The following is a 43,597-nucleotide window of genomic DNA, read 5'->3' as shown; positions in this document are numbered from 1 at the left end:
TGAGAACTAGCAAATTAACTGAATCAAGCGTTTTGGTATATGAATTTAGATTGAAGCTGTACGGTGATTAAGTTCACGAAACAACAAGCTGTGGAGCTAAGGTAACTTAGTTCTGTCTTAACCTGACTTGTAAGGGTTAACGACTGTTTGGGGTTGTATAGTCAAGTAATTAAGTGCATGTGGTGGATGCCTTGGCAGTCAGAGGCGATGAAAGACGTGATAGCCTGCGAAAAGCTCCGGGGAGGCGGCAAATATCCTTTGATCCGGAGATGTCTGAATGGGGAAACCCACTTATCATAAGATAGGTATTGCATGATGAATACATAGTCATGCAAGGCGAACGAGGGGAAGTGAAACATCTCAGTACCCTTAGGAAAAGAAATCAATTGAGATTCCCTTAGTAGCGGCGAGCGAAAGGGGAACAGCCCATTAAGTTGTGTGTGTTCTAGTGGAACGCTCTGGGAAGTGCGAACGTAGAGGGTGATATTCCCGTACACGAAAGGGCACACACAATGATGACGAGTAGGGCGAGGCACGTGAAACCTTGTCTGAATATGGGGGGACCATCCTCCAAGGCTAAATACTCCTGACTGACCGATAGTGAACCAGTACCGTGAGGGAAAGGCGAAAAGAACCCCTGTGAGGGGAGTGAAATAGATCCTGAAACCGCATGCATACAAGCAGTGGGAGCCGACTTGTTCGGTGACTGCGTACCTTTTGTATAATGGGTCAGCGACTTATATTCAGTAGCAAGGTTAACCGCATAGGGGAGCCGTAGGGAAACCGAGTCTTAATAGGGCGTATAGTTGCTGGGTATAGACCCGAAACCAGGCGATCTATCCATGAGCAGGTTGAAGGTTGGGTAACACTAACTGGAGGACCGAACCCACTGTCGTTGAAAAGCCAGGGGATGACTTGTGGATAGGGGTGAAAGGCTAATCAAGCCTGGTGATAGCTGGTTCTCCCCGAAAGCTATTTAGGTAGCGCCTCGGACGAATACCATAGGGGGTAGAGCACTGTTTCGGCTAGGGGGTCATCCCGACTTACCAAACCGATGCAAACTCCGAATACCTATGAGTACTATCCGGGAGACAGACTGCGGGTGCTAACGTCCGTAGTCAAGAGGAAAACAATCCAGACCGCCAGCTAAGGCCCCAAAATCATAGTTAAGTGGGAAACGATGTGGGAAGGCATAGACAGCTAGGAGGTTGGCTTAGAAGCAGCCACCCTTTAAAGAAAGCGTAATAGCTCACTAGTCGAGTCGGCCTGCGCGGAAGATGTAACGGGGCTAAAACTATGTGCCGAAGCTGCGGATGTAACTTTAAGTTACGTGGTAGGGGAGCGTTCTGTAAGCCGATGAAGGTGGATTGAGAAGTCTGCTGGAGGTATCAGAAGTGCGAATGCTGACGTGAGTAACGACAAAACGGGTGAAAAACCCGTTCGCCGAAAGACCAAGGGTTCCAGTCCAACGTTAATCGGGGCTGGGTGAGTCGACCCCTAAGGCGAGGCCGAAAGGCGTAGTCGATGGGAAATTGGTTAATATTCCAATACTTCTGTGTAATGCGATGAGAGGACGGAGAAGGTTAGGTCAGCCTGGCGTTGGTTGTCCAGGTGGAAGACAGTAGGCATGCATCTTAGGCAAATCCGGGGTGCTCTATGCTGAGAGTCGATAGCAAGCTAGTTTACTAGCGAAGTGGCTGATACCATACTTCCAAGAAAAGTCTCTAAGCTACAGTTACACAGGAATCGTACCCGAAACCGACACAGGTGGTCAGGTCGAGTAGACCAAGGCGCTTGAGAGAACTCTGCTGAAGGAACTAGGCAAAATGGTACCGTAACTTCGGGAGAAGGTACGCTGTTGATGGTGATGGGACTTGCTCCCTGAGCGATTGACAGCCGCAGAAACCAGGCCGCTGCAACTGTTTATTAAAAACATAGCACTCTGCAAACACGAAAGTGGACGTATAGGGTGTGATGCCTGCCCGGTGCTGGAAGGTTAATTGATGGGGTTAGCGTAAGCGAAGCTCTTGATCGAAGCCCCAGTAAACGGCGGCCGTAACTATAACGGTCCTAAGGTAGCGAAATTCCTTGTCGGGTAAGTTCCGACCTGCACGAATGGCATAATGATGGCGGCGCTGTCTCCAGCAGAGGCTCAGTGAAATCGAATTCGCCGTGAAGATGCGGTGTACCCGCGGCTAGACGGAAAGACCCCGTGAACCTTTACTGCAGCTTGACATTGAACTTTGACCTTACTTGTGTAGGATAGGTGGGAGGCTATGAAGATGGGACGCCAGTTCCATTGGAGCCATCCTTGAAATACCACCCTGGTAATGTTGAGGTTCTAACTCTGCCCCGTAATCCGGGGCGAGGACCATGTCTGGTGGGTAGTTTGACTGGGGCGGTCTCCTCCTAAAGAGTAACGGAGGAGTACGAAGGTGCGCTCAGCGTGGTCGGAAATCACGCGTAGAGTATAAAGGCAAAAGCGCGCTTAACTGCGAGACCCACAAGTCGAGCAGGTACGAAAGTAGGTCTTAGTGATCCGGTGGTTCTGTATGGAAGGGCCATCGCTCAACGGATAAAAGGTACTCTGGGGATAACAGGCTGATACCGCCCAAGAGTTCATATCGACGGCGGTGTTTGGCACCTCGATGTCGGCTCATCTCATCCTGGGGCTGAAGCAGGTCCCAAGGGTATGGCTGTTCGCCATTTAAAGAGGTACGCGAGCTGGGTTTAGAACGTCGTGAGACAGTTCGGTCCCTATCTACCGTGGGCGCTGGAAATTTGAGAGGATCTGCTCTTAGTACGAGAGGACCAGAGTGGACGAACCTCTGGTGTACCGGTTGTGACGCCAGTCGCATCGCCGGGTAGCTATGTTCGGAAGGGATAACCGCTGAAAGCATCTAAGCGGGAAGCCTACCTCAAGATAAGATTTCCCTAGGAATTTATTCCTCTAAAGAGCCGTTCAAGACTAGGACGTTGATAGGTTGGATGTGGAAGCATAGTGATATGTGAAGCTGACCAATACTAATTGCTCGTGAGGCTTGACTATACAACACCCAAACAGTTGTTGTATCAAGATAAATTCATACAAATGATCAATTCAAACTTGATTTAGTTAAGGCTAGAACATAAAATACCGACTCAATATTCCAATCCGTTAAACTCATTTGGTACAAAGTACGGCACACACTGTGAAATACAATCCACAGTCAAAATAAGACCCGAAAATGTCCATAAACAGTTTGCTGGCGACAATAGCAAGAGTGAACCACCTGATCCCTTCCCGAACTCAGAAGTGAAACCTCTTCGCGCTGATGGTAGTGTGGCGTTAGCCATGTGAGAGTAAGTCATCGCCAGCTTTTAAATACTAAAGCCCCCTGAATCAAAATCAGGGGGCTTTTTTTATGTAGAAAATAAATTAAATAGAAAGAAATCAAACAGTAAAAAAGGGCTCAAGCCCTTTTTTATGGAGTTGGTTTAGCCTACAAGATGACCATATTGAATATATAAAAAAACTAAAACAGCCAAAGCTAAAAGTGGCGCAACAATTCTAGACCATGTGGGTACTACTTCTTGAAGGGGCTCAAGTGAGTGAGAATCGATAGTATGGTTATCAGTGTCGTGATGTGCGGTGTGGACCATTTGATTGAATTCCTTCATTGTCTCATCTAATGATATATCTTCTTGAATCTTCGGTTTGGAGCCAAGCAACTCTGTTAGCTGATTTGTTGACCAAACCCAGTCATCAGCTTGTCCTGATAAGTGTTCTATTTGACCTGTGAATAATTCGTTTAAACCTATTTTGCCAAGATTGCCTGTTTGGTCTAACTGTTTTAATTCAGTGAGCTGTAAAAGAAGTATCTCGCTAATCGTTTGTTCAAGTTGCTTTTTATCAAGAGGTGATTGATTTTGTGGAGAAGTGGTTAGATGGCGTGAGACTTCTTGAATATACAGTGCATCAATCGTATGTATTTCTTTGTACAGACGATTATTGTCTTTTCTCCATAGCTTTATAAGCTTACCTAAAATCAGTGCGTTCAGATCGAAAATATACTCCTGGCGCAAATTTAATGGATAAGTGCTTAATAATTCAGGCTTTTGGAGCATACTTTGTTCACTAAAATAATGAACTAAATCAAATGCCATCTTGATCTCCGTGATGATCTAATCTAAAAGTCTTAAATTAGGTTTTTTCTTAGTTTCTGTTTCGGATTTTTCTTCAGCTTGGGGCACTGCAGCTTTATCAATTTCAGGATGAATATCGCTGTATTCATTAGGATCAAAAAATAAACCTTGCCCATTTTCTTTGGCATAAATTCCAATAATTGAATAGACCGGAACATATATATCACGTGCAATACCACCAAATCTTGCAGAAAAAGTGACTGCATCGTTAGACATATGAAATTGATGAACTGCATGAGGTGCGATATTTAATACGATTTGTCCATCTTTTATAAACTGTTCAGGTACAGACGTATGTGGCTGAGTTGCGTCTACAAGTAAATAAGGAGTGAGTTGATTGTCACAGATCCATTCATAGATTGCACGTGCCATATAAGGACGGGTAGGCGTGAGCGTGGTTTCAATTTCAGACATATCGAACTCAATTAACGTTGAACAAAGTTACTATAACGGTTTTTTTCCTGCGCAGTCATGGATTTAACAAAAGCAGGACGACTAAATACACGATTGCAATACAGCAAAATAGGACGGCTTGCTGACTTTGATAATTCAATTCCCATACTGTTTAATCGTATAAACATGGGAGCCAACATGCAATCTAAAATACTAAATGTTTCAGAAACAAAATACGGAAAATGTTGAAAAAGTGGATTCAAGGATATCAGAGTATCACTTAACTCTTTTTTTGCTTTGGCTTGTTGTGCTGGTTCAAACGTATCAGGGTGTTTGAGCATGGTATCTGCCAATTTAAACCAGTCCTGCTCGAAGCGCCAGATGTATTGTCGTTGCTCTGCACGTGCGCCAGGTGCATCCGCATACAGTTTGTTCTGTCGATAGCGATCATCAATATATTCCGAAATAATCGACGTGGAGAAGAGTTTGAGATTATTTTCAATCAGCATGGGAAGCTGATTATATGGATTCAAACTTGCCAAGTCTTCATCTTCATGATCAACTAAAATGAGTTGATACTTGATCTGTTTTTCAGCCAGTAAAAAACGAATCCAGTGGGATCGAAAATCATCTGCATGACTATACAGCGTGATTCCCTGAACAGATGCACTTTCGACAGACATATTTCTAAAACTAAAAAACTAAATGTTGTAGGATACTAAAATTACGTCTAAAAAGATAATGACTTGATCAAGAAGTTGAGCTGGCTTTGTATATAGGCTTATTCAAGGATCCATTTTCGGAAGTTGAGATGGCAGAAAATATGGAAAAATTGAAATACGATTTTTGAAACGTCAAATATAAAAAAACCTCGGAAAATCCGAGGTCTTTTGTCCAACTCGATAAACGAATTAACGTTTAGAGAATTGAGGACGCTTACGGGCTTTACGTAAACCAAGTTTCTTACGTTCAACTTCACGAGCATCACGAGTAACGAAACCAGCTTGACGTAGAACAGGTTTTAAAGTTTCGTCAGCAGCGATAAGCGCACGTGTAATACCGTGACGGATCGCGCCAGCTTGACCACCGATACCACCACCTTTAACAGTGATGTAAAGGTCAAACTTTTCAGTAACTTCTAAAAGTTCTAAAGGTTGACGAACAACCATACGAGCAGTTTCACGACCGAAATATTGCTCTAAAGTACGGTTGTTAATAACGAGTTTGCCTGTACCAGCTGACAAGAAAACACGTGCAGTTGCGGTCTTACGGCGACCTGTACCATAATTAGTAGCCATGTGCTGTATCCCTTAGATGTCCAAAACTTGTGGCTGTTGAGCAGCATGCGGATGCTCAGTACCAGCGTACACTTTCATTTTTTTGATCATTGCATAACCAAGAGGACCTTTAGGTAACATGCCTTTAACTGCTTTTTCAAGAACAGCTTCAGGTTTGTGAGCGATTAACTTCTCGAAGTTAGTCTCACGGATACCACCAGGGAAACCAGTATGGCGATAATATTTCTTATCAAGTGATTTTTTACCAGTCACTTGAACTTGTTCAGCATTAATCACAACGATGTAATCGCCAGTGTCAACGTGAGGAGTATAAGAAGTTTTATGCTTACCGCGTAAACGACGAGCGATTTCAGTCGCAAGGCGACCTAAAGTTTTGCCAGAAGCATCAACAACATACCAGTCATGTTGAACTTCAGCTGGCTTAGCGCTGAGAGTTTTCATTAAACCACTACCTATTATAGTTGGTTTGGACTATGGAATCTGTCCAAACAAAAGGAGTGCAAATTCTAAAGGAATTTGGGTGAAATCACAATCAAAAAAGCACATCAAAACGAAGAATTTCAGACTGTTTGCATAGAATATTGATCAAATCACCGTATTAGAAAAACTAAGTAGATGTAATGTTTAGCTTGGATTGTTTTTTATTGCATTCCAATGTGATGATATTTGGTGTAAATCCAGTCAAATGGCAGTGTTGTCTTACGCATCCACGGGTATACTCAAAGCATAGTGGAGGATAAACACCATGATGCCCTTATATGTAACCTCAGGAGAGCCAGCAGGCATTGGCCCAGATATTTGCTTGAGTTTGAGTGATCATACATTTGAACGACCTGTTGTGGTCTTGGCAGACAAATCGCTATTGCAATCTCGTGCAACACAGCTCGGATATGAGGTAGAGTTACTGCAATATACGGGGCAGCCTGACGCTGCAATGTTTGGACAGCTTTATGTGGAACATGTTCCGTTATTAAAACCTGTTCAAGCTGGACAGCTTGACCCTGCCAATGCGGCATATGTGATTGAGCAGTTGACGCGTTCGGCCCGCTATGCAATCGAGCAAAAGGGTGTCGGCGTTGCGACGGCTCCTGTACAAAAATCGGTCATCAATGATGCTGGGATTGCCTTTAGTGGGCATACTGAGTTTTATCAAGAGATGGCAGGCGTTCCGCGCGTGGTTATGATGCTGGCAACGCACAGCTTACGTGTTGCGCTGGCCACCACCCATCTGGCTTTACGAGATGTTCCCGATGCCATTACCCAAGCGCGCTTGATTCAAGTGATTGATATTTTACTGCACGATTTACATAGTAAATTTAAAATTGCCACACCACGAATTTTAGTCTGTGGTTTAAATCCTCATGCGGGTGAAGATGGCTATTTGGGCCGTGAAGAGATTGAAATTATCAATCCAGTTTTACAAGCCTATCGAGATCAAGGCATCGATTTAAGTTTGAGTCTGCCTGCCGATACCTTATTTACACCCGAGCATTTAAAAGATGCAGATGCGGTGCTAGCGATGTATCACGATCAGGGGCTGCCTGTGTTAAAATCACAGGGCTTTGGTGAGGCGGTGAACATTACACTCGGTTTACCGTTTATTCGCACATCGGTTGATCATGGAACCGCGCTGTCTCTGGCTGGAACTGGATTGGCAAAAAGTACAAGTTTACATGTGGCGGTTGAGCTGGCTTTGGCGCTGGCACGTCAATAATCGAATTACGTTGGAAGTCTTTATGTATCAAATTAATGCCCTAAACCCCAAAGAAGAAGGGCATAAAGCTCGGAAACGTTTTGGTCAGAACTTTCTACACGACCAACGGGTTATTGCGAAAATCGTCCGCTCGGTCAATCCGCGCCCAGGTGATAATGTTGTCGAAATCGGACCTGGTCTGGCAGCACTGACTTCACCTTTGATTGGTGAGTGTGATGCCCTAACTGTGGTCGAACTTGACCGCGACTTGGCGGCAGGTTTGCCTGATCGCGTACCGCATCCAGAGCGTTTAACCATTGTTGAAGCCGATGCGCTTAAATATGATTTTAGCCAGTTAGCGACGCAAGAGAGTCCACTTCGCGTGGTAGGTAACTTACCATATAACATCTCAACGCCTTTGTTGTTTCATCTGTTGGAATTTGGCGACAAAGTCAAAGATATGCATTTTATGCTACAAAAAGAAGTGGTTGATCGTATCACTGCCGAGCCTAATACCAAAGAATATGGTCGTTTGTCGGTCATGATTCAGTATTTCTGTCAGCCCACATTTTTATTTGAGGTGCCTGCTGGCGCATTTAATCCACCTCCAAAAGTCACAAGTGCGGTATTTCGTTTAGTGCCGTATAAAGAAAAACCGATTGTGGCCAAAGATGAAAAAGCATTGTCTCGTCTGGTCGGGCATGTGTTTACGCAGCGTCGTAAAACCTTGCGAAATAGCCTGAAGGGCATGCTTGCAGACGATGCTTTTGACAAAGCGGGTATCGATCCGATGGCACGCCCAGAAACCTTAACGCTGGCACAATTTGTGGCATTGTCTGATCAAATGGTGCCATAAGTATGACCACACGCTACAACTATGTGATTGGTGATGTTCAGGGATGTTTTGAAGCGCTCAAAGCATTGCTGAAAGAAATTCGGTTTGATCCTGATTTAAACAAACTCTGGTTTGCAGGCGACTTGGTAGCGCGTGGTGAAAACTCAGTCGGTGTACTGCGCTTTGTCAAGAAACTGGCCGAGCGTGGATGTGCCGAAACGGTTTTGGGTAATCATGATTTAACCTTAATTGCCTGCGCTCGTGGACACAAAAAAGTAAAAGCCAGAGACAATACTCAACAGGTGATAGATGCGATTGATGGCGATGAGCTAATCGATTGGTTGCGCCGGCAACCGCTGTGTCTGCTGCCAGATCGTCAAACGATTATTACCCACGCTGGCATTCCATGTATCTGGACGGCTGAACAGGCATTTCGTCTGGCACGTGAAGTGGAAGCCTATGTCGGACATGATGATTTAAGCCAGCTTGATGAGTTTTTATTACAGATGTATGGTGAAGAACCCACGATTTGGTCTGACGATTTGACGGGAATGACACGATTACGTGTGATTACGAATTATTTGACCAGAATGCGTTTGACCGATATCAATGGGCAGCTTGAGTTTTCATTTAAAGATGAACTTAATGAGCCAATGCCAAAAGGCTTTTTACCTTGGTTTGATTTTGACAGTCCTGCTGCACACACTCATCAGATCTTTTTTGGACATTGGGCGGCATTGCAAGGCATGACGATTAATGAACGCATTCAAAATGTAGATGGGGGTTGTGTATGGGGGCGCAACTTAATTGCATATCGTCTTGAAGACCAGAAAGCTTTTAGTGTCCAAAATCCATTGGCAGACGAATTTTTCTAAATATTCAACACTCAAAAGCCAAATTTAACAATGATACTTTTGAGTGTTGAGCTTGGTTATTGCAATGATAAAACCAGCGTTGGTAACCAGAGTGCAGTGAACACACCATTGAGTGCCATACCAAATGCTGCGTAGCGTCCTGCAATCGGGCCACGTTGCCAAGCTTGAGCGGTACCAATCGCGTGCGCAGCAAGACCCAGTGCCAGCCCAGAGGCGCGTTCGTCATGAATATGTTTCAAAATCCATGGCGAGAAGGCAGCGCCAATTACACCCGATAAAATTACAATGAGGGTAACCAGTGTCAGTGGTGCATGTAAAAGTGTGGCAATATTCAGTGCAATCGGTGTGGTGACTGCACGGGTCATAAAGGCCAAAATAGTAGGCTCAGACATATGCAGCAAATAGGCCAGTCCAACAGGTAGTGCGACCGCACTAAAACTTGCAAAACATAAAATGCCGACCAGTGACTTTAATGGAAGATCGTCATAACGCATCGCTGCCAGAGGAATAGCCAATGCAACGGTCACATAGCCGAGCAAATGGCTAAATAAACCATTGACGCTAGTCATGTAATGTTCGTAAGGCAGTCCCACCAATGCAAGAATGGCAACAACAATAAACATCCCAAATACCAGAACAGGAATTTGTGGAATACGCTTATTGAGTGGTTTTGCACACAAATAGGCAATTAAGGTAATGAAGAAACCATAAATGATGGTCAGCATGGTCTAAATCTCCTTATAACCAGTGTTTTGCCATCTTGGCATATACCCAAAGTGGAATCAGTGTACTCACAACCAGTACAGCAACGAAAAGTGGAATTTCACTGCCCATATGTACGAGCATCATCAGTGAACCAGCACAGATGGGTAAAAAAGCAAAGCCACTTTCCTTCATGATTTTGTTGTTGGTATCGACCAGACGAGGCGGCACTTTTTTAAACTTGCGCCAGATTAGAAGTACAATCAATAAACTAATCAGACCCACCAGATTGCCGAGTTCTGGATGCCCAAAATGTCCCATGATCCAGACAGAACCTTCACGGAAGAAAATAATCAGGGCAATTGTGCCAAGCCAGGCAAACCAGTCAATCTGTCTAAACAAATCCATTAATGAAATCTTATTAAAATTTGATTTATCAAGTTTTAACCGATCTAGCTTTTGATTTCAAACTCTTCTAGTGGTCGTTTGAAACCTTGTGCTTGTTCTCCCAGAATCTCATCCAGTGATAAATGCGCTTGTCGAATCAATTGTTCCAGCTTTTGTGGGGCCATGACCACATGTAGATGGAGCTGACCTTGGTCGTCAAAATGCTCGGAATCAATCACATTAAGATTATAAAGTTGCGTACGCAGTTTGCCATGTATAGGTTTTAAGATCAGATCAAAGGCCTGACGCTGTCCCATTAGACATTCTTGTACAGCCTTTTTCAGCAGATCAATTCCTGCACCCGAGTGTGCCGACACATAAACACGTTCTGGTTCGTGCGGACGTGCATAGATAATTTTTGCTTCATCACCGCTGACATCAATTTTGTTGTATACCCGTAATACAGGTGCGTCTGCTCCTATTTCTTTGAGTACGCCTTCAACAGCTTCAATCTGTTCGAGCATGTCGGGACTACTGCTGTCGATAATATGCAAAAGCAAAGTCGCTTCAAGAGTTTCTTCTAAAGTTGCTTTGAATGACTCGATTAGATCATGCTGCAAATTACGTACAAAACCTACAGTATCAGCTAATACGACGGTACCGATTCCATCCCAATCTAAGCGACGAAGCGTAGGATCGAGAGTAGCAAAAAGTTGATCGGCAGCATAAACATCGCTATTGGCCAGATGATTAAACAGGGTAGATTTACCTGCGTTGGTATAACCGACCAGTGATACGGTTGGGATGGCAGCTTTTTGACGCGCCGCACGACCTTGCAAACGTGTTTGTTGAACTTTATCCAGTTTATCTTTGAGCTGGATCATTCGGATACGAATCAAGCGGCGATCTGTTTCAAGCTGGGTTTCACCTGGGCCACGTAAGCCAATTCCGCCTTTTTGTTGCTCAAAACCTCCAGACCAGCCACGTACTAGTCGTGTGGATAAGTGCTTCAGCTGAGCCAGTTCGACTTGCAGTTTACCTTCATGTGTACGAGCACGTTGTGCAAAGATGTCTAGAATCAGACCCGTTCGGTCAATCACACGACATTTCATAATTTTCTCAAGATTTCGTTCTTGAGCGGGGGAAAGTGCGTGATCAAAAATAACCAGACTAGCATCCAGTGCTTCTACACGCTCTGCAATTTCTTCGGCTTTACCAGAACCAATAAACAATTTGGCATCAGGTTTTACACGTTGTGCATAGATGTGCTCTAAACGTTCTGCACCTGCGGAAGATGCAAGTAATGCAAATTCTTCTGCATCGAGGTCATCCAGTATATTGACACTCACACTGACCAAAATAACTCGTTCTTTGCCTTGATCTTGATCTAATGATTCCACAGATGATTCAACTCTCGTTTAAGCGAAAAGGATTATTCTAGAATAATCCTGTTACTCAAGCGAATCTTATTCTAGGCATCTACTTAAATCAGGCTATGAAACGCTTTGGCTGTTATAATGATTGCACCTGCATACACGATGGTCCAGCCAATAATCATTTGTAAAATCATCGAACTACCATGTTGAGAGTGCTTCTGGTGATTTGCTTGTGGAAGAGTATTCATTGGGCTCTCCTTTTTTTTGATCTTTAATTTCGATAAAATAATAATATTTGATTGATAAAAAGAATTAAAATTGAATTTATTTATGGTCATGTTCGGTTTTTATCATCAATGCAAGATCGGTCTGATCGTTATAGAATGATTGCACCTAATCTCTATGATGATTTTTATGACTGAACACACTTCTGCTTCGACTTCATCGTTAAATCCGCTGACTAGATTTTCGTTATATGCCAAAAAATTTGCCTTAAGTCTGGGGGTTGTGGGAGAGGGATTCTATCTGGTCTATCGGCATGGGCTTTACAAGCATCCAAATAACCCTGCCAATACACGTTATGTTCAGTATTTCTGTCGTCGTTTATGTCATGTATTTAATCTGGAAGTTCGTGTACACGGAGATATCCCTCGTCAGCCTGCATTGTGGGTCAGTAATCATATTTCATGGTTAGATATTGCCGTACTCGGATCTGGAGCACGGGTATTCTTTTTATCTAAAGCTGAAGTAGAAAAATGGCCAATACTGGGTAAGCTCGCAAAAGGTGGTGGTACCTTATTTATTCAGCGTGGTTCTGGAGATTCGATCCGTATCCGTGAACAAATTACGTCTTTTTTAAAGAAAGATATTCCAGTGTTATTTTTTCCAGAAGCCACGACCACGGATGGAACTACGGTCAAGCGAATTCATGGACGTATTCTGGGAGCGGCTATCGAAGCGCAGAAACCTGTGCAAATCTGTTTGATTTGTTATGTTAATCAACAAGGAGAACTCGATATGATCGCGCCGTTTATTGGAGATATCTCTTTTGTTGAGCATGTTAAAAATGTATTGGAAATGCCGAAGGTCACTGCACATTTGATGGCTTTAGCCCCAATTTCAGTTGAAGGGCACACCACTCAAACACTGACGGCTGAAGTACAGGAAAAAATGCAACAAGGATTACTTAAACTACATCAACTGACAGTAAAATCGAAAAATATTACATGAAACCTTCAATAGGCAGCCATGAAATCAACTTAATTCCAGCTTTTTGCCACCATTTCATGCGGGGTTCTTTGGTATAGATTTTGGTACCAGTGGATGTCTGCCGATACCAATTAATTTTGTGATTGGCATCTAGTACCAATTTATAAGCATAGTGGGTCAGTTGTTGATCCATCGTCTGATGTACGGCCATCGCTAATGGTGGACTATTCAGGATGACGCCTATTTCGGTATTGAGATAGGCCGAACGTGGGTCAAAGTTAAAGGATCCAATAAACACTTGTTTCTGATCTAATGCCATCATCTTGGCATGTAAACTAGAGCGGCTAAGCCCTTTAATACTGACCTTGGCTTTTTTAACCAGTTCATCGGTATATTTGTCCAGTTCTTCTTTTTCAAGTGTGGGTAAAAACTCATAAAGTTGCACGCCATTTTCCAGAAGTTCCTGACGATATTTGGCATAAAACGCATGGACCACAGGGACATCGTTGGCTTTAAAGGAGTTGGTCAGAACACGTACTTTAATGCCATCCTGTGCCATATCACTCAAATGTTTGGCCCCCTGTTTTTCTGGAACAAAATAGGCAGAGATGAGATCGACGTTATCTTCTGGCTTTTCAAGATGTTTGATGAGCTGAAAATTGAGATGTTGTTCTTTGTTGGCTTTGGCACGAATTTTATCGGGAGCGTCTTTGACCACTGTCGCTTTGACCCAATCAAGCTGGATATTGTTATTGAGCCATTGATCAAAAGCATGTGAGCGTGTGGTCAGATCCAGATAATTTTGTACGGTCACTTCCTGATAATAATCATCAAGCTGTTGCTTTAGACTTTGATAACGTAAGCGATGCTGTTCGGGGTTGACGATGTTTTGAACCGAATAGGCATATTCATCGTTCCAGTAGTCATCAAATGATTTGACGATATCATCGACAGCAGCCCCAACCAGTAAAACATCAACGTCTGAAAACTGATAATTATCACTAACATTGTAGTACTGATTGGTCATGTTGCGCCCGCCAATGAGCGCAACCTGATTGTCTGCAATAAAGCTTTTGTTATGCATACGCCGATTGATACGTTTTAAATCCAGAATCATGTCCATTGCACGGTATTTACGGAAGCGATAAGGATTAAACAGTTTGACTTCAATATTCTGATGCTGGGACAAGGCGAGTAAGACACCTTCGATCTGTTTGGCGTTGTTGTCATCGATCAAGAGACGGACTTTTACCCCACGATCTGCGGCACGGATCAGGGCATGTAATGCTAACGCGCCAATTTTATCGTTATCCCAGATGTAATATTGTAGATCGAGGGTTTTTTCTGCCTTATCGATTAATCTGAGGCGAGCAGCCAGCGCTTCAAGGGGTTCATACAGCATATGGTATCCAGTTAAGCCTAGATTTTGTTGTTTTAATGGCGTAATGATTTGTGCGAGTGAGGTCTGTGATGTATCAATATCATACGCATATTGAGTTACTTCTGGACCATGTTTTGGAAGGGTACTGCATCCATTGATTCCCACCACGGTGACTAGACTCAATGTCAGCATACAATGTCTTATTGCGTGTTGTTTTGTCATAGATTTGCGATGTTGTGAGAAGATAGTGGATGTTTTCGCCATAATGTACTCAGACAATAAGAGGGGCTAGAGTATAATTCGTATACATCTAAAGATAAATAAATGAAATGCTGTAGTCGATTGTTACGAATGTATTTCCTTGAGAGCTGGTATGTGGAATTTTAATTCAATTATTTTTTACTTCTATTTAAGTTTTGTGCTTTTAGCGCTTTGGGCGATTGCACAAGCTTGGCTGAGCCAATCCCGTACCGAAACCATACATCCATTTAAAGCATTTGTACATTTGCTCGTATTTTATTTGTCTTATCTACTTTATCCATTGGCGATTTTTAGTATTTATGCAGGCTGGACAGAATATTATTCCATTCATCAGGCCGTATTTATTTTTTTACTCAGTGTGTTACTGATTTATGCTCGTTTTATTGAGCCCCATATGGTCCATGTGCGTCATCATCAGTATCGACTGAATCCAGCTCAACCCTTTGTAAAACCTGTTAAGGTCGCGCTCATTGCAGATTTGCATATTGGACTATTTTCTGGGCATGAACGCCAGTTAAGCATCATTGTAGAGAAGCTTAATCAGGTACAGCCAGATATTGTGGTGGTTGCGGGTGACTGGACCTATGAACCTGAAAATACCTTGGTTCAAGAACTGGAAATGCTACGAAAAATACAGGCCCCTGTTTATTCGGTCCCAGGTAATCATGATGAGCAATATCCAGGCCCTCCGATTCAGAGATTATTGAAGGATGCACTGGAGGCCAATCAGGTCATGGATATCGAAGGTAAAATAGTTGAGTTTGATGAGTTCCGTCTGATTGGAATTGGCGACTTGTGGGCAGGTAAAACAGATATGCGTTTTATGCCAGAGTTACCACAAGACAAACCTTGGCTGATTTTGTCGCATAATCCAGATACTGTCGATATGGTGCCAGATTTACCGAGTCGGCCCTTGATGCTTTCTGGGCATACTCATGGTGGGCAGATTGAATTGCCGTGGGTCACCAGTTATATCATGAAAAAAGTATCTATTCTGGGACATAAAAAAGGCTTTTATGAGCATGAGCATGCAGATGTTTTTGTGACTGTGGGCACAGGCATGGTCGGTATTCCATTTCGGTTTCGTGTGCCGCCGACCATTGATATTATTGAGTTAATTTAATGATAAGGATTTACGCCATCAGGTCATCCAGAAAAGAATTGCAATCATCACCAGCCCAATGCAAAACAGTAAAATAAATTTAGAAAAATCTCTTTTTTGGGTCTGATCTTCAATGCCATGCATCTGTGAGGGCATGGTAGGTCGGGGTGTAAATGTATTCGGGTGACCACTGCTATTGTTTGATATAGGTAAAGGCAAAGCAGGTGAATCTTGTACTTCATCTCGACGCTTGATCAGGTCAATAAAACATGCCTCTAGAGTTGGATAGGTTCGACTATAAAACTGCTGCATGATCTGATCCCACTGAGGATGATGTTCATCAATCTGCTCTTGCTGGCCATTTGCATTAATAACGTACATCATGCGTTTGCCATAGTCGATCCGTACTCTTTGATACTCCAGAGATGACGACGGTGAGGTGAGATCTGCTTCCAACCATAAGTCGATATGATCTGAATCCTGTTCGATCATATCCACCGCTTGCTTGGCGTCTTGCAAGGAATAACCACCGTGATCAACCAGATATTTGATGGCTTTAATCTTTTCGCCGTTTTCAATGAGTTTAAGCAGTTTATCCAGTTGAGTGTCATTAAGTCGAGAGATTGAAGCAATATCGGGTGTGGTGCCAGATGGCATAGAGGGTAAAATCTCAGGCTGCTGCTCGATTTGATCTGCCAGCATTTTTGCATGCTGCAAGGAGCATTGTGTATGGTCCCTAATATATTTGACCGCAGCAATTTTTTGACCATGCTGGATCAATTTGGAGGCATCCTTGCGCTGTTTTGGGGTCAGTAGTTGCATATTATTGTGGTCATTATTGATGCGTTGATATTATTGTTCAAAACAATGATCAGGGAAAACAGTGCCTTTTTGTATCGATATAAAAAAACCAGCATGTGCTGGTTTTTGAATGATTAGATCTGGTTGTTGACATCCTGATCTTTGGTTTCCCGAATCAATAAGAACGCAATCAAGGACAAAATAGCAGCCGCAGAGAGATAATATCCCACCGCTTGTAAGCCATACGCTTCAGCAAGCTTGGTCGCAATCAGGGGGGCAAAAGATGCACCAAATATGCCTGCCAAGTTAAAGGTGAGTGCAGAACCTGTATAACGTACTGACGTTGGAAATAATTCTGACAACACGGTGCCAATTGGACCATAGGTCAACCCCATGATAGAAAGCCCTGTACATAAAAACAGGAACACTACAAAGGTATTGCCAGAGGCCAACATATCCGAAAAGAATAGTCCAAACACCGCAGCGAGCGCACATATACTAATTGAAGTGAGCTTACGACCAAATTTTTCTGCAAAAATTGCAGAAAGGGGGATAAATGCGGCAAAACAAAGGGTAGCAATCAGTTGTAATTCTAAAAACTCACCACGTGAATAGCCTAACTTGGTGGTTCCCCAATTCAGTGCAAACACTGTTGTCAGATAAAACACCACAAAAGTACAAATGGCAGCAATCGTACCGAGAACCAGCTTTGGAAAGTGTTTGGTGATAACTTCTTTAAAAGGAATATTCACTTCTTTTTGTTTATCCAGCACTTTCTGAAAGGCTGGTGTTTCATGAAGTTTTAAACGGATATAAAGACCCACAATCACCAAAATTGCACTGGCGACAAAAGGAATACGCCAGCCCCACTGCATAAATGCTTGATCAGACATCAATACACCCAGCAATAGGAATGAACCCGTCGCCAAGATAAATCCAATCGGCGCACCAAGCTGAGGGAACATGCCATACCATGCACGTTTACCTTCAGGTGCATTTTCAGTGGCTAACAGAACGGCTCCACTCCATTCACCTCCTAAACCCAAGCCTTGACCTAAACGACATAATGCCAGTAATAATGGTGCGACAATCCCAATTTGTGCATAACTGGGAAGTAGACCAATACAGACTGTCGAAACGCCCATCGTCAAGAGTGCTGCAACTAACGTGGCTTTACGACCAATACGGTCGCCCAGATGACCGAACAATGCAGCACCAATAGGACGAGCAATAAACGCGATTGCAAAGGTGGCTAAAGACTGGAGTACAGCAGCGCTGCCACTACTGGCTGGAAAAAATAGATGTGGAAAAATCAGAACTGCGGCCGTGGCATAGATATAAAAATCAAAAAACTCAATCGTGGTACCCACAAGGCTGGCAAATAAAACCCGAGTTTTTGAGTTAGTAGCAATTTCTGGTGATGCTGTAGTCGTTGTTGACGTCATAATAAACCTTACACTTCTTAAAATAAAAATTCGTTTTTGGAAGCGTAATTTTTTAAAAAAGCGGTAATTTCTTAAAAAAGTAGCGACAGTTTCATGTCATTGAAATACGGATTCAGGGTGGCTGTGGCTGTATACAATGAACTAGATCACGTACCAATAGATGGCCAAGAAGTGTAATCCTGCGCCTAAAAGTACAAAGAGATGCCAGATAGCATGGGTATATCTTACCTTTTTTAAGGCATAAAACAATGCTCCAACCGTATAAGCAAGACCACCTAGTATCAGTAAATAAAGTGTATCTGAACTTAAAAACTGACGCATGTCATCCATCACCAGTACCGCCAGCCAGCCCATGACCAGATAGGCAAGCAGCGAAATTTTTTGAAAACGATGAATAAACACCAGTTTAAATAAGGTCCCTATTAAGGCGATGACCCAAAGCGCAATTAAAAGATAATGTGCTTTGGCAGTTGGCAGTGCAATACTCAAAAAGGGCGTATATGTACCCGCAATGAGATAATAAATCGCGGTGTGATCCAGTTTCTTATACCAATGTCTCTTTTCAGGCGTTTTAGCAAAATGGTAGAGCGTTGAACTGCTAAATAATAAAACCAGACTGAGTGCATATACAATGAGTCCGATCCATTGCCCAAGCGGAAGAGGAAAGCCCTTGAGCACGAGTAAAATTGCGCCAATTGCAGCAAGTATTGCTCCAAGCGCATGACTCCATGCATTGAGTTGTTCTTCAAAGGGATCGTAGTCCTGAATCGGATATTGTGTCATTTGATTATAAGTTTTATTAAAAATACAGTTGTATAGTAATTCAATTTTGTTTTTAAAGTAAGTCGTTTTAAACTGTAGGGGCAAATAAACAAGGTTTTCCGTTATGTCCGTTCAGACTCCTGATTTTTCACAACAACAACAGTTTCTCGAATTAACTCAGCAAACAATTCAAAATCAGCAGTTTGACCGTCTGGTATTGAGTCAATATAAAGGAACAGAACCAGAGCTGGAGAAAGTTACCTTTCGTATGGTTGAATTGCAGCAACAATTTAAATTGAGTGCCTTGTACCACTACACCACTAAAGACGTGACTAAGAATTATGATCTGAATGATGCGATAGGGGTAATAGAGACATTAATCGCCAATTGTAAACAAGCCAATTTGTTTGGCAGTGTTATTGAGGCGCAACTGAAAAAGAACAAGAAAAAGGCCATGTTGAATGTGCAACAATTGTCTGCCGAAAAATACAATAACAATGTAGGACAGCAGCATAATCGGGAGAAGCAGCGTTATATTGATACAATGGCACCTTTTTTACAGTATTTAGGTATTACAGAGCCAAACGGCAACATCATTCCTGCCATGGCCCGCAAGTGGAAACAGATTAACAAGTTTATTGAAATTTTCTCACATGCATATGAACAAATCGAACTCAAGGATGATTCGATTAAGATCGTCGATTTTGGTTCGGGTAAAGGATATTTAACCTTTGCACTGTATGATTATTTGCAGCAACAAACCCGTACAGCACCCCAAATGACGGGCGTCGAGCTACGTTCTAATCTGGTGGAGTTCTGTGAAGATGTTGCCAAAAAAGCAGGTTTTGATCATCTCGATTTTTTTGAAGGAGATGTCAGAACTTATGCGCCTGAACATCTGGATGTCATGATTGCACTACATGCCTGCGATGTCGCCACTGATTTTGCAATTCATACGGGTATTCGTTTAAATGCATCGATGATCATGTGCGCGCCGTGTTGTCACAAGGAATTACGTCCACAGCTCCAAAGCCCGAAAGTGCTTAAACCGATGCTGCAATTTGGTATTCATGCAGGGCAGCAGGCTGAAATGCTGACTGATACTTTACGTGCATTATTACTTAAAGCCTATGGTTATGACGTTAAAGTATTTGAATTTGTGTCACTGGAACATACCAGTAAAAATAAAATGATTCTTGCGACCAAACGTCAAACTATTCAACAGCCAGATCCACAAATTTTAGAGCAGATTCAGGCACTCAAACAGATGTACGGTATTCAAAAGCAAACACTGGAATTATTATTACAAGACCAGATCACCATTGATAATGTTGGATGTAAATGTTAAATCAAAGTGAGTTTTAATTGGTGATAGATCAAGAGATTCGGGTAGGTTCTTGGCAGATGCTACAAGCAGATGCAAGGTTCATTCGTGAGCAGGTATTTATACTTGAGCAACATATTCCAGAATCTGAAGAATGGGACCTGGAAGATGATAGATCACTACATTTTATTGTTTTTGATGCTAATCAGGCTATAGCGACGGCAAGACTCCTGCAAAATCACAGTATTGGACGGGTTGCAGTACTCAAAGCTTATCGTGGACAGGGGATTGGTTTGGCATTGATGAAATTTATTATCGATCATGCCAAAAAGCTTAAACTCCCTTTTTTAATTTTATCTGCTCAAATTCATGCTATCGGGTTTTATGAGGTATTAGGATTTAGCCTCCAAGGTGAGGAATACCTTGATTGTGGCATTCCTCATATAGAGATGTATTTGAATCTGGATTCATCTTCCAATCATGATGAGGAATGTTAGATAAGATGTAATTGACAAGATTAGATAAAAATCATGATGGATTGTATTGCTACTTACGATCCTCATTGTATGTACAAGGATGAAGTAATATGAAAAAGAACATCTTATTATCCTTCGGATGCTGGATGATGCTGATTCCGTCAGTTGTGTACGCCAATGAAAAAACGCATCCTTTAACGCAAAAAATAAACCTACCTTACAATCCATCTACCGAAGCACGCATTCGGTTATATGGTCAAAACGGTAAAAAAATCTATTTTCAACACCGTTATGAGTGCGAGATACAAAGCAAACCGATGCGAGAATATTTGAGTCGAGAGGAAGGGACTTGGACGGCATTGAAGGCAATGGCGAGAATAAATCTAAATTATAGTATCGGAATGCCAAGAACACCTTTGCAAAAACAGGTTGAGGGAAATTTAAATACGTACCAAATGGTGAGTTATCATGAATATGTGGTTGCTGCGAAACAACCCGTGAGTTTATATGGTTTTATTATTGATTCGACACCTCAGCAAGATTCCACGCATTCCGCGCAATTGATTCAATCTTGTGATCATGCGCAGGGCTTTTTTATACCTCAGCCAGGTCATTCTTATGAAATATCTGGTGAAAAACGTAATGATCAATGTATATTCAAGGTGTATGACCTTGATGAAAATCAATTTGTGCAGATGACTCAACATGCCTATCAGTGTCCATCCAAACCAAGATGGAAATTTTGGGAAAAAGACGAATAATTATGGAAAACCATCAATCTATTATTCCTGTTCTACGTATTTTTGACGTAGATAAAGCCAAGAATTTTTATCTGGATTTTCTAGGCTTTAAACTGGATTGGACACATCAGTTTGAAGAAAATTTCCCGTTATATATGCAACTTTCAAAGGATCAATATTGCCTGCATCTCACCGAGCATTATGGAGATTGTTCGCCAGGTGCTCTGGTGCGTTTACATATGCCCGATCTTGAGCAGTTTGCCCAGCAGCTCACAGAGCAGAATTATGCTTATGCAAAACCACAGATTGAGACGGTTCCTTGGGGGAATCTGGAAGTATCCATCCATGATCCATTTTCTAATCGGCTGGTATTTTGGAAAGATCAGAACCAATCGATCTGATCTTCATTGCATAATGGCATGCGCTTATTTAAGTGATTGCCATTGCTCTATAGCAGCAAAGCCTGTTTCCATACCCACCTGATAAGTATATTGCAGCTTTTTGCGGTCTTTGCATAAGCGATTGGCGAGCCCTTTTTGATTGGGCATACAGATTTCGAGTATCTGCTGTTGTGCAGGCTGGCGTAAAAAATGTACCGAATCGTTATAGCGAGAGCAGCGTTCTTTTAGACTCAGCGCAAAGCCCTGATGATTGCTTACCATGTATTTCGCCAAAAATTGATCGCCTCGGCTGCTGGCTTTAAAATATTGCTGTGGGCGAGTGCGAATCACCATGAGCTTGCTCACATCGAGCTGACTCGCCGCCCAGCGCACAGGTAATGCATCTGCGACGCCACCATCAAAATACGGCTCACCCATAATGTCTACAGGTTGGCGTGTCAAAACTGGAATGGTACTCGAAGCACGTAAGGCATTGAGCAAATTGTCTTTACCTGCACGTAGGTATTCTGCCCGCCCATTGAGAGCATGGGTGAGTACCATATAAAAATCAGGATTTTTCTCAAAGAGTGCTTGCCGATCAAGTGGATGTTCTAATTCACCTACTTGCCACATCCATGCAAGATCCATGAGATCTCCACCCTTTAAAAATCGTTTATAACTGATAAATTCTGGGCGAAGTGAATGATCGATGTAAAAATTAAGAGTACGTCCTTTCTGGCCTGCCAAATAATTGGCAAGATTGGTTGAACCCGACGAAACACCGACATAAAGATCAAAAGGATTAAACTGCTTTTCTAGAAAGGCGTCGAGTACACCCGCGGTAAAAGCACCGCGCATACCACCGCCTTCAACCACAAGTGCATTACGTTGATTGCTTGACACGATTTTGACTCGGAATTATTGATGCTGAGGTTGAGACGCAGATAATGTTGCATTCTGTGATGAAACCGATGCTTCAACATTGGGCTTTGAAGCACTCCGCTGATTCTCTTGATTTGGCATGTAATCAGGTTCACTCGACATCGCTAAATAGAGAAATGTAAAAAAAATCGTGGTGATGATGCCGACAATGATGACAAACTTCCAACCCAACGCGGTAGATTCTGAATCATTGCCAGAAGATGATTTACGCATAAATGAGCCCAGCCGTCAAAATAAAGAAAAAATAAAAAAGTGTTATAACATAAAATAACGAGAGAAAATTTTAAAAATTAAAATCAAGATGATTCAAATAGATGCAACTCCTGCCTAAATCTAGGGCAGGAGTGAGTGATAGAAAATAACAATTATTGAATGATTTGTTTTTGCTGAGCTTTCTCTTTGAGATACGGTGGTGGATTAAAACGTTCACCATATTTTTGAGCCAATTCCTCTGAACGTTGCAGTGACCTCTCAATTCCGTTTTGATTTAAGAACTGAATAGCACCCCCTGTCCATGGGGCAAAACCAATGCCAAAAATCGAACCGACATTGGCATCAATCACAGACTCAAGTACACCTTCTTCATAGCAGCGTAAAGTGTCCAGTGCCTGAACAAACAAGAAGCGGTCAATCATCTCCTGTTCGGAAATATCATGATCTTTTTGCCAGCGGTCAAGACCTTGCCATAAGTGCTTTTTGCCATGCTCTGGATACTCATAAAAACCTGCACCAGCAGCTTTACCTTTGCGATTGAGCTCGTGAATCATGGTGTGAACCACTTCATCAACAGGAGTTTTCGCTAAGTCTTTAGCTTCAGCTTGCAGTGCTTTGCGCGTTTCGCTTGCAACATGTTCAGTTAAAGTTAAAGAGACTTCATCCTGAATCGCAAGTGGCCCCACAGGCATACCCGCTTTGAGTGCTGCCATTTCAATTTTTGCTGGGTGTACACCTTCAGCCAGTAAGCGCATACCTTCTTGAATAAATGTTCCAAAAACGCGACTGGTAAAGAAGCCCCGACTGTCATTCACCACGATGGGGGTTTTCGCAATTTGTTGGACAAAGTCATAGGCTTTAGCCAATGTTTCGGCAGAAGTTTGTTTGCCTTTAATGATTTCTACCAATTGCATTTTATCGACAGGGCTAAAGAAATGTAGCCCAATAAAGTTCTTGGCATCTTTACTTGCCGTTGCTAATCCTGTGATGGGGAGTGTGGAGGTATTTGATGCAAAAATGCCACCTTCAGCTAAATACTGTTCAGCTTCTTGCGTCACCTTGGCTTTGAGTTCTTGATTCTCAAATACAGCTTCAATGATCAGATCACAGCCTTGTAAATCAGCTGCATCAGCGGTAGCAGTAATGAGCGCTAAGACTTGATTACGTTTTTCCGCCGTCATACGTCCTTGTGAAACACGTTTATCAAGTAGCTTTTGCGAATAGGCTTTGCCTTTCTCTGCATTTTCTACAGATACATCTTTGAGTATGACAGGAATACCTTTGATCGCGGTTGAGTAGGCAATACCTGCACCCATCATACCTGCGCCCAATACACCGACTTTAGTGGCTTGCCATCTAGCAACATCGGCAGGGCGGCTTGCACCTGACTTGATCGCATTTAGACCATGCCAGAATGTACCAATCATATTTTTCGCAATTTGACCGATAGCCAATTGAGTAAAGTAACGGGATTCAATACGTAACGCGGTATCGACATCCACTTGAGCACCTTCAACCGCTGCTGCCATAATCGCTTCAGGTGCAGGATAACAGCCTTTGGTTTTATCGCGTAGCATGGCAGGGGCAATCGCAAGCACTTGTGCAACAGCAGGTGTTTTAGGATCACCACCAGGAATTTTGTAGCCTTTGACATCGAAGGGCTGCTGACTTTTCGGATTGGCTTTGACCCAAACAATTGCTTTATCTAACAGTTCTTGTTGATTCTCAGCCGTGTCATGGACTAATCCCAGAGATTTTGCTTGGTCAACACCAAATTGTTTACCTTCCATTAAGAATGGAAAAGCATTTTGCAAACCGAGTAGACGTACCATACGGACGATACCACCCCCACCTGGAAGTAGACCTAAAGTGACTTCTGGTAAACCAAATTTGCTTTTAGGATCATTGATGGCAATACGATAATGACAGCCGAGTGCTAACTCCCAACCGCCACCAAGTGCTGTGCCATTTAAAGCCGCGACCACAGGTACACCTAGAGTCTCGATTGTTCGCAAATCTGCTTTGAGCTTTTCAATCATTTTAAAAAACTCAGTGGCATGTTCAGGTTGAACCTGAATCAGCTCATCTAAGTCGCCACCAGCAAAGAAGGTTTTTTTGGCTGAACGGAAAATAATCCCTTTCAAGTCAGTTTCAGCTTTGAGCTTTTGACTGACATCATTTAAAGCATCACGAAATTCTGCATTCATGGTATTTGCAGATTGACCCGATGAATCAAGGGTAAGAATTACAATATTGTCAGCGTTTTTTTCGTATTTAATAGCGCTCATGAGATTCTCCTTACACTCGTTCAATGATCGTCGCGATACCCATACCACCGCCTACACATAAAGTGGCTAAGCCCCGTTTTTTACCCTGACGTTCTAATTCATCCAGTAGAGTTCCTAAAATCATGGCGCCTGTTGCACCTAATGGATGTCCCATGGCAATTGCACCGCCGTTCACATTGACTTTATCTTCTGGCACCTGTAATTCATTGATAAAACGCATCACCACAGCTGCAAAGGCTTCGTTCACTTCAAAGAGATCGATATCGTCAATAGTTAAGCCGGCTTTTTGTAAAGCTTTACGTGCTGCAGGGGCAGGGCCAGTCAACATAATGGTTGGATCTGTGCCGACTAATGCAGTTGCAAGAACTTTTGCACGAGGTTTTAAACCTTGCTCTTTCACTGCTTTTTCAGAAGCCAATAACACCACCGCAGCACCATCTACAATGCCCGATGAATTTCCCGCATGATGGACATGGTTAATTTTTTGCGCTTCTGGATATTTCTGTAAGGCAACCGCATCAAAGCCCATTTGCCCCATCATTTCAAAGCTGGCATTCAGTTTTGCCAAACCTTCAACGCTGGTATTGGCTTTGATAAATTCGTCTTTTTCTAAAATCATCACACCTGAATGATCTTTTACGGGCACGATTGATTTATCGAAATAACCATTGGCTTGAGCCGCCGCCGCCTTTTGTTGTGAACTGACTGCAAAAGCATCGACATCTGCGCGACTATAACCATCCAGTGTTGCAATTAAGTCAGCGCCAATCCCTTGTGGCACAAAAGAAGACTTTAAATTTGTTTCAGGATCAAGTGCCCAAGGGCCACCATCCGAACCCATCGGAATTCGTGACATCGACTCTACACCACCAGCCACCACCACATCTTCCCAACCAGAACGAACTTTTTGAGCCGCCAGATTGACTGCTTCCAGACCCGATGCACAGAAACGGTTGATTTGCACCCCAGCCACATCATCGTTCCAACCTGCGGCAATTGCAGCGGTTTTGGCAATATCACCACCCTGATCACCAATTGGCGTCACACAACCCAAAACGATATCATCTACTTTGGCTGTATCCAGTTGATGACGTTGCTGGAGTTCATTCAGTAATGTTGTGAGTAACGTGATGGGTTTTACTTCATAAAGTGAGCCATCTTTTTTTCCTTTTCCGCGAGGAGTGCGGATGGCATCGATGATATAAGCCTCGCTCATCATTCTTCCTTTTATGGCCTTAAAATATTTTTATGCTTTTGAGTGTAGTGGATTTTGAGTACAAGACAATGACGAGAAGGTCATCAGACAAATGATGTTTTTTGCCAATTCTAAGATTTAAATAAAATGGATAAGAAGCCAGTTTTTTATTAGACTACATCATTATAAATAATGCATTCATTATAATGAAATTTATCAATATTGTTGGAACGACTGCTTCTGGTAAAACGACATTTGCTCGACAACTGGCACTAAAATTAAATTTGACGCATATTGAAATGGATGATTTATTTTGGTTGGATGGTTGGCAAGAAACGCCAGATGATGAGTTTTTCTTAAAGCTAAAAAATAAGATGGATATTGCCAAAGACGGTTGGGTGTTAGATGGTAATTATTCGAGAACACTGCACTTAAAACTCGATAAACTAGACACGATGATTTGGCTAGATTATTCATTTACTTTGAATTTTTATCGCTCTGTTAAACGTGCGATTAGTCGAATAATAACTAAAGAACCGCTTTGGGAAAATTCAAATAATTATGAAAGTTTTAAGCAAAGTTTTTTGTCAAAAAACTCAATTATTTTATGGATGATCAATCATTATGCTAAAAATAGAAAAAAGTATTTGAATATGATGCATGACCCTCAATATCGGCATATTCAATTTATTCGTCTAACTTCACCGAAACAGGCAAAAGTATTTTTAGACAGTCTTTGAAAATACCAATAAAAAAGTCTGGGTTTTAACCAGACTCTAAATTCGTAAAATTTAATGATAACCGTGTAATTGACGATATAAACCCGGTGTGACGCCAGTCCATTTTTTAAATGCACGATGGAAAGTACTGGTTTCACTAAAGCCGACCTGCTGTGCAACATCTTCAAGCGTCAAATCTGGGTTGAGCAACAGGTGAATTGCGGCATCACGACGTAATGCATCTTTAACGCCTTGATAGCTCTTGCCTTCGGCAGCAAGGCGACGACGTAGCGTTTGTGGTGACAGATACAGCATAGATGCAACATCATTGAGGGTCGGCATTTCTTCACCAATCTGGCTTTTTAAAACTTCACGAATACGTGAGGTCAGCGAGTTGGTATTTTTAAATTTGATTAATAACTGTGCAGGTGCGGCCTTTAAAAATTCTTCTAGTGTCTGTTCATCCTGGCGAAGAGGCAGATCTAAATAATCCGCAGCGAACGTGATCTCGGTACGTGGTGCATCAAATTGCATAACGGGTGCAAAAAATAAAGCATCATACTCATCTGCATGTGCAGGACGTGGGTAACTAAAGTGTACACGTTCCAGAGGCAAGCGACGTTCAATCAGCCATGACGCCAATCCATGCCAGATCATGAGCATGCTTTCTGTAATAAAGTGATCTGGATCAAGTGTTTTAGGAATAAGTGGGACCAAACGAGCTTCATGCTTGTCACGTTCTAAGGTCACAGACCACTCATCACCAAACAGCTTGTAAAATTGTGAAGACAGTTCTAATGCTTGTCCAAGTGTTTTGGCATGAATAATTAATTGGCACATAATGGCAAATGTACCCAGGCGACGTGGCTGTATGTCAAAGCCGACGTGCTCATCCTGAGTCACCATCCACAGCATTTTAATAAAACGAGTATATTGTTCTGGTGAAATACGAGCTTTAGGTTGACGTAGTAGTTCTGCCTCAATTCCAACATGAGACAGTAAGGTTTCGACATCCATTCCAAGGCGTTTGACGCCAGTTAAAGCCGCGTTGACGAAATGAATACTAATCGTATCGCGGTTTACGTTTAATCCGTCAGTCTCTTTTATGTTCACTTGCAGTTGGCCTAAATGACTTTAAATAATATTCGATTGGCGATTTACAACAGATGTAAATCATTTTGTTTATGTTAAATTGCCGAAATGATCAAGGTAAATGGCTGAACATGACATTGTGCTCTCTTTTATCTGTTTTTAATATGAATAAAAATACATAAACGAAGCCTAGGATAAACATGACAACTCCATTAAACGGATTAAAAGTTCTCGATTTTTCAACCTTGCTACCTGGTCCTTTTGCAACGCTATATCTAGCAGATTTAGGCGCAGAAGTCATACATATTGAATCTCCAACACGACCAGATCTGGTTCGAATTATGCCGCCTTATGCCAATGGACAGGCAACGGCACATAGCTATCTCAATCGCAATAAACAGTCGATTGCACTTGACCTCAAAGATCCAGCCAGTATTGAGCTGATCAGATCTAGAATTTCAGAATTTGATATTGTGATTGAGCAGTTTCGTCCAGATGTCATGAAACGTCTGGGGCTTGATTACGCAATGTTAACCAAGATCAATCCACGCCTGATTTACTGTTCAATTACAGGGTATGGTCAAACAGGTGTTTATAAAGATCGAGCTGGACATGATATTAATTATCTCGCACTTTCTGGCGTTGCGGGTCATAGTGGACGCCTTGAAGATGGTCCTCCACCGTTAGGTATTCAAATTGCTGATGTTGCGGGTGGCTCTTTGCATGCAGTGATTGCAATTCTGGCAGCAGTGCTAGAACGTACGCAAAGTGGGATAGGGCAATATATTGATATTTCGATGACAGATTGTACTGCAAGCTTAAACGCGATGTCTGCGGCAGCAAGTTTGGCAGCAGATGTGAAACAACAACCAGAAACAGAAATTCTTAATGGTGGCAGTTTTTATGACTATTATCAGACTCAAGATCATCGTTATATTTCGATAGGAAGTCTTGAACCACAATTTATGCAAGGTTTAGCGATGGTGCTTGAGCTTCCGATTTTACTTGAAAAAGGAGCATCCTTTGATCATGAAGATCGTCTAATGGTTAAAGCTGCACTCAAAGCAAAAATTAAAACTAAGACATGGCAACAATGGCAGGAGATTTTTGCAGGATTAGATCTGTGTGTGGAACCTGTGCTATATCTCGAAGAAGCACTGAACTCGCCTCTTGCCAAAGAGCGTCAATGGATTGTGGACATACCATTATCACATGAGAGTGATCAAACTCAGCCTCAACTTGCTTGCCCAATCAAATTTTCACGTTCCACCTTAAGATATGATTTTATTGGACAACCGCTTGGGAAAGGAAATTGGTAACTCAAAATACTTGCAAAAAATGATCACTTGTAAGATATTTTTCATAAAAGGTGTAAAAATAACAGCAAAAATGACATTTTTATAAGGTGATTGATTAAAATAACTCGTAACACAACTTCACACAACGACATAAAAGGTTACGTAAGTATGAAATTAGGGAAGACTTTGGCCATCTCTTGCATCTCAATGTTGTCATTGAGTATTTGGACGCAACAGGTAAGTGCTGCTTCTGCTTTTGATCCATCAAGTGAATGGATGCTCGGGGACTGGAATGGGGAACGGACTGCATTAAAACAAAAAGGGTACGATTTCAGTATCGGTTATACAGGCGAAATGGCGACTGTTCTGGATTCAAAAGATACTTCGCGTCATGGTACAGAATACGCAGGTCAGGTTGCACTTGGTACACATTTTGATCTTAATAAGATTCTGGGTTGGCAAGATACCGAAGCTCAAATTACATTAACCCATCGCGATGGACACGATATTAAGAATAAAGCTGCTGCTTTAGAGGGTCAATTAAGTTCAACCCAGGAAGTCTATGGTCGTGGTCAAACAACACGCTTAACAGACCTATGGATTAAAAAGAAATTTTTTGATCAAGCCCTGGATATTAAAGTGGGTCGTTTTGGTGAAAGCGAAGATTTCAACCCTGCTGCATGCGATTTCCAAAATTTGGCGCTATGTGGCGATCAAATGGGCAATTGGAACGCTGGCGATCAAATTCATAACTGGCCAGTCAGCCAGTGGGCTGCGCGTGTAAAATACAACGTTACACCTGAAGTATTTGCACAAGTTGGTGTTTATGAATATAACCCAGAAAACCTCAAGCGTAGTAAAGGCTTTAATTTAAGCACAGATGGTTCCAAAGGCGCTGTGATCCCTGTTGAAGTCGTTTGGCAACCAAAGTCTGGATTAATAAATGGTTTAGCGGGTGAATATCGTGCCGGTTATTATTATAGTACGGCAGATGCGAATGAAATCAACAGCACCAATAAAGATCATGGGCAAGGCGGATGGTTATCATTTATACAGCAATTAACGGCTGTAAATGGTGATACTTCTCGTGGTTTAAAAGTTGTAGGTCAAGCTACATTTTTTGATGAAGCAACAAGCCGTGTAAAAAACACACAAAGTCTTGCATTTGCTTATAAGGGTTTAGTTGATACTCGTCCAAAAGATGAATTGGCAATTGGCTTCTCTCGAATCAACCTAAATGATGATGCATATTTGGGTAAAGATGTAGATAGTGAATATAACTCAGAAATTTACTACGGAATTGAGGCTACCAACTGGCTCACTGTTCGGCCAAACGTGCAATATGTTCGTCATGTGGGTGCACTTAAAGATGGTAATAATGCATGGGTAGGTGGCATAAAATTCCAAACTGTATTCTAATTTAAACGTATATTTTCAGAATTTTCTGTTGGGTCATGGAAAGCTTTCTGTGATTCAACTGAGATAAAGTTGTTATACGAAGCATATCGCTCTCACTCATATACTTCGTATAACAGATTAAAAAAACAAATTATTCGAGGTGGTCTCATGTCTCAACCATCTTCAAATTCAGGACTTAGAACATTGACCGTAGTTATCGCTGCGGTGATTGGTCTATTCCTGCTCGTTGGAGGTATATGGCTTACTGTACTCGGTGGGTCATTCTATTATGTGATTGCAGGATTGGCATTACTGATCTTTGCATGGCTCTTGCTCAAACGATCAAGCACTTCTATCTGGTTGTATGCTGCATTAATGCTCGGTACAACGCTATGGGGTATTTGGGAAGTTGGTACAGACTTCTGGGCCTTGGCACCGCGTCTGGACATTTTAGGCGTACTTGGTCTATGGATTTTAATTCCAGCCGTGAGCCGTGGAATGGACAATGCAAAATCAAGCAAAATTGCGTTGTCTTCTACACTTGTGATTGCAATTGTGGTCATGGTTTATTCTATTTTTAATGATCCGCAAGAAATTAATGGTGTCATTAAAAATGAGCAACCCAAAACTGCACAAGCAGTTGAAGGTGTTGATGCTGCTGATTGGCCTGCCTATGGTCGTACCCAGGGTGGTGTACGTTATTCGCCTTTAACGCAGATTAATGATCAGAACGTTAAAGATTTGAAAGTGGCATGGACCTTCCGTACAGGTGACTTAAAAACTGCAAATGACTCGGGTGAAACCACCAATCAGGTTACGCCAATCAAAGTTGGCAATAACATGTACATGTGTACCACCCACCAATGGTTAATTGCACTTGACCCTGCAACAGGTAAAGAAAAATGGCGTTTTGATCCGAAATTAAAAGCAGATAAAACCTATCAACATTTAACCTGTCGTGGTGTGATGTATTACGATGCCAATAATACCAGTGAGTTCGCAACCAGCTTGCAAGCCAAAAAATCAGCATCGACAGAATGCCCACGTAAAGTCTTTTTACCTGTGAATGATGGTCGTCTGGTTGCTATCAATGCAGATACTGGTAAGGCATGCTCTGACTTTGGTACGAAGGGTGAAGTCGATTTACAAAAGTTGATGCCATATGCTTATCCAGGCGGTTATAACCCAACATCGCCAGGTATTGTTTCTGGTACAACAGTGGTGATTGCAGGTTCTGTCACAGATAACTACTCCAATAAAGAGCCATCAGGTGTCATTCGTGGTTACGATGTAAACACGGGTAAACTGCTTTGGGCATTTGATACGGGTGCACAAGATCCAAATGCACTTCCTGGCGAAAATTCGACGTTTGTACACAATTCTCCAAATGCATGGGCGCCATTGGCATACGATCCGAAGCTGGATATCGTCTATGTACCAACAGGTGTCGGTACGCCAGATATCTGGGGTGGAGATCGTACCGAGTTGAAAGAGCGTTATGCAAATTCAATGCTGGCAATCAACGCCACAACCGGTAAACTTGTTTGGCATTTCCAGACCACACATCATGATTTGTGGGATATGGATGTACCATCACAGCCTTCACTGGCAGATGTTAAAGACAAGTCTGGTCAGACTGTTCCAGCGATTTATGTGTTAACCAAAACAGGCAATGTTTTTGTTCTAGATCGTCGTAATGGTAAGGCGATTGTGCCAATTACAGAAAAAGCGGTACCACAGACCGTGAAACGTGGCCCACAAACCAAGGGTGAACGTTATTCTGCGACACAACCATTTTCTGCACTTGATTTAGCACCAAAAGACAAACTTACAGACAAACAAATGTGGGGTGCCACAATGTTTGATCAGTTGATGTGTCGCGTGTCATTCAAGCGTCTGAACTATGACGGTATTTATACACCACCATCTGAAAACGGGACTTTAGTGTTCCCAGGAAATCTGGGTGTATTTGAATGGGGTGGGATGTCGGTCAATCAGGATCGTCAGATTGCAGTCATGAATCCGTTGGCGCTACCGTTTGTGAGCCGTCTGATTCCGATGGATCCGAACCGTAAGGAAACTGCACGTGGTGCAGGAACAGAGCATGGTATTCAACCGATGTATGGTGTGCCTTATGGTGTGGAAATCAATGCATTCTTGTCGCCTCTTGGTTTGCCTTGTAAGCAGCCTGGCTGGGGCTATATTGCTGGTGTCGATTTAAATTCACATGAAGTGGTCTGGAAAAAACGTATCGGTACTATCCGTGATAGTTTGCCAAATCTATTCCAGTTGCCAGCACTTAAAATTGGTGTACCTGGCTTGGGTGGAACCATTTCAACTGCAGGTAACGTAATGTTTGTTGGTGCAACCCAGGATAACTATATCCGTGCGTTTAATGTTAGTAATGGTGAAAAACTGTGGGAAGCACGTTTACCAGCAGGTGGTCAAGCCACACCGATGACCTATGAAATCAATGGTAAACAATATGTGGTAATTATGGCGGGTGGTCATGGTTCATTTGGCACCAAGATGGGTGACTATCTTGTGGCTTATGCATTGCCGGATACCAAATAATCATTGTTATTATTCACCATAAAAAAAGCCCAGATTGATTCTGGGCTTTTTAAAATAAATCTAAAAATTCTCTTATCAATAAAACCGTTATTAAATATCCAAAAAAAGCATTTTGTTGATGAATCAAAGCTGGTTATGCTAGACGCCTTTATAATGAATCTACTAGCCATACGCCATGTATTTATATACTGATTTCGATCAACAGTTGATTAATGAACGCGTTGCTCAGTTCCGTGATCAAACCGAACGCTATTTAGCTGGAAAGCTCACTGAAGATGAATACCGTCCATTGCGTTTGCAAAATGGTCTTTACGTACAGCGTTATGCACCGATGCTGCGTATTGCGGTGCCGTATGGCTTGATGAATTCAAAACAATTACGCAAAATTGCAGAAATTTCAAAAGAATATGACCGTGGTTATGCACACGTTTCTACGCGTCAAAATATTCAGCTCAACTGGCCTGCACTTGAAGATGTACCCGATATTTTGGCAGAGCTTGCTACGGTACAAATGCACGCCATTCAAACCAGTGGTAACTGTATCCGTAATACCACTACAGATCAGTATGCGGGTGTTGTTGCAGGTGAAATTGCCGATCCGCGCCCGACCTGTGAATTGATTCGTCAGTGGAGTACTTTCCATCCAGAATTTGCGTTTTTACCACGTAAATTCAAAATTGCGGTGTCTGCACTTGAAGAGAAAGATCGTGCTGCAACGTCGTTTCATGACATTGGTGTCTACATTGTCAAAAACGATGCAGGTGAGATGGGCTACAAGATTAAAGTGGGTGGTGGTTTAGGCCGTACCCCAATTATTGGAAGTGTCATTCGTGAGTTTTTGCCACGTGAAGACCTCATTGCCTATTTAGATGCCGTCCTTCGCGTATACAACTTACACGGCCGTCGTGATAACAAATATAAAGCACGTATCAAAATTTTGGTCAAAGCTTTAACACCTGCGGTATTTGCTGAAAAAGTAGAAGCCGAGTTTGCACAAATCCGCGAATCTTTAAAAATTCAGCCTGAAGTGTTAAATAAACTGGATCAGGTGTTTACGCCGTTTAGCTATCAAGCGTTGAACGACGAAGATTTCAGTGCAGTGTTTGCCGAGCATCCAAAATTCAAACAGTGGTACAACATCAATACCAATGCCCATAAAGTTAAAGGCTATCGTATTGTAAACATTAGCTTGAAGCGTGCAGGGGTTGCGCCAGGCGATATGACCACAGAAGAAATGAATTTGATTGCGGATCTGGCAGACCAATATACCTTTGGTGAGCTACGTACCACACACGAACAAAATATTTCACTGGTCGATGTACCTCAAAAAGATTTGTTTGCCTTGTGGCAAACGCTTGAGCAGCACAATATGGCCCGCGCGCACATTGGCTTCCTGACCGATATTATTTGCTGTCCTGGCGGTGATTTCTGTTCACTGGCAAATGCGAAATCGATTCCAATTTCAGAAGCCATTACGCGTCGTTTTGAAGATCTCGATACCATCTATAACTTGGGTGAGCTTGATCTGAATATTTCAGGCTGTATGAATGCCTGCGGTCATCACCATGTCGGTAATATTGGTATTTTAGGCGTGGATAAAAAAGGCGCAGAATTTTACCAGATCACGCTCGGCGGTAACGCAGATCACGATGCTTCAATTGGCGACATCTTGGGGCCATCATTTGCAGCCGATGCCGTACCTGATGTGGTAGAAGAAATTTTAAATACTTATCTGGATTTACGTCAGGATCAAGAGCGTTTTATCGATACCTATCGCCGTGTTGGCATTCAACCTTTTAAGGAGCGCGCATATGCTTAATCCAGCATTACAGGTGCTTGCTAAAGACGGCAGCATTGCAGATAACACCTATCAACCAATTGCTGAAGATGGTGTGATTCCGGCAGGGGATGTGGTGATGACTACTGCACAACTGGATCAACTTACCGCGATCCAAGGCAAAAAAGCGCTATACATCACGGTGAATGACTCACCAGAAACGCATCAATTTCCGCTGGATCAGCTCGATGCGATTTTTATTGAGTTTGCAGGTTTCAATGATGGCCGTGGTTATTCATTTGCTGCATTGTTGCGCCGTCAGGGGTATCAAGGTGAACTACGTGCAGTCGGTGATATTTTCAAAGATGTACTGAACTACTTAAAACGTTCTGGCTTTGATACGTTTGTCATTAAAGAAGGCAAAGACATTCAGGAAGCTGCAGCGGGCTTAAATGACTTCCGTCAACCGTATCAGGCTTCTACAGCCGTTCCTCAGGCCGACTATCAAACTGGGGCTTAAACCAGTTGACATTAAAAAAGCGGGCTTAAGCCCGCTTTTTTAATTGCTGACAAATGTGTTCGGGCCATTTAAATCAGATCATGGTGTATGTGAGTGGCGCGTTCTATATCAGGCAATTTAAACCAAATGATGAGATTGATCGATTAGAAGTAAGCTCGCAATGATGATCATCAATGCACCCGAAACTTGGCTGATACGCTGTGCCGCATGTGGCCGGGTTTTAAGCAGTGCATGAGAACCAAAACCCACCGCATAATAAATGACGCTACATGTTGCCAGATGAATCATCCCCAGCACTAAAATTTGGGTTGAAACAGTAAAACCAGAAGATAAATCGATAAATTGTGGCAGCAAAGCAAAAAACAATAAAAATACTTTCGGATTTAACCCGCTAATGCACAGACCTTTAACCAACCAGTGCCGTGTCTGACTCGTGGTGGTGAGTAACGCGGAAGAATGACGAAGCTCAACGGGATTTTTGAGTAAGCCGATTCCGAGCCAGAGTAAATACAGTGCGCCTGCTGCTGTTAATACCTGAAGCAATAGAGGTGAACCATTCACAATCGCACCAATGCCTGTGGCGACAAGGAGTGTACTCAACGCATGCCCGAGCAGCAGTCCAAACACAGCAGGAATCACCACTCTTCCACGGATCCCCGCTGTGATGGCATAAGCCCAATCGGCGCCGGGAGTTAAAATAAACAACGCGGAAACACCCCAAAATGTCAGCAAGGTATTCATATTCATTGTCATCTTCCTAAATTGAATAAGTACGAGCGGGCGTATAAGAGCGTAACGGTATGTAGAAAAGCATAGCCAGAACAGATTAGAATGTGCTGTTAAAGACTTGCTCAAAAAATGATAAAAAGGAGAGTTTCTTCTATATGGATAAGATAGATAAGAAGATTCTTGCGGAACTTCAGCAAAATGGACGATTATCTTTGACTGAGCTGGCTGAAAAAATTGGTTTGAGCTTGTCGCCGTGCCATCGTCGTGTACGTGCACTCGAAGAATCGGGTGTGATTCGGGGGTACCGTGCCCAGCTTGAACCTGCACTGATTGGATTACAATTTGCGACCATTGTGTTTGTCACGCTACGCGATGGTGACAAAGCCTCGGTGAGCGCATTTGAAGAAGCGGTGATCGAGATTCCACAAATTGTGCAGGCGCAGCGCCTCTTTGGTGATCCCGATTATATGCTGCATGTGGTGACTAAGGATTTGCTGAGTTTTCAAAAACTCTACGATGAGCGCCTTTCAGCTATGCCGAATGTACAGCGTTTAATTTCGACCATGGTCATGAAAAATGTGGTTACCGATCGTTTGTATCCTATTTAGTCAGGTTATATGGTCTTCATTTGAGTCGATCGATGAATTCGCATTGATAGCTACCAAAAAACGATGTGTAATCTGCTTTAAAAAGAGAAATATCAAAGCGGTTATTAAAAATTTTACGCAAAATTTACGCCCTGTGTTTTTTGATATATAGAGAATTTACGCGTTAAATTTCCATACTAATGTCAACGTATTTAAACGATGGCATTTGCAATGTGGGAATTTATAACCGTGTTTGTGCTTGCGCTGATTTTGGCCTATCCGCTCGGTCATTATCTTGCCGATGTGATGCAAGCCAAACCCATGAAAAGCGATCGTCTGTTTCGTTGGATCGAACAGCCTCTCTATCGAGTACTCGGCGTTCGGCAAACTGGAATGAACTGGCGGCAATATCTGGGCGCGTTCGTGATAAGTAACGTGGTGTTATTTGTAGTGAGTGTAGTGATCCTCATGACGCAGGCATGGCTTCCACTCAATCCAGACCATGTTCCCAATATAAAATGGGATTTGGCCTTACATACCACCATTTCTTTTTTAACCAATACCAACCAGCAGCATTATTCCGGTCAGGCACAGCTCTCTTATTTGTCACAAATGACCGTGATTGTGGGCATGCAGTTTTTATCACCGATCATTGGTTTGGCCTTGCTGACGGCTATGCTGCGTACACTTTTTTTACAATCGGGTAAAACCCAAAGCAAAGACAAACAGCATTGGCAAGAGATCAATCTTGGCAATTACTGGCTGGATTTGATTCGTCCATTACTGCGCTTCTTTTTGCCTTTAGCTTTTATTTTTTCATTGCTGCTGACATGGCAAGGTGTGCCTGCGACATTATCGGGTGGGCCAGTTGCCCAAAATCTGGATCAAAGTGTCGAAGTCAAAACACAGCATATTCCATTAGGTCCAGTCGCACCGATGGTCGCGATCAAACAGTTGGGCAGTAATGGCGGAGGCTGGTATGGCCCAAACAGCAGTGTGCCACTTGAAAATCCAACGCCGTTCTCCAACGTGATTGAAATGCTGGCGATCTTACTGATTCCATTGTCTGTGGTGTTTATGATCGGACGCTTTGTACAGCGCCGTAAACTGATGTGGATGATTTTTGGCACCATGCTGCTGATGTCGTTGGCATCTACCATGTTGTCGATGTGGACCGAAAAATTTTCACTCTTGCCCAATGTGGCACAGATGGAAGGTAAAGAAGTCCGCTTTGGGGTGGAAGCTTCTGCGCTATGGAGTAGTTTGACCACGCAGGTGAATAATGGCTCGGTCAACATGATGCACGACTCGTCTTCACCCCTAAACGGTTTGGTGCAGCTCTGTAACATGTTAATCAATGCCATTTGGGGCGGTATTGGCTGTGGCGTGTTGCAGTTCTTTATTTACCTGCTTCTTGCAGTGTTCATTGCAGGGTTAATGACGGGACGTACCCCCGAGATTTTCGGCAGAAAAATTGAAGTCACCGAAATTAAATTACTCGCTTTTGTGATCTTGCTGCAACCCGTCGTCATTTTAGGGCTTACCGCACTTGCCATTGCTTTTCCGTCATTGACGGCCAACTCCAATCCAGCCTTTCACGGCATCAGCCAAGTGTTTTATGAATATGTTTCGGCCTTTGCCAATAACGGTTCTGGTTTTGAAGGTCTGGGCGACAACACGGTGTGGTGGAATTTAAGTGCAAGTGTCGCGCTATTGGCGGGCCGCTATAGCGTGCTCATTGTGCCTGTATTAATCGCGGTCAGCTTGGCCACCAAGCCTAAAGCCACAGAAGGTAAAGGCTCATTGCATATCGAGTCACCCACCTTTGCCCTCACACTGATTGGCATTGTACTGATCTTAACGGTATTGCAGTTTATGCCAGTACTGGTTTTAGGCCCAATCGCAGACTATCTGTCGGTCCATATTTAACGCTGGAGCACGCATTATGAACTCGTCTCATGCGAACAAAATGACGATCTTGAATAAAGAAATTATTCAACAAACTTTTTATAAACTGCTCCCGCAGCATGCATTTCGAAATCCGGTCATGGCGTGTGTGTGGGTCGGTACGGTGCTTACCGTCGTGGCGACACTTATGGGCAGTACTAGTCTGGGCTTTGGTTTGCTTTTGACACTGATCTTGCTGGTCACGGTGCTATTTGCCAACTACGCCGAAGCAGTTGCAGAAGCCAAAGGGCGCGGGCAGGCTGCATCATTGCGTCAAGCACGTGAAAATCTGATGGCGAATAAACTCACCGATCTTGATTCATCTCAGACACCTGAGCTGATATCGGCCAATCTACTTAAAAAAGAGGATTTGGTACTGATCAAAGCGGGCGAGATTATACCCGCCGATGGTGAGATTGTGCGCGGCTTTGCCACCATTAATGAGTCGGCGGTGACGGGTGAATCTGCGCCTGTACTGCGTGAAGCCAATACCGACCGCTCTGGTGTGATTGCGGGCACGAAAGTGCTGACCGATCAGATTGTTGTGCGTGTGAGCAATGAAGCGGGCCATAGCTTTCTCGATAAAATGATCGCACTGGTCGAAGGAGCAAACCGTCAGAAAACGCCGAACGAAATTGCATTGGGAATCTTATTAAATATCATGACCATCACCTTTATTGTGGTGGTGGTGACCTTGCCTTTTATTGGCTCAATGGTAGGCATCAAGATCAGTGTGGTTTTACTGGTGGCTTTATTGGTCTGCCTTATTCCGACCACCATTGGCGGTTTGTTACCTGCAATCGGGATTGCCGGCATGAACCGTGCCCTAAAAGCCAATGTATTGGCTAAATCGGGTAAAGCGGTTGAAGTCGCTGGTGATATTGATGTGTTACTGCTAGATAAAACAGGCACGATTACCTATGGCGATCGGCAGGCCACGGCGTTTTATCCGCTTACTGGCATCGGGATGAGTGAGCTGCGTCAGGCAGCCATGATGACCTCTTTTGCCGATCCGACACCAGAAGGGAAGTCGGTGGTGAGTTTAGCCAGAGAAATGGGCGAAACTGTACAAGAACCCGAACAGGCAGCGTTTATTCAGTTTAGTGCTGCGACTCGTTTATCCGGTGTCGATCTGGCCGATGGTCATCAAATTCGTAAGGGCGCGCTTGATGCAATTTTGGGATTCACCGAGCAAGATATTCGTAATAATATCGAGCTAAAAACCCGCGTAGAGCAAGTGGCATCTAAGGGTGCTACGCCGCTGGTGGTTGCCGCCAATCATACGATTTTAGGCGTGATTGAATTATCGGATGTGATCAAGCAAGGTATTAAAGAGCGTTTTGCTTTACTGCGCGAAATGGGCATCAAAACCATTATGGTGACAGGTGATAATCCACTGACTGCAGCCGCGATTGCTGCAGAAGCGGGAGTCGACGACTACATTGCCGAAGCGAGACCTGAAGACAAGCTGGCCTGTATCCGAAACGAACAAGCCGAAGGAAAACTGGTGGCCATGGTTGGTGATGGTACCAACGACGCACCTGCACTTGCACAGGCCGATATTGGGCTAGCAATGAACTCGGGGACTCAGGCGGCCAAAGAAGCCGGTAATATGGTCGATCTGGATTCAGACCCAACCAAACTGCTGGATGTGGTTGAAATTGGTAAACAGCAACTGATTACCCGTGGTGCATTAACCACCTTTTCATTGGCCAATGATGTTTCTAAATACTTTGTTATTTTGCCTGCCTTGTTTGCTGTTGCGGTACCGCAGCTTGAGGTTTTAAACATTTTGCACTTGGGTAGCCCAAAAAGCGCCGTGATTTCGGCATTGATTTTTAATGCCTTGATTATTCCAATGCTAATTCCGCTGGCACTCCGTGGGGTCAAGTTTAAACCTGCCAGTGCGCTGCAACTGCTACGCCGTAATATGCTGATCTACGGCGTGGGAGGTGTGGTGTTCCCGTTTATTGCCATCAAACTGATTGATCTTGTGGTCGCGGTGTGGATTTAGGAGCCAACGATGAATACTTTATTGAATCATTCAGATTTAAATACAACTGCTGTGGAGTCATCGACTTCGTTATGGCGAGCCAGTATCGGGCTGGTCGTGGTGGGTTTTGTGCTCTCGGGTGCTCTCTATTCGACAGCCAGTGTGTCGGTTGCACAGCTTATTTTTCCTGAACAGGCCAACGGTAGTCTGATTGAACGTGACGGCAAAATTATAGGATCGAGCTTGGTGGGGCAGCAGATTAAAAGTGCAGCCTATTTTCAATCACGCCCGAGTGCCAGTAATTACAGTGTCGATGGGATGTCGGGAAGTAATCTGGCAGTATCTAATCCGCAACTGCAAAAGCAGATTCGTGAGCGTAGCATTGCTTTTGCTCAAAGCAATCAGATTGGTGGTGCTCAGGTGCCAGATGATATGATCACCGCATCGGGCAGTGGAATAGATCCGGATATTTCTCCTGAAGCTGCCCAGCTACAGATTAAACGCGTTGCACAGCAACGTCGTTTGAGTGAGCAGGAGGTTCGTCAACTGGTGATGCAATATACCCAAACGCCGCAATTTGGACTATATGGAGAGCCGCGTGTGAATGTACTCAAGCTGAATCTGGCACTGGATCAACGCTCGACCCAACCCGCTCGATAGGACAGAACTGATGCAGATTGACCGCAATGAAAAAGCCGATGCTTGGTTGGCGCATACGCAACGTGAGCAATCTGGGCGTCTTACCATTTTTTTAGGTGCTGCACCTGGCGTGGGTAAAACCTATGCCATGCTCACGCGGGCGCATGAGCTGATGCAGCAGGGCAAACAGGTCGTTGTGGGGGTAGTCGAAACTCACGGTCGTGCCGATACAGCGCGGTTGATTGCGGGTTTAAATGTGATTCCACGTCGAGTGGTCGAGTATCAAGACCGTAAACTTGAGGAAATGGATTTAGACCAGATTCTTCACATTAAGCCTGAAATTGTGCTGGTCGATGAACTGGCCCATCGTAATGTGCCAGGCAGTCGGCATGAGTATCGCTGGCAAGATGTCAATGAAATTCTGGATGCCGGAATCAATGTTTATAGCACCCTCAATATTCAGCACCTAGAAAGCCTAAACGATGTGGTGTATCAGATTACCGGCATTCGCGTGACCGAAACTGTGCCCGATGCGTTACTCAAGCGATTGAAAGATATTCGTTTGGTCGATTTGCCTGTGCCTGAACTGCTTGAACGGATGAAACATGGCAAAATCTATCTAGACGATATGGCACCGCATGCCTTGCAGGGCTTTTTTAAACCTGCACATTTAACTGCACTGCGTGATCTGGCGATTCAGACTGTGGCGGGGCAGGTCGAAATTGATTATCGGGAAAAATCTGTGGCGCAGGGGCGCATCGTCCCGATTCAGAATCATGTGATGCTGGCCATCGATGGTTCTGTCTTTGCTGAGGATCTGGTGCGCCGTGCTCATCGCATTGCCGAGCGACGCAATGCAACGTGGAGTGTAATTTCAATTCAAAAAAGCAAAACCTCCTCGGCGCAAAGTCTGGCCGTGAGTAAAGCATTTAATCTGGCACGTAAACTGGGTGCCGACACCTATTTGCTTTACAGTCATCAAATTGCGCCAACCATTTTGCAAGCGGCCTATGATTATGGTGCCTCAAATATTTTGCTGGGAAAAAGCCCCAAAAAAACACTTCTTGAACGTATTCGCTCCGAGCATATTGCCGATCAGCTCCTCGACAAGCAGCACCCCTTTGAAATTACCTTTGTACAACCACTCAAAGCAACATCGTATTCGGCACAGGCTGCTGTGCCCGATCAAACATGGCTGCAACAGTACACTCATTTTCAAGCGCGAGAACTGATCGAAAGCGTATTGATTGTACTGGCAGGATTTATTATCGCGGTCATCAGTGATCATTTTATTGGCTATACCGAGCTGGCGCTGATTTTTGTGGTGACGGTGCTGGTGGTGGCCATGCGTGCCCGAATGCTCATGACCTTGCTGAGTGTTTTCGTTTGTTTTTTACTGTACAACTACTTTTTTATTGAACCCCGCTTTACCTTTAGAATTAGCGCAGAGCGTGGTGTGATTACCATCGTGATTTTTATTTTATCGGCTTTGCTGGTTGGGCGTCTGGCCAATCAGTTACGCGCACAGGTACTGAGTTTAAGGGTGGCCAATAGTGTATCGCTGCAACTGCAAGAGCTTGAGCGTAAACTCTCGACGTGCGTAGATATTGCACAGGTGCTTAGTGTATCTAAACAGCATCTGGAGAGTGCATTGAAAGCCACGGCATGGTTAAGAGTGAGCGAACTTGAGGCGGGTGATCGGAGTCAGTTAAATCACAAAGACCACATTGCAGCCGACTGGACACAAAAAAATGGTCAGCCCTGTGGGCGTTTTACCAATACCCTGACCCAATCTGAGTGGTGGTTTAATCCGCTCAATCTGGCGGGGGAGCATGGTGTGATTGCACTGCGCTTTCATCCCGATTTAGACGTGATCAGTTTTGAGCAGCAGCGTTTGGCCGAGCTGATGATTGAAGATATTGCACAAACACTGGCGCGGGTTTTACTGTCATTTCAGCTCGAAAACTCACGAGTGGTAGCCGAAACCGAAAAACTTCGATCAGCGCTCTTGTCATCGGTATCGCATGACTTACGTTCACCTTTGGCCGCCATGATTGGCTC

At 43.3% G+C, this 43,597-nt stretch carries 38 protein-coding genes, 2 rRNA genes and 2 pseudogenes (1 of these 42 running past the window's edge); 23 read left to right on the top strand and 19 right to left on the bottom strand.

Annotated features, from left to right (window positions below; all coding sequences use genetic code 11):
• Positions 1-159 precede the first annotated feature (159 nt).
• Positions 160-3,049: ribosomal RNA gene (locus F952_RS15390) — 23S ribosomal RNA — on the top strand.
• A gap of 195 nt (positions 3,050-3,244) precedes the next feature.
• Positions 3,245-3,359, top strand: a 5S ribosomal RNA gene (gene rrf, locus F952_RS15385).
• A gap of 118 nt (positions 3,360-3,477) precedes the next feature.
• On the opposite strand, the gene F952_RS15380 is transcribed toward rrf, so the two are convergent.
• The 5 genes from F952_RS15380 to rplM form a co-directional block, all read right to left on the bottom strand.
• On the bottom strand, positions 3,478-4,146 hold the full coding sequence (locus F952_RS15380) for a hypothetical protein (protein WP_004929654.1): 669 nt from the start codon (positions 4,144-4,146) through the stop codon (positions 3,478-3,480).
• An 18-nt stretch (positions 4,147-4,164) separates the two neighbouring features.
• Positions 4,165-4,599: a ClpXP protease specificity-enhancing factor gene (locus F952_RS15375; protein ID WP_004929653.1), complete on the bottom strand. Its 435-nt coding sequence runs from the start codon at positions 4,597-4,599 to the stop codon at positions 4,165-4,167.
• Between the two features lie 11 nt (positions 4,600-4,610).
• On the bottom strand, positions 4,611-5,261 hold the full coding sequence (locus tag F952_RS15370) for a glutathione S-transferase N-terminal domain-containing protein (RefSeq protein WP_004929652.1): 651 nt from the start codon (positions 5,259-5,261) through the stop codon (positions 4,611-4,613).
• A gap of 228 nt (positions 5,262-5,489) precedes the next feature.
• On the bottom strand, positions 5,490-5,876 hold the full coding sequence (gene rpsI, locus F952_RS15365) for a 30S ribosomal protein S9 (protein WP_002048725.1): 387 nt from the start codon (positions 5,874-5,876) through the stop codon (positions 5,490-5,492).
• A 12-nt stretch (positions 5,877-5,888) separates the two neighbouring features.
• The gene (gene rplM, locus F952_RS15360; protein ID WP_002117832.1) at positions 5,889-6,317 is read right to left on the bottom strand and encodes a 50S ribosomal protein L13; all 429 of its coding nucleotides are present in this window, start codon (positions 6,315-6,317) and stop codon (positions 5,889-5,891) included.
• Positions 6,318-6,621: 304 nt separating this feature from the next.
• Here rplM and pdxA point away from each other — a divergent pair, with 304 nt between their 5' ends.
• From pdxA to F952_RS15345, 3 genes are read left to right on the top strand one after another with little or no spacing between them, the layout of a single operon-like run.
• Positions 6,622-7,590, top strand: a complete 969-nt coding sequence (gene pdxA, locus F952_RS15355; RefSeq protein ID WP_004929651.1) for a 4-hydroxythreonine-4-phosphate dehydrogenase PdxA — start codon at positions 6,622-6,624, stop codon at positions 7,588-7,590.
• 22 nt (positions 7,591-7,612) lie between these two features.
• Complete coding sequence (gene rsmA, locus F952_RS15350; RefSeq protein ID WP_004929649.1) at positions 7,613-8,425, top strand: 16S rRNA (adenine(1518)-N(6)/adenine(1519)-N(6))-dimethyltransferase RsmA; 813 nt, start codon at positions 7,613-7,615, stop codon at positions 8,423-8,425.
• 2 nt (positions 8,426-8,427) lie between these two features.
• Positions 8,428-9,279: a symmetrical bis(5'-nucleosyl)-tetraphosphatase gene (locus F952_RS15345; protein ID WP_004929648.1), complete on the top strand. Its 852-nt coding sequence runs from the start codon at positions 8,428-8,430 to the stop codon at positions 9,277-9,279.
• 56 nt (positions 9,280-9,335) lie between these two features.
• On the opposite strand, the gene F952_RS15340 is transcribed toward F952_RS15345, so the two are convergent.
• The 4 genes from F952_RS15340 to F952_RS16975 all read right to left on the bottom strand — a co-directional run bounded on the left by F952_RS15340 (position 9,336) and on the right by F952_RS16975 (position 11,992).
• A complete protein-coding gene (locus F952_RS15340; RefSeq protein ID WP_004929645.1) occupies positions 9,336-10,004 on the bottom strand; it encodes an LrgB family protein in 669 nt (222 codons plus the stop codon).
• A 13-nt stretch (positions 10,005-10,017) separates the two neighbouring features.
• Complete coding sequence (locus F952_RS15335; RefSeq protein WP_004929643.1) at positions 10,018-10,389, bottom strand: hypothetical protein; 372 nt, start codon at positions 10,387-10,389, stop codon at positions 10,018-10,020.
• Between the two features lie 44 nt (positions 10,390-10,433).
• Entirely contained in the window at positions 10,434-11,768 is a 1,335-nt protein-coding gene (gene hflX, locus F952_RS15330) for a ribosome rescue GTPase HflX (protein ID WP_004929642.1), read from the bottom strand.
• Between the two features lie 83 nt (positions 11,769-11,851).
• Complete coding sequence (locus tag F952_RS16975) at positions 11,852-11,992, bottom strand: hypothetical protein (protein WP_004929640.1); 141 nt, start codon at positions 11,990-11,992, stop codon at positions 11,852-11,854.
• A gap of 166 nt (positions 11,993-12,158) precedes the next feature.
• Between F952_RS16975 and F952_RS15320 the strand changes: the two genes are divergently transcribed.
• Positions 12,159-12,974 carry a lysophospholipid acyltransferase family protein gene (locus tag F952_RS15320; protein ID WP_011182668.1) on the top strand — a complete coding sequence of 272 codons (816 nt, stop codon included), beginning with the start codon at positions 12,159-12,161 and terminating at the stop codon, positions 12,972-12,974.
• On the opposite strand, the gene F952_RS15315 is transcribed toward F952_RS15320, so the two are convergent.
• A complete protein-coding gene (locus F952_RS15315) occupies positions 12,967-14,526 on the bottom strand; it encodes a phospholipase D family protein (RefSeq protein WP_011182667.1) in 1,560 nt (519 codons plus the stop codon). The genes F952_RS15320 and F952_RS15315 overlap by 8 nt on opposite strands.
• A gap of 181 nt (positions 14,527-14,707) precedes the next feature.
• On the opposite strand from F952_RS15315, the gene F952_RS15310 reads away from it, so the two are divergent.
• Positions 14,708-15,718, top strand: a complete 1,011-nt coding sequence (locus F952_RS15310; protein WP_004929634.1) for a metallophosphoesterase — start codon at positions 14,708-14,710, stop codon at positions 15,716-15,718.
• Positions 15,719-15,736: 18 nt separating this feature from the next.
• Here F952_RS15310 and F952_RS15305 read toward each other — a convergent pair whose 3' ends face one another.
• The 3 genes from F952_RS15305 to trhA form a co-directional block, all read right to left on the bottom strand.
• On the bottom strand, positions 15,737-16,519 hold the full coding sequence (locus F952_RS15305; protein WP_004929631.1) for a hypothetical protein: 783 nt from the start codon (positions 16,517-16,519) through the stop codon (positions 15,737-15,739).
• 113 nt (positions 16,520-16,632) lie between these two features.
• On the bottom strand, positions 16,633-17,943 hold the full coding sequence (locus F952_RS15300; protein ID WP_004929630.1) for an MFS transporter: 1,311 nt from the start codon (positions 17,941-17,943) through the stop codon (positions 16,633-16,635).
• A 141-nt stretch (positions 17,944-18,084) separates the two neighbouring features.
• Positions 18,085-18,726 carry a PAQR family membrane homeostasis protein TrhA gene (gene trhA, locus F952_RS15295; RefSeq protein WP_004929628.1) on the bottom strand — a complete coding sequence of 214 codons (642 nt, stop codon included), beginning with the start codon at positions 18,724-18,726 and terminating at the stop codon, positions 18,085-18,087.
• Between the two features lie 103 nt (positions 18,727-18,829).
• Between trhA and F952_RS15290 the strand changes: the two genes are divergently transcribed.
• The 4 genes from F952_RS15290 to F952_RS15275 all read left to right on the top strand — a co-directional run bounded on the left by F952_RS15290 (position 18,830) and on the right by F952_RS15275 (position 21,646).
• Positions 18,830-20,053, top strand: a complete 1,224-nt coding sequence (locus F952_RS15290; protein WP_004929627.1) for a class I SAM-dependent methyltransferase — start codon at positions 18,830-18,832, stop codon at positions 20,051-20,053.
• A 56-nt stretch (positions 20,054-20,109) separates the two neighbouring features.
• Entirely contained in the window at positions 20,110-20,526 is a 417-nt protein-coding gene (locus F952_RS15285) for a GNAT family N-acetyltransferase (RefSeq protein ID WP_050816571.1), read from the top strand.
• 89 nt (positions 20,527-20,615) lie between these two features.
• On the top strand, positions 20,616-21,266 hold the full coding sequence (locus F952_RS15280; protein ID WP_004929625.1) for a hypothetical protein: 651 nt from the start codon (positions 20,616-20,618) through the stop codon (positions 21,264-21,266).
• 2 nt (positions 21,267-21,268) lie between these two features.
• Positions 21,269-21,646, top strand: coding sequence for a glyoxalase superfamily protein (locus F952_RS15275; RefSeq protein WP_004929623.1), 378 nt, complete (start codon positions 21,269-21,271; stop codon positions 21,644-21,646).
• Positions 21,647-21,670: 24 nt separating this feature from the next.
• Here the strand turns inward: F952_RS15275 and F952_RS15270 are convergent, their stop codons facing one another.
• From F952_RS15270 to F952_RS15255, 4 genes are all read right to left on the bottom strand, one after another.
• Positions 21,671-22,528: a patatin-like phospholipase family protein gene (locus F952_RS15270; protein ID WP_004929622.1), complete on the bottom strand. Its 858-nt coding sequence runs from the start codon at positions 22,526-22,528 to the stop codon at positions 21,671-21,673.
• A gap of 15 nt (positions 22,529-22,543) precedes the next feature.
• Positions 22,544-22,780, bottom strand: a complete 237-nt coding sequence (locus F952_RS15265; protein WP_004929621.1) for a hypothetical protein — start codon at positions 22,778-22,780, stop codon at positions 22,544-22,546.
• A gap of 152 nt (positions 22,781-22,932) precedes the next feature.
• A complete protein-coding gene (locus F952_RS15260; RefSeq protein ID WP_004929620.1) occupies positions 22,933-25,068 on the bottom strand; it encodes a 3-hydroxyacyl-CoA dehydrogenase NAD-binding domain-containing protein in 2,136 nt (711 codons plus the stop codon).
• Between the two features lie 10 nt (positions 25,069-25,078).
• Positions 25,079-26,284 (bottom strand): acetyl-CoA C-acetyltransferase, encoded by a 1,206-nt coding sequence (locus tag F952_RS15255; RefSeq protein ID WP_004929619.1) that lies wholly within the window; start codon positions 26,282-26,284, stop codon positions 25,079-25,081.
• A gap of 185 nt (positions 26,285-26,469) precedes the next feature.
• Here F952_RS15255 and F952_RS15250 point away from each other — a divergent pair, with 185 nt between their 5' ends.
• Entirely contained in the window at positions 26,470-27,003 is a 534-nt protein-coding gene (locus F952_RS15250) for a P-loop NTPase family protein (RefSeq protein WP_004929618.1), read from the top strand.
• 51 nt (positions 27,004-27,054) lie between these two features.
• Here the strand turns inward: F952_RS15250 and F952_RS15245 are convergent, their stop codons facing one another.
• Positions 27,055-28,095, bottom strand: coding sequence for an AraC family transcriptional regulator (locus tag F952_RS15245; protein ID WP_004929617.1), 1,041 nt, complete (start codon positions 28,093-28,095; stop codon positions 27,055-27,057).
• 179 nt (positions 28,096-28,274) lie between these two features.
• Here F952_RS15245 and F952_RS15240 point away from each other — a divergent pair, with 179 nt between their 5' ends.
• From F952_RS15240 to F952_RS15215, 5 genes are all read left to right on the top strand, one after another.
• Positions 28,275-29,393, top strand: a complete 1,119-nt coding sequence (locus tag F952_RS15240) for a CaiB/BaiF CoA transferase family protein (protein WP_004929614.1) — start codon at positions 28,275-28,277, stop codon at positions 29,391-29,393.
• A 147-nt stretch (positions 29,394-29,540) separates the two neighbouring features.
• Complete coding sequence (locus tag F952_RS15235) at positions 29,541-30,791, top strand: carbohydrate porin (protein ID WP_004929613.1); 1,251 nt, start codon at positions 29,541-29,543, stop codon at positions 30,789-30,791.
• 147 nt (positions 30,792-30,938) lie between these two features.
• The gene (locus F952_RS15230; RefSeq protein WP_004929611.1) at positions 30,939-33,344 is read left to right on the top strand and encodes a glucose/quinate/shikimate family membrane-bound PQQ-dependent dehydrogenase; all 2,406 of its coding nucleotides are present in this window, start codon (positions 30,939-30,941) and stop codon (positions 33,342-33,344) included.
• A 175-nt stretch (positions 33,345-33,519) separates the two neighbouring features.
• Positions 33,520-35,163, top strand: a complete 1,644-nt coding sequence (locus F952_RS15220; RefSeq protein ID WP_004929610.1) for a nitrite/sulfite reductase — start codon at positions 33,520-33,522, stop codon at positions 35,161-35,163.
• Positions 35,156-35,641 (top strand): DUF934 domain-containing protein, encoded by a 486-nt coding sequence (locus F952_RS15215; RefSeq protein ID WP_004929608.1) that lies wholly within the window; start codon positions 35,156-35,158, stop codon positions 35,639-35,641. Before F952_RS15220 ends, F952_RS15215 begins: the two co-directional genes overlap by 8 nt.
• Before the next feature lie 117 nt (positions 35,642-35,758).
• Here the strand turns inward: F952_RS15215 and F952_RS15210 are convergent, their stop codons facing one another.
• On the bottom strand, positions 35,759-36,388 hold the full coding sequence (locus F952_RS15210; RefSeq protein WP_004929606.1) for a LysE family translocator: 630 nt from the start codon (positions 36,386-36,388) through the stop codon (positions 35,759-35,761).
• A gap of 137 nt (positions 36,389-36,525) precedes the next feature.
• On the opposite strand from F952_RS15210, the gene F952_RS15205 reads away from it, so the two are divergent.
• From F952_RS15205 to F952_RS17225, 6 genes and pseudogenes are all read left to right on the top strand, one after another.
• The gene (locus F952_RS15205) at positions 36,526-36,978 is read left to right on the top strand and encodes an Lrp/AsnC family transcriptional regulator (protein WP_004929605.1); all 453 of its coding nucleotides are present in this window, start codon (positions 36,526-36,528) and stop codon (positions 36,976-36,978) included.
• 210 nt (positions 36,979-37,188) lie between these two features.
• Positions 37,189-38,886, top strand: a complete 1,698-nt coding sequence (gene kdpA / locus F952_RS15200) for a potassium-transporting ATPase subunit KdpA (protein WP_193759514.1) — start codon at positions 37,189-37,191, stop codon at positions 38,884-38,886.
• 16 nt (positions 38,887-38,902) lie between these two features.
• Positions 38,903-40,918, top strand: a complete 2,016-nt coding sequence (gene kdpB / locus F952_RS15195) for a potassium-transporting ATPase subunit KdpB (protein WP_004929602.1) — start codon at positions 38,903-38,905, stop codon at positions 40,916-40,918.
• A 9-nt stretch (positions 40,919-40,927) separates the two neighbouring features.
• Positions 40,928-41,557 carry a potassium-transporting ATPase subunit KdpC gene (gene kdpC / locus F952_RS15190; protein ID WP_004929599.1) on the top strand — a complete coding sequence of 210 codons (630 nt, stop codon included), beginning with the start codon at positions 40,928-40,930 and terminating at the stop codon, positions 41,555-41,557.
• Positions 41,558-41,567: 10 nt separating this feature from the next.
• Positions 41,568-42,693 (top strand): annotated as a pseudogene (locus tag F952_RS17230) (histidine kinase); the annotation flags it as partial.
• Positions 42,694-42,749: 56 nt separating this feature from the next.
• Positions 42,750-43,597 (top strand): annotated as a pseudogene (locus F952_RS17225) (sensor histidine kinase) (its annotated part continues 613 nt past the right edge of the window); the annotation flags it as partial.

Source organism: Acinetobacter baylyi DSM 14961 = CIP 107474 (genome assembly GCF_000368685.1).
Classification (GTDB): Bacteria; Pseudomonadota; Gammaproteobacteria; order Pseudomonadales; family Moraxellaceae; genus Acinetobacter; species Acinetobacter baylyi.
This window is presented reverse-complemented; position numbering and strand designations above follow the sequence as displayed.

Bases quoted from the DNA above. Each gene is read 5' to 3' on its own strand.
- F952_RS15380 (WP_004929654.1), bottom strand. From the start codon at position 4,146: ATGGCATTTGATTTAGTTCATTATTTTAGTGAACAAAGTATGCTCCAA.
- F952_RS15375 (WP_004929653.1), bottom strand. From the start codon at position 4,599: ATGTCTGAAATTGAAACCACGCTCACGCCTACCCGTCCTTATATGGCA.
- F952_RS15370 (WP_004929652.1), bottom strand. From the start codon at position 5,261: ATGTCTGTCGAAAGTGCATCTGTTCAGGGAATCACGCTGTATAGTCAT.
- rpsI (WP_002048725.1), bottom strand. From the start codon at position 5,876: ATGGCTACTAATTATGGTACAGGTCGCCGTAAGACCGCAACTGCACGT.
- rplM (WP_002117832.1), bottom strand. From the start codon at position 6,317: ATGAAAACTCTCAGCGCTAAGCCAGCTGAAGTTCAACATGACTGGTAT.
- pdxA (WP_004929651.1), top strand. From the start codon at position 6,622: ATGATGCCCTTATATGTAACCTCAGGAGAGCCAGCAGGCATTGGCCCA.
- rsmA (WP_004929649.1), top strand. From the start codon at position 7,613: ATGTATCAAATTAATGCCCTAAACCCCAAAGAAGAAGGGCATAAAGCT.
- F952_RS15345 (WP_004929648.1), top strand. From the start codon at position 8,428: ATGACCACACGCTACAACTATGTGATTGGTGATGTTCAGGGATGTTTT.
- F952_RS15340 (WP_004929645.1), bottom strand. From the start codon at position 10,004: ATGCTGACCATCATTTATGGTTTCTTCATTACCTTAATTGCCTATTTG.
- F952_RS15335 (WP_004929643.1), bottom strand. From the start codon at position 10,389: ATGGATTTGTTTAGACAGATTGACTGGTTTGCCTGGCTTGGCACAATT.
- F952_RS16975 (WP_004929640.1), bottom strand. From the start codon at position 11,992: ATGAATACTCTTCCACAAGCAAATCACCAGAAGCACTCTCAACATGGT.
- F952_RS15320 (WP_011182668.1), top strand. From the start codon at position 12,159: ATGACTGAACACACTTCTGCTTCGACTTCATCGTTAAATCCGCTGACT.
- F952_RS15315 (WP_011182667.1), bottom strand. From the start codon at position 14,526: ATGCTGACATTGAGTCTAGTCACCGTGGTGGGAATCAATGGATGCAGT.
- F952_RS15310 (WP_004929634.1), top strand. From the start codon at position 14,708: ATGTGGAATTTTAATTCAATTATTTTTTACTTCTATTTAAGTTTTGTG.
- F952_RS15305 (WP_004929631.1), bottom strand. From the start codon at position 16,519: ATGCAACTACTGACCCCAAAACAGCGCAAGGATGCCTCCAAATTGATC.
- F952_RS15300 (WP_004929630.1), bottom strand. From the start codon at position 17,943: ATGACGTCAACAACGACTACAGCATCACCAGAAATTGCTACTAACTCA.
- trhA (WP_004929628.1), bottom strand. From the start codon at position 18,726: ATGACACAATATCCGATTCAGGACTACGATCCCTTTGAAGAACAACTC.
- F952_RS15290 (WP_004929627.1), top strand. From the start codon at position 18,830: ATGTCCGTTCAGACTCCTGATTTTTCACAACAACAACAGTTTCTCGAA.
- F952_RS15285 (WP_050816571.1), top strand. From the start codon at position 20,110: ATGCTACAAGCAGATGCAAGGTTCATTCGTGAGCAGGTATTTATACTT.
- F952_RS15280 (WP_004929625.1), top strand. From the start codon at position 20,616: ATGAAAAAGAACATCTTATTATCCTTCGGATGCTGGATGATGCTGATT.
- F952_RS15275 (WP_004929623.1), top strand. From the start codon at position 21,269: ATGGAAAACCATCAATCTATTATTCCTGTTCTACGTATTTTTGACGTA.
- F952_RS15265 (WP_004929621.1), bottom strand. From the start codon at position 22,780: ATGCGTAAATCATCTTCTGGCAATGATTCAGAATCTACCGCGTTGGGT.
- F952_RS15260 (WP_004929620.1), bottom strand. From the start codon at position 25,068: ATGAGCGCTATTAAATACGAAAAAAACGCTGACAATATTGTAATTCTT.
- F952_RS15255 (WP_004929619.1), bottom strand. From the start codon at position 26,284: ATGAGCGAGGCTTATATCATCGATGCCATCCGCACTCCTCGCGGAAAA.
- F952_RS15250 (WP_004929618.1), top strand. From the start codon at position 26,470: ATGAAATTTATCAATATTGTTGGAACGACTGCTTCTGGTAAAACGACA.
- F952_RS15240 (WP_004929614.1), top strand. From the start codon at position 28,275: ATGACAACTCCATTAAACGGATTAAAAGTTCTCGATTTTTCAACCTTG.
- F952_RS15235 (WP_004929613.1), top strand. From the start codon at position 29,541: ATGAAATTAGGGAAGACTTTGGCCATCTCTTGCATCTCAATGTTGTCA.
- F952_RS15230 (WP_004929611.1), top strand. From the start codon at position 30,939: ATGTCTCAACCATCTTCAAATTCAGGACTTAGAACATTGACCGTAGTT.
- F952_RS15220 (WP_004929610.1), top strand. From the start codon at position 33,520: ATGTATTTATATACTGATTTCGATCAACAGTTGATTAATGAACGCGTT.
- F952_RS15215 (WP_004929608.1), top strand. From the start codon at position 35,156: ATGCTTAATCCAGCATTACAGGTGCTTGCTAAAGACGGCAGCATTGCA.
- F952_RS15210 (WP_004929606.1), bottom strand. From the start codon at position 36,388: ATGAATATGAATACCTTGCTGACATTTTGGGGTGTTTCCGCGTTGTTT.
- F952_RS15205 (WP_004929605.1), top strand. From the start codon at position 36,526: ATGGATAAGATAGATAAGAAGATTCTTGCGGAACTTCAGCAAAATGGA.
- kdpA (WP_193759514.1), top strand. From the start codon at position 37,189: ATGTGGGAATTTATAACCGTGTTTGTGCTTGCGCTGATTTTGGCCTAT.
- kdpB (WP_004929602.1), top strand. From the start codon at position 38,903: ATGAACTCGTCTCATGCGAACAAAATGACGATCTTGAATAAAGAAATT.
- kdpC (WP_004929599.1), top strand. From the start codon at position 40,928: ATGAATACTTTATTGAATCATTCAGATTTAAATACAACTGCTGTGGAG.